General features: G+C 35.2%; 33 protein-coding genes. 3 read left to right on the top strand and 30 right to left on the bottom strand.

Annotation, left to right across the window (positions count from 1 at the left end; all coding sequences use genetic code 11):
• The 10 genes from IL45_RS01560 to IL45_RS01510 all read right to left on the bottom strand — a co-directional run.
• A partial coding sequence (locus tag IL45_RS01560; RefSeq protein ID WP_051788616.1) for a sugar kinase occupies positions 1-660 on the bottom strand: 660 nt, incomplete at its 3' end.
• A 172-nt stretch (positions 661-832) separates the two neighbouring features.
• A complete protein-coding gene (locus IL45_RS01555; RefSeq protein ID WP_051788605.1) occupies positions 833-2278 on the bottom strand; it encodes a sulfatase in 1446 nt (481 codons plus the stop codon).
• Positions 2279-2297: 19 nt separating this feature from the next.
• The gene (locus tag IL45_RS01550) at positions 2298-3782 is read right to left on the bottom strand and encodes a sulfatase family protein (RefSeq protein WP_051788604.1); all 1485 of its coding nucleotides are present in this window, start codon (positions 3780-3782) and stop codon (positions 2298-2300) included.
• A 125-nt stretch (positions 3783-3907) separates the two neighbouring features.
• Positions 3908-5911, bottom strand: a complete 2004-nt coding sequence (locus IL45_RS15215; RefSeq protein ID WP_200875660.1) for a hypothetical protein — start codon at positions 5909-5911, stop codon at positions 3908-3910.
• Complete coding sequence (locus IL45_RS01535) at positions 5911-8697, bottom strand: alpha-L-rhamnosidase (protein WP_036579458.1); 2787 nt, start codon at positions 8695-8697, stop codon at positions 5911-5913. Before IL45_RS01535 ends, IL45_RS15215 begins: the two co-directional genes overlap by 1 nt.
• A 171-nt stretch (positions 8698-8868) precedes the next feature.
• Positions 8869-11322 carry a T9SS type A sorting domain-containing protein gene (locus IL45_RS01530; protein ID WP_081866509.1) on the bottom strand — a complete coding sequence of 818 codons (2454 nt, stop codon included), beginning with the start codon at positions 11320-11322 and terminating at the stop codon, positions 8869-8871.
• Between the two features lie 87 nt (positions 11323-11409).
• Positions 11410-11724 (bottom strand): L-rhamnose mutarotase, encoded by a 315-nt coding sequence (gene rhaM, locus IL45_RS01525; RefSeq protein ID WP_036579456.1) that lies wholly within the window; start codon positions 11722-11724, stop codon positions 11410-11412.
• A gap of 81 nt (positions 11725-11805) precedes the next feature.
• Positions 11806-12744, bottom strand: coding sequence for a T9SS type A sorting domain-containing protein (locus IL45_RS01520; protein WP_081866508.1), 939 nt, complete (start codon positions 12742-12744; stop codon positions 11806-11808).
• 535 nt (positions 12745-13279) lie between these two features.
• Positions 13280-15454, bottom strand: coding sequence for a beta-xylosidase (locus IL45_RS01515; RefSeq protein WP_036579450.1), 2175 nt, complete (start codon positions 15452-15454; stop codon positions 13280-13282).
• A gap of 18 nt (positions 15455-15472) precedes the next feature.
• The gene (locus tag IL45_RS01510; protein WP_036579446.1) at positions 15473-16867 is read right to left on the bottom strand and encodes a cellulase family glycosylhydrolase; all 1395 of its coding nucleotides are present in this window, start codon (positions 16865-16867) and stop codon (positions 15473-15475) included.
• A gap of 191 nt (positions 16868-17058) precedes the next feature.
• Here IL45_RS01510 and IL45_RS01505 point away from each other — a divergent pair, with 191 nt between their 5' ends.
• Complete coding sequence (locus tag IL45_RS01505; RefSeq protein ID WP_036579443.1) at positions 17059-17970, top strand: hypothetical protein; 912 nt, start codon at positions 17059-17061, stop codon at positions 17968-17970.
• Between the two features lie 75 nt (positions 17971-18045).
• On the opposite strand, the gene IL45_RS01500 is transcribed toward IL45_RS01505, so the two are convergent.
• The 14 genes from IL45_RS01500 to IL45_RS01435 all read right to left on the bottom strand — a co-directional run bounded on the left by IL45_RS01500 (position 18046) and on the right by IL45_RS01435 (position 48923).
• Positions 18046-20901, bottom strand: coding sequence for an alpha-L-rhamnosidase (locus IL45_RS01500; protein WP_036579703.1), 2856 nt, complete (start codon positions 20899-20901; stop codon positions 18046-18048).
• Between the two features lies 1 nt (position 20902).
• On the bottom strand, positions 20903-24166 hold the full coding sequence (locus IL45_RS01495) for a family 78 glycoside hydrolase catalytic domain (RefSeq protein ID WP_081866507.1): 3264 nt from the start codon (positions 24164-24166) through the stop codon (positions 20903-20905).
• Between the two features lie 45 nt (positions 24167-24211).
• Complete coding sequence (locus IL45_RS01490) at positions 24212-26131, bottom strand: hypothetical protein (protein ID WP_036579701.1); 1920 nt, start codon at positions 26129-26131, stop codon at positions 24212-24214.
• A 267-nt stretch (positions 26132-26398) separates the two neighbouring features.
• Positions 26399-27937 carry a T9SS type A sorting domain-containing protein gene (locus tag IL45_RS01485; RefSeq protein ID WP_160165378.1) on the bottom strand — a complete coding sequence of 513 codons (1539 nt, stop codon included), beginning with the start codon at positions 27935-27937 and terminating at the stop codon, positions 26399-26401.
• A 126-nt stretch (positions 27938-28063) separates the two neighbouring features.
• Complete coding sequence (locus tag IL45_RS01480) at positions 28064-29197, bottom strand: glycoside hydrolase family 88/105 protein (protein WP_036579431.1); 1134 nt, start codon at positions 29195-29197, stop codon at positions 28064-28066.
• Positions 29198-29204: 7 nt separating this feature from the next.
• Positions 29205-31469, bottom strand: coding sequence for a glycoside hydrolase family 3 N-terminal domain-containing protein (locus IL45_RS01475; protein ID WP_036579428.1), 2265 nt, complete (start codon positions 31467-31469; stop codon positions 29205-29207).
• Positions 31470-31636: 167 nt separating this feature from the next.
• Positions 31637-35125, bottom strand: coding sequence for a sulfatase-like hydrolase/transferase (locus IL45_RS01470; RefSeq protein WP_235183309.1), 3489 nt, complete (start codon positions 35123-35125; stop codon positions 31637-31639).
• A gap of 601 nt (positions 35126-35726) precedes the next feature.
• Entirely contained in the window at positions 35727-36497 is a 771-nt protein-coding gene (locus IL45_RS01465; RefSeq protein ID WP_036579422.1) for a hypothetical protein, read from the bottom strand.
• Between the two features lie 12 nt (positions 36498-36509).
• A complete protein-coding gene (locus IL45_RS01460) occupies positions 36510-38084 on the bottom strand; it encodes a RagB/SusD family nutrient uptake outer membrane protein (protein WP_160165377.1) in 1575 nt (524 codons plus the stop codon).
• A gap of 30 nt (positions 38085-38114) precedes the next feature.
• Positions 38115-41216, bottom strand: a complete 3102-nt coding sequence (locus tag IL45_RS01455) for a SusC/RagA family TonB-linked outer membrane protein (RefSeq protein ID WP_160165376.1) — start codon at positions 41214-41216, stop codon at positions 38115-38117.
• 283 nt (positions 41217-41499) lie between these two features.
• A complete protein-coding gene (xylE, locus tag IL45_RS01450; RefSeq protein ID WP_036579412.1) occupies positions 41500-42927 on the bottom strand; it encodes a D-xylose transporter XylE in 1428 nt (475 codons plus the stop codon).
• A gap of 26 nt (positions 42928-42953) precedes the next feature.
• Positions 42954-44279 (bottom strand): xylose isomerase, encoded by a 1326-nt coding sequence (gene xylA / locus IL45_RS01445; protein ID WP_036579408.1) that lies wholly within the window; start codon positions 44277-44279, stop codon positions 42954-42956.
• A gap of 149 nt (positions 44280-44428) precedes the next feature.
• A complete protein-coding gene (locus IL45_RS01440) occupies positions 44429-45913 on the bottom strand; it encodes a xylulokinase (protein ID WP_036579406.1) in 1485 nt (494 codons plus the stop codon).
• 25 nt (positions 45914-45938) lie between these two features.
• Positions 45939-48923: a glycoside hydrolase family 2 protein gene (locus IL45_RS01435; protein ID WP_051788602.1), complete on the bottom strand. Its 2985-nt coding sequence runs from the start codon at positions 48921-48923 to the stop codon at positions 45939-45941.
• A gap of 378 nt (positions 48924-49301) precedes the next feature.
• Here IL45_RS01435 and IL45_RS01430 point away from each other — a divergent pair, with 378 nt between their 5' ends.
• Positions 49302-50273 carry a Gfo/Idh/MocA family protein gene (locus tag IL45_RS01430; RefSeq protein WP_036579403.1) on the top strand — a complete coding sequence of 324 codons (972 nt, stop codon included), beginning with the start codon at positions 49302-49304 and terminating at the stop codon, positions 50271-50273.
• Between the two features lie 47 nt (positions 50274-50320).
• Positions 50321-51211, top strand: coding sequence for an aldose 1-epimerase (locus tag IL45_RS01425; RefSeq protein WP_036579400.1), 891 nt, complete (start codon positions 50321-50323; stop codon positions 51209-51211).
• 85 nt (positions 51212-51296) lie between these two features.
• On the opposite strand, the gene IL45_RS01420 is transcribed toward IL45_RS01425, so the two are convergent.
• The 6 genes from IL45_RS01420 to IL45_RS01395 form a co-directional block, all read right to left on the bottom strand.
• Positions 51297-52601 carry a TRAP transporter large permease gene (locus tag IL45_RS01420; RefSeq protein ID WP_200875659.1) on the bottom strand — a complete coding sequence of 435 codons (1305 nt, stop codon included), beginning with the start codon at positions 52599-52601 and terminating at the stop codon, positions 51297-51299.
• A gap of 2 nt (positions 52602-52603) precedes the next feature.
• Entirely contained in the window at positions 52604-53095 is a 492-nt protein-coding gene (locus IL45_RS01415) for a TRAP transporter small permease (protein ID WP_036579399.1), read from the bottom strand.
• A complete protein-coding gene (locus tag IL45_RS01410) occupies positions 53095-54054 on the bottom strand; it encodes a TRAP transporter substrate-binding protein (RefSeq protein ID WP_106200929.1) in 960 nt (319 codons plus the stop codon). The genes IL45_RS01415 and IL45_RS01410 overlap by 1 nt, the downstream gene beginning before the upstream one ends.
• A 31-nt stretch (positions 54055-54085) precedes the next feature.
• Positions 54086-55276 (bottom strand): DUF4861 family protein, encoded by a 1191-nt coding sequence (locus tag IL45_RS01405; RefSeq protein WP_235183308.1) that lies wholly within the window; start codon positions 55274-55276, stop codon positions 54086-54088.
• A complete protein-coding gene (locus IL45_RS01400) occupies positions 55266-56054 on the bottom strand; it encodes a gluconate 5-dehydrogenase (RefSeq protein WP_036579393.1) in 789 nt (262 codons plus the stop codon). Before IL45_RS01400 ends, IL45_RS01405 begins: the two co-directional genes overlap by 11 nt.
• A 6-nt stretch (positions 56055-56060) precedes the next feature.
• A partial coding sequence (locus tag IL45_RS01395) for a 5-deoxy-glucuronate isomerase (protein ID WP_036579391.1) occupies positions 56061-56388 on the bottom strand: 328 nt, incomplete at its 5' end.

Raw genomic sequence — 56388 nt, 5'->3', positions numbered from 1 at the left:
GAGCACCTTATCACAGTTAGCTTGCCAGTCTTCATCTTGTATACCTAGACAGTTTTCTAAATCCACTCTTCCACCTATTATCACATCTGTTAACTCTACTAATCCTGGCATAATATCTAGTGGTTGTTTACCATATTGCCATAAATTACGCCTATAGTTAATATCTCCACTTGTAGTAACACCTCTTTTCTTAGCCTCTTTTAATGCTCTAAGTGTGATGTCTGCAGCATTTTGAGATATTGCTGGTGTGATACCGCTGTAATGAAACCATGATGCGTCTTTAAAAACGACTTCCCAATTCACCTCATCTTCTTTAAGATGTACAAAGGTGCTATCAAATCGATCATAGACAATACGCGATGGACGCTGCATCGCTCCTGTTTCTAGATAGTATACACCTAGACGACCTTCTTTGCGCACGATGCCTTCATCGCTCACGCCATTAAGTTTTAAAAAACGCTCTACACGTTCTCCTAAATTATGATCTGGTAAGGCCGTTATATGTGTACTATCCAAACCAAAATGGGCTAAAGAAACTCCAACATTTGCCTCTGAACCACCAAAAGTGACATCAAAATTAACTGTTTGAAATAATCTTTTATAATCTGGAACCGTAAGTCTCATCAAGACTTCTCCTATAGTAACTACCTTTTGCTTCATTTCTTATTAATTAGTTTGTAAATTAAATGTATTATAAATTAAATAGCAGAATAGATAAATTGAATATTCTACTGAGAATGATAATTTACCCTTCTATAAAACCCATTGAAATTATTTCACACACCTTTTGAAAACTGATCTGGTAAATGTAATTTAAACCTCAAGGCGCTAATTAATTTCTATGCACATCATTTTGAGGAAGTATCTTGTCTTTTGGGAATTGTATTTCTAGCAGTTTTTTCATTTTCTTTTCCGCTTTCGCGAAAGCGGGATCACCAGACAAATTTGTGTAAGCTAATAGGCTATTTTTATGCTCATAAAGCTCTGCCTGCAGGATCTCGTTAGTTGCTGAATTCCTCCATTCTGTATATCTCCACTTGCCGTCTGTGACCGTGCAACCTATTATTTTTTTACCTCTGGCATAAACGCTATAAGCGGCTTTATCCCATTTTTTATGAGGTTTATTAATTACAGGAAGAATGCTTTTTCCATCAGAAACTGGACCTTCTAGACCACAATATTCTACTAGGGTTGGGAATATATCTACATTCTCAATTAACGCATCTGAGGTTTTACCAGTAACTCTTTTTTTATAGCTGGTTTCTCTACTAACAATAAGCGGAACTCTTACATCTATTTCTAGGTTAGATTGCTTACACCATGACGCATATTCTCCGATTTTATAACCGTGATCACTCATAAAAATAACGATAGTGTTTTTTCTTAAATCCAATTCTTCTAAAGTTTTCATGACTTTACCTACCTGTTCGTCCACGTAGCTGATAGAGGCGTGATAACCATGTATTAACTCTAGTGTTAACGCATCATCTAAATCTCCTTCTTTAGGTATACCATGATAGCCTTTTAACTCGCCCCATTTAGGTAATGCGAGTCTATAAGCTCCATCTGGTTTCTGTCTAGATGGAACCTGAAATTGATCTCTATCATATAGATCCCAATACTTTTTAGGTGCATTAAAAGGTAGGTGTGGTTTACTAAAACCTACAATCATCAAGAAATTATCTTCTTTAACCTTATGTAGGGTTTCTATAGCATATTTTGCTGCGCGACCATCTTTATAGACTTCATCTGCGACATCTGCATCTTCAAAGGCAGGACCTTTTACTCGTTTTACGCCTTCAGCTTTTAAACGTTCCAGTAATTGAATATTTTCTGTTTTTGCATACGTATTTGGTTCTTTTTCAAAGTACGTGGTCCATTGGTCTTTATCGTCTCTACCATGATGGAATACTTTTCCTATACTCACGGTTTTGTATCCATTTTCTTTAAACAATTGTGGCATTGAAACCACTTCTTTATGCACTTTGCGCAGTGGTGTGAAAATGCTGTAAATTCCTAAATTTTCTGGACGCAAACCTGTTAAGGTACTCATTCTAGAAGGTGCGCAAATGGCCTGTTGCACATAAGCTTTATTAAACATGACACCATCTGCGGCTAGCTCATCTATGTGCGGTGTTATCGCTGTTTCACTGCCGTAACAACCTAATTCTGCTCTTAAATCATCGACGTAAAAAATCAGCACGTTAGGTTTCTCAGTCTGACAGTAGGCCTTTGAAAAACAAAGAATAACACAAAATAATAATAGTAATTTTTTCATCTTAAAAAATTGATTTTAATTATTGAGGTGATTGTACTGTGCCGGTTCCTTCTTTCCAGCTCCACCAGTCAATGGCATTCCGTTTTTTATCAAAAACATAATTCCACTTCTTCATGTAATAATCTCGTGGTCTTACTGAATCTCCTATATGTTGCAATTGTTGCTGTAATTTGTGGTCTAGATCTTTCTGAATTTCTTGTAATTCTGTCTTACCGAGCAGGTTATTTTGTTGTAATGGATCGCTTATGTTATCATAAAACATAGTAGGACCATCAGGTGTGACCGCATAAGTATATTGTCTTGTTCTGATAGCTCTATATGGTGCGTCCTTAAAATTTGACCCAAAAGGTGCAACATTCATAATAAGCGCAGCTCTATCCACATTAGGATCTGGATTTTTTATCAATTCTGATAGATTCTCTCCTTCTATATCTTCGGGAATTTCAATATTTGCTAGGCCTAATAATGATGGTAGAATATCTGGAGTAGTTAATGGAGCATTTACCACTTTTCCTTTGTTTTGTCCTATACCAGGATAACGTATTAAAAACGGCACTCTTGCCGCTTCATCCCAGGCGAGTTGTTTAACAAAAGGTTTTACACCATGTGCTCCCATCATCTCACCATGGTCTGATGAAAAAACAACAATCGTATTTTCTGTTAATTCTAGTTCTTCAATTTTAGATAATAAGCTACCTATTGCCTCATCAGTAGCCGTTGCATGCGCATAATAACCTTGCAATTCTTTGCGGGCTCTTTCTTTAAATTCTTCTGAAATATTAGGATTCAAAGTCAAAGTTTCTGGCGGATACATGTTTTTATATTTCTTAGGCGCACTACCATGAGGATAATGAGGCGTGGCGATAGAAATGACTGCTATAAATGGATTTTCATCATTTGCGTGGTCTGTAAGATATTGATTTGCGTCGTTTACTATGGCAAATGGTGAATACTCTTCCCAGTGTTTTAATGCTGTATTATCATTATCGTAATAAGGCATTTTTGTATAGTTATGAGAACACTCTACAGCTTTCCAATATTCAAAACCTTGACGTCGTTCTTTAGGAATAAAATTTGTTCTTCCGTGTCCATCTAGGTGCCATTTTCCCCAATAAGCTGTGGAATAATCTTGTTCCTTAAACAACTCTGCCATGGTGACTTCTTCTTCAGGAAAATAGAGGTCATTTAAAAACATACCTGTTGTAGTCGGGAACTTTCCGGTAAGTAATGCCGCTCTATGCGGTGTACAAACTGGTGTTACTGAAACGGCATTTGTGAAATTTACAGATGACTGTGCCAGCTCATCTAAATGTGGCGTTTTTACATCTGGATTTCCTGCATAACCTAATGCAGATCCTCGCCATTGATCTGTAAGAATGTAAATAATATTTGGCTTTTTTGAACCTTCATTACTACTTACTTCTTGATTGCCATTATTTGGGTCGTTTTTACAACTAACTATTGAAAAAAGGCAAAATGCGATAATTATATTTCTATTTATCATTGTTTTATGGTCATCTACAATTAAAAATTTAAAGATGGATTCTTACTCCAAAGTTGTGTTTATTACGCTTTCGCGAAAGCGGCATAAATAATTACAATCAAGGCATTAATGTCTACGATATTTTTTTAATCATTTGCCGAAATATAATCCAGCAACATACTTTTAACATCACTTACCGTTCCTTGTTCCAGTCCGTTATTGACATTTGCTCCAGTGATCCAGTATAAAATCATACCAGCGTCAGAACAATCCCATTTTCCTTTTTGGAATTTAACCACATCATCAACCTCAGCCAGTTTACCAAAGGTCCACACTTGTTGAATTCTTGAGTCTTTATGATCTCTAGCCCAATTCCATTTTTCAATGGGTACTTTTAATTTAATATTCTGGTCTGGAATACGCACTTCTTCTACTCCAAAATCTAGTATCTGTTGCCACTCAAAAAAGTCACCAGCGTCATCATTTGCTGGATGATGAGTAATCACTTTTACAAATTGATGTTTTTCTTTTGATGAAGCTTGCAATGCAAATCCAATAATATCTGGTTCTCCAGCTTCTATGATCCACAATGGATCAGTAGCCGTAGAGGCGTTAATAGCCTTTGCTAAATCTTTTACAGTTTCATCCTTATTCCATTTTGCATCTAGAAACGTAAGAGATTCAAATCCTTCCCATCGTCTTGAGGTGACATCGCAAGCACTTTGCATTAAGTGATGGCGTTCTTTTTCTGCCTTTTCAGAAATTCTTTGATTTCTTATTAAATCACAACTATGCGAGTAATGGACTAATCGTTCCTCAAGACCAGAAGCTCTTAACAAAGCAATAGAAACAGCGGTCCCACCTAAATCATCAGGATCTGGTGAGTTACCATCTGCAACGATAGCAATACGACCTGATGGTGGATTAATGGCAGGAACAATGTTTTGAACCACTTCTATATTACTTTCAAATGGCGTTTTAATGACCTCTTTACCTTTACCTGCTGGTGTAAAAATGATACCTGACCATCGCGCTCTTGCCCATTCTTTACCATCTGCACTACCTATTCTAGCATGAACTGTAATTCTATCTCCCTTTTTAAGTTTTACATTTTCCCAAAGCGCATTGTTATGCTCACCTTCTTCAAAAAGATCTTTAGATAATGGTGGTTTGAAAGTGCCTAGTTTTTTACCGTTGATACGTATCGTAAATTCTGACTGTCCATCATTTTCACCAACAGCTACAAATACTAAATCATAGGTTCCATTTTTAAATGTAAAAGGAGTCGTAGTCTGTGCTTCTTTATGTTTGTTAGGATTTATACCTAGCCAGTAACCACCAGCGTGTTTATAAAATCCTGTATTTTTAATTGGAAAGTCATCAATGGGCAAGGTTTTATTACCCATCACAGAAGCCGCAATTTGTTTGTAATACGATTTCATAGGCCAAAGCGTCGTGACTTTTAAGCCTTCGTTTTTTGGTGTGAAATTGCTGTCTTTAGTAAGAATGAACTTATCAAACTCAAAACCATCTTCACGCATACTGAACTGTATATCGTGGATGCCTGATTTTTCAATATCTAAATAGATTTCTTTAGGTACGCCACAGTGCTCTTTTTTAGTGCGTTGCTTGCTTTCCCAGGTCCATTTATTCTTTCCTTTGCACCATTGCATACGTTGACCATGCGCTGGCCATTCTCCATTTAAACCTACGTGTATACCGTTATCTTCACTTCCTGTGCTAAAAGCACGTACCCAAACGTAGTATCTTCCTGGCTCATTAATTCTAACTTTATAATGTAGAATCCCTAATTCACCACCTTTATTAGAGAAATTTTCACCTTTAACAAAGGCATCAGAATGGGTGATCCGTGTATCTGGAAGTATTTCAATATAAGCGTTGTTACTAGCTTTTAAATGAGTTTGCTTAGAAGCACTAAGATCATCAGAAGAAATGGCTTCTTTTGATTTGACATACCATTGTCTGATCTCTGATTTGCTCTGCTTGTAGAAATATTCTGCTTCGACTGCAACAGCACCATTATTTTCTTGAAAAATTACCTGATCACTCACTAAAGGCATATTTGATAGTCCTTTTTGGGCATTTAATTGCACAACTGATAGTAGCAATAAAAAATATAGAATTCTCATTATCTCTGATTATCTAGTTTTGACTGAAAAGTATAAGTTCCAGGTTGTACTTCTAATTCAAATGTGGCATTTGACTTTTGTAGCAGTTTAACATCATTATGGCTAGTAAATATAGTGCCATCTACTAACAGATCTTTTTGGGTATTAGCTGGAATGACAACTATCGCAGATGTATTAGGTGGCACAACCACTTCTAAATTAAAACTATTATCTACAATCTCCCATGAAGAAGATACTGCACCAAAAGGAGTGTTTAATGACGCCGCAGCTGAATGGAGCGGTTGCCTTGGTTGTGGTGCGATTTTAATGACTTTATATCCAGGTTCTAAGGGCGCGATTCCCGCAATACGTTCATACATCCATTCACCTATAGCGCCATAAGCATAGTGATTTAGACTATTCATACTCATAGGATTGTAGCCTTCTGTTTTACTATAACTATTCCATCGTTCCCAGATCGTAGTAGCACCTTGATTAATAGAATAAAACCATGAAGGATAGGTTTCTTTAAACAGTAACTGATACACCATATCTACTTCACCCATATCATCTAAAACGCGTGACAACAATGGTGTTCCTAAAAAGCCCGTTCGTAAATGGTAGTCAGCCTCTTTTAGTTTACGTAATAAATTTGCCTGCGCATTTTCAATCTTAGATTCTGGTAATAAATCAAATGCTAAGGCTAATAAATAAGAGGTTTGAGTTTCTGTGACACCTTTCACTTTTCCTGTTTCGTCAAAAAATCGCTCATCAAATGCACTAGCAACTGTTTTGTAAAGCGCTTGGTATTTAGCCTGTTCTTCTGTTTTACCTAAAGCTGCTGCAGCTTGAGCAGTTAATTTAACCGAGTGTGCAAAAAATGCAGTGCCAATTAAATTTCTAGAGGTGTCTCCGGTATTCTTGCCACTTTCAGGATACGGTTGTAACCAGTCTGAAAAAGACATCATATTTGAAATATGGTTTTTTGATTTCTTCTGATGATAGGCTACCCATTGTTCCATCATCTCAAAATTATCTCCTAAAAACCCAACGTCTCCTGTGCGCATATAAATTTTCCAAGGAATGATGGTTCCAACATCGCCCCATCCAGAACTCGCAATTTTATTACCTCGTGAATCTGGCACTGTCCATGGAATCGCTCCATCTTCTAATTGCGCTTCGCGCACACTTTGTAACCAGCTTGCCCAGAATTTATAAACGTCTGCATTAAACATAGATGTAGGTCCAAATACCTGCGCATCACCTGTCCATCCTAAGCGTTCATTACGTTGTGGACAATCTGTAGGGATATCTAAAAAGTTACCACGTAAACCCCAAACAATATTGCTTTGTAATTGATTTAATTTATCATGCGATGATGTAAAGGAACCGTTATCCTCAAAATCTGAATATTGAACCATTCCGGTTACCCAATCATTTTTCGGTGTTTTTGAGGTATCAAAACCACTTAATTCCACAAATCTAAACCCATGAAATGTGAATTTTGGCATGTACTCTATGACACCATCTTTTGCAGCAACGTAATAGTCTGTTGAATGTGCACTTCTATAATTTTTAGTATAAAAAGTTCCATCTGGAGACAGCATTTCAGCAAATCTAATAGTAAGAGTATCTCCTTTTTTCATGGGTACTTTTACCAGAGGTACACCTACCATATTTTGTTCTAAGTCAAAAATGATCGCGCCGTCCTTTTGGGTAATCTCTTTTGGACTTAACACTATTTTATTTTTAACTGTGGTATGACGTTTAGGCTCTAGTGCTACATCCTTATCAAGATTTGAAACCTCTACATTAGTCCAATCTTTATCATCAAAATCAGCAATGGTCCAATCGGGCATTTCAAGATTAGCATCGTAAATTTCTCCATCGTAAATTTCGGCAAACTGTAGCGGTCCATTAATGGTTCCTTTCCAAGATTGATCTGAAAGAATGTATTCCTTACTTCCGTCTTCAAGTGTTATTTCTAGTTGCGCTAAGACTTTTGGTGAAATAGAATTATCCCATGGCGTTGTTCCCCATAGTAATCTTCCTGAATACCAACCAGAGGCTATTTCAACACCTATTGCATTTTGACCAGACTTAAATAGATCTGTCACATCATAGGTGAGCGTCTCAATTCTTTTATCATAAGTGGTAAATCCAGGAGACATTACGTCATCACTTACATTTTTACCATTAACAGATACATCAAAAACACCTTTAGCTGTGATGTACAATCTTGCTTCAACGATATCTTCAGATATTTCAAATTCTTTACGTAAATACTGTGGTTTGTGAATCAACACCTCTTCATTCCCACGAATACTGTCTTGCGCTGTATCAAGTCCAACCCATTTAGCTTTCCAGTCACTATTTTGTAATAATCCTAATTCAAAATGATTGATAGCACTCCAATCTGAAGCTTCACCATCTTGATTCCAATATTTTATCTGCCAGTATACTTTTTGGCGTGATTCTAATTCTTCTCCTGCATAATTAATCCATGTAGATTGATCTGACTCTTGCATCTTAGAATCCCATAAATCAGGATTATTTGGCAGAAGATCTTCACTAGATGCTACAACTATATGATATGCAGACTGACTTTTATTATTCTCGGAAACTGGTAACTTCCAAGAAAATGTAGGAGATGCATCATAAAAACCTACCGGGTTTGTAAAACCTTCAGAAATGGTTAAATCTTGTGGTTTTTGTAGCACAGTTTGTTGAACACAAGCAGTCACATTAAATAATATGAATACACTTAGAATCAGTATTACGTAATTACTAATTGAATTTTTGAACATTTAAATTAGATTCATTTGATAACTTCCAAACTATTGAAAAATCCGATTTTTAGCAAAAAGAACCATCCTGTACTGTCTAGATATAGTGTTTGAAGAGTCGGATGAAATCTGCGCAAATAAAAAGCTAGAAGTTTGACACACTCTGGCTTTTCACATTTAAACTTATATTAATTAGTTGATAACTAGTTTTGAATGAAAAACTCTTTGATTTTCATCAGTAACTCTAATTAAATAGATCCCAGAATTAAATCTACCTTTATTTAAAATGTCTATCCTATTTGAATTCATAGTCTTGTCATAAACTAATTTTCCTAGCATATTATATATCTGAATACGTGCACCGATCTCATCTTTCATGAGAATCGTGAACTCATCCTTTGCAGGGTTAGGAAAAACGCGAATATCACTAATTTCATTATCAACTTCTGGCGTACTCAATGTAGTCGATTCTACGATCCATTTAGATCTATCACCAGCATTATTAATGTGTTCAATTACTCCATTTACATTGTGGTATATATAGTTTGCACCATTTCTAGTTTCAAATTGATAGGTGTTATCAGTACTATTATAAATCACTGTAAACTGCTTATCAGAATCTTCTCTGGGCGCGCCAAATCCAGTATTGATGACATCATTAGGTGGATTACCGACAGCTCTTAAGATACCTCTGTCCGTCTTCTTACTTTCAATATTGTAGAAATTCCCTGCTTGAACAAATTCCCATTCTTTGTCTCCTGGAGCTACATTACTAGCGTTATCACTTTCTATTACATCTGCACCTACAGAATGTAAATACTTACCAGTTACAAAATTCTTTATGCGATAAATATCTCCAGTGAGATCATTAGGATCATCGATACGCCAGTTAATGGTTATCGGATTTGAAGATACCGTGGCATTAGAAATATTATAAGCAACCGCCTGAACATTATAAGCTGCTTCTACAGTTGCTGTCCAATCTATAGAATAAGGAGCAGTTGTATCTTGGCCCAATAGCGAACCATCAACCATAAACTCAACTCTTGAAATACTTCCATTATCATCAACTGCATCTGCAGAAATCTGAACCGTTAGTCCTATATCAAAAGTCTCACCATCAAAAGGAGCTGTCAATGACACTCTAAATGGATCTACAATAATATCCAAATCGATAATTTGAAGATATAACGGTCTAGCACTTCCTGTAGCGTTTTCCATGAGATAGTAATACAATTTGCCATCTTTTATATATACTTGTCCATGGCTAAAAGTTCTTCCAGTCGTTGCTTGATACACCGTAGTAAAACTGTTAGTACCACCTAGTGTTTTCTGGATTCTAACACGTCCTCCATTTAATCCTATTATAAACACATCACTTCCTGCTGTATAAATAGCTTCAGCTCCAGAAAAATTTTCAGAAGTTGTAAAACTTGTGGCACCAGCAGGTTTGTAAGTATGAAGGTTTTTAGTCACATTAAATTCATCATCTCTTACTCTGCTTATGATGTGTACATCACCATTATCTGTTACTGTCCAGTCAAAACCTTGTACAACATAAACTTGATTTGCTTGTGTGGTTTGCACATAATCGCCTGGCTCCATCACTTTTATAAAATCAGCATCGTATAATGGAAGAGAAAAGTTTTGTCCTTGATGATTTTTCCAGTTCATTGCACCACTTTGATCATCTGAGTAAGCATAGTAAACGCCATTCTGATAGAGATATTTATCATTGTTATTTCCAGATCGACGTTGAAAACCAATACGCATTTTACCGTCTACATATTTCATACTTCCATAAAGTCCCCAATTATAACTTACGTTTGGTTGATTTTGCGCATTTAACGCATTAAAATCTATGAAATTTGACCAAACACCTGTACTTGCGTCATATTTTGTAAACTTATACTTCCCATTATTATTTCCTCCTTCGCGGATATACATGAACAAATCGTCAGAATCATTAAGGAAAAACTTCGGATAGGTTAATCCGTCAAATTCACTTTGGCTTTCATTACCATTTAATCTTAAATGCTTGTAGCCACCGCTCGTATTTTGAACAAATTGACTTAAGGTAAATTGGGCATCTGGTACTGTTGCTACATTAGGCACAGAATAAGAATATCTAAAATAATCATTGGCTAAGCTTCCATTTGAAGGTTTTGTCGCACTATAAGCGTGCATGTCATAGATCAAATGTATGGTGCCATCTATAGGACTAATTCCTATAGCTATAGTATTATGCGATTCACCCAACCACCATTTATTCTGAAAACCAGTATGTGTGTGAGGGAATTGTATGGTTACCATAGAACCTGTAATTTTATTATACCTCGTTAATATGACATGTCTATTCGTTTTACCTCCATGATACCAGGTCATGAATACAAAATCGCCAAAAGTCTTAATGCAATCTCCATGTGCAGAAATACGATTTCCAAAAACATAATCATAAGTGGTAGTGCTACCATTATCAGGCGATGAATTGGGGACTTTTGCTCCATTAAAATGCAGACCAAAGTCTGTGATTTTAACCTCACTATCCAGTACTACCTGACCAAATAGCAATGGTGCAGCACACAAAATGATTAAAACGGCAAAAGTTTTAAAGAACTGATGTAAGCAAAGCATAAAGTTTTTCATAATTCTATAGTCCTTATTTTTATCGTGATACGACACAGTTGTATTCTATATAAATATTTTTATGGTATTATATTTTTTAATCCTTCCTTATTCCATGAAGAATACTTCCTCCATTGGTTTGGAAATCGGCGAATAATCTGGATTTACTTCCATAATATCAGCCATGAATCGCCACCACTTTTGGACAATTGGGTCATTAGATAAATCCTGAGAACCACCACTTCCAGATACTTTTTGAAATGCAAACAAGGTATTTGTTTCATCATCAAAAAATATGGAATACTCGCTGATGCCATTAGCTTTTAAGAGGTTTTTGAGTTCAGGCCATAGTTCATCGTGACGCTTTTTATAAGCTTCCTTCTGTCCTTCTTTAATTTTCATTTTAAATGCTAGTCGTTGCATCTGATCAAAATTTAAGATATAAAAAAATCCGCCTTTTTATTAAAAATGACGGATTTTAAATAAATCAAAAGATAATTAAAATTACTCCTTTACTATTTTTTGGCTAAAATCACTTACATTTTCACCTTGTAATTTCACAATATACATACCGTTGTTAAGTGTACTTAAATCCATAGAAAATTCAGCATCATTTTGTTCAACTTCCTTAGTTAAGACTTGCTTTCCTACTAAATCATAAATAACAACTTGTTCAACATCTCCGTTTAAACCACTCAAAGTAAAAATATCTTTCACTGGGTTATTGAAAGTTATAGAATTATTATCAAACTCATCATTGCTTAATACAGAATTTGTAGTGATTGTGATGTAGTCAAAATTAGGTCCGTTTACAACAACTCTTGATTGAATAACATAAGTACCTGCAACTAGATCAGTAGTCCCTTGTGTTGGAGATGTAAAATCCATAAACGTAAAAGAGTTACCAGTAGGCATTAAGTCCTCACTATCATCAAAACGATGTACCGTAGATAAATCTGTAACACTTCTTAAAAATAGTTGCTGTCTTTTCCCAGAACCTCCAGTAGCATATCTTAGGCTCATTGTATAATTTCCATCTTGAGCAATTTGTACCGTATACATTTGATATTCCTGTCCTTGACCATTGCTTATTGCAGTCACAGGAAGACCAGTTGAAGCATCAGTATAATCACTTATATCTACTTCTGTATTCACTCTATAAGCGCTAGTCCCAAGATTTGCAGATGATTTATCGTTATAAGTTCCTACTACTCCAGATGGAGGCGTTGTAGAATTATCATTATAGTTAGCACCATCATCAGTACCAGCAGCATCAGAACTATCAAAATTCTCACATTCTATGATGATAGAGTTGCCTGGGACAGTACTAGTAGCAGGCGCTGTACCACCAAAGGGAAATCCTAAGTATTGAGCACTTGACATGTGCAGTCCAAAAAATATAAGCCCTAATGAGCATAATGTATTAAGTAGAGATGTTTTCATAAGAATTAGTTTAAAATAATTGATTTGTTTCACACAATTTTAAAAAGATAAACGCTCATTCTTATCCTGTTCTATCCTGTATTTTATTTAGGATAAATTATTTAGGCTTTGAGTATGAATATTTCAATTTCAATTTTTTCTATTAAGCGTTCTTAATGAAAATTGCTTTGACTACTAGTTTTCACTATTCAAAATCTTGATTAATTAAAATCATGTCGTTTCATTACGCTTTCGCGAAAGCGTTAATAGGATTTCATCGATTTGCACAATTAACAGTTTGATCGATAACATATTTATTGCTCGTATTCTTCAAGTAAGAAACCTTTGTAAAATCATTTTCAGACATGGCAAACCTGAAATCAAAAAGCAATTTGACAACTACTATTCAAATCATATCAGTAAACGTATGTATGGTACCTGTGTCTATAGATTTCAATATTGAGCTATTTCAAATCTGATAACTAAATAACTTTAAGGTACTAATTGATTTGTTACTTTATCTTAGAAAAATAAAGAATCCATAACATTTCTATTTTCAATCAACTTTAAGCGTCACTTTCTTTAAATCCTCATCTATAGACGATGCTCCGACTAAAATGGTAAACGTACCAGGTTCTACAACTTTTTTCATCTCCTGATTTAAAATATTCAGTTCATCAAATCCTAGGTCAAAAGTGATCGTTCTTTTTTCACCAGGTTTTAAGGTAACACGTTCAAAACCTTTTAACATTTTAAGATATCGTCCTACAGAAGCATAATCGTCTCTCACATACATTTGTACCACTTCATCTCCTTCTCTTTCTCCAGTATTTGTAACATCTATAGAAACTGTAGTAGAGCCATCTACGTTAATGGTTGTATTCTCGAGCTTGGGCGTGCTGTATGCAAAGGTGGTATAGCTCATACCAAAACCAAATGGAAATAATGGTGATTTATCTGCATCTTTATAAAGTCCTTTTCCTGAACCTATAAAATCTGGACGCTCTAGATAAGTCACAGGAACCTGCCCCACATCACGAGGAAATGAAACGGTAAGTTTGCCTCCTGGATTAGTATCTCCAAAAATAGCATCTGCAATTGCATCACCAGAACGCATACCTAAATACCAGGTTTCTAATACAGATGGGATATTCTCTGCGATATAATTAATCGTCAACGGACGGCCATTTATTAACACCACAATTACGGGTTTTCCCGTTTTATGAATCGCTTCAACTAATTCATTTTGAACACCGTATAAATCCAGATCTGAACGGTCCACACCTTCTCCACCTGTCTTACGAGAACCTCCTACAACCAGCACGACAGCATCTGATTTTTTTGCAGCTGTTATAGCTTCTGAAAACCCTTCTTTAGAATCACTTAAGAGGTCACAACCTTGAGCATAATTTATTTTTACCTTGCCTTCTGTTTTACTCGTTAATCCTTCTAATACAGAAGTATAATATGGTGGTAATCCTGAATAACCACCTAGTAAAGAATAAGTTCCTTTTTTAGGCTGTTCCTCATGTGCGTTAGGACCTATGACCGCTAGTGATTTAATATTATTGATATCTAACGGTAGAAGATTATTATCATTTTTTAATAAGATCATGGCTTTCTTTGCCATTTCATAAGAGAATTCTTGATGTTCCTCTGTACTGGTATAAACCGTTTTAGTATCAATTTCTTTCGACTCTTCATCAAATAAACCTAATTTATATTTTGCAGTTAGAATACGAGATGCTGCTTTATCAATGTACTTTAATAAATTAGGATTCTGAGTAACTGTATCCTTCAACACTTTGGAATTATATGCTGCTAACTTCTCATTTTTACCGATGACTAAGTCCATATCGACACCTGCTTTTAAGCCTAAAATAGCTGACTCAGTTCTAGTTTCGGCAATGAAATGCATGGTTCCTAATCGAGCAATATCATTATTATCAGAAATAATAAAACCGTCAAAATCTAGCTCATCTCGTAAAACATCGTTTAGTAACCAGGTGTTCATATGATTTGGAATTCCGTTATAATCTTGATGTCCAGGCATAATAGAACCTACCTTTGCTTCTTTTATAGCCGCTTCAAAAGGTGGTAAATAAACTTCACGTAAACGACGCTCTGACATATCACTAAAACCACCATTGATTCCACGACGGTTCTCTGGATAGCCTATAAAATGCTTAGCCGTTGCAATAACATGATTCTCATCAAATCGCTCATCACCTATTCCTTGTAAACCTTCTATAAAAGCAACGCCCATTCTAGATACTAAATAAGGATCTTCTCCATAAGATTCTTCTACTCTACCATACCTTGGATCTCCAGAAATCACATCTAAATTAGGAGAATAACAATGCGTAACACCTAAAGCACGAGCCTCTATTGCTGTTTGGGAAGCCATTTTTTTAACGAGTTCAGGTTCCCAAGTAGATCCAGCAGCAATAGCCTGTGGATAAACTGTTGTATTACCATAGTAATCCAGTACAAGCCACATACCGTGTAATGCCTCAGCATACTTCATATACGGAATACCTAAGCGATCATTAGCTGGAGCATCTTGAGTCATTTCAGCGATCTTTTCATCTAATGTCATTTTGTTGATAAGGCTCTCTACTTTTTCAGCGATTTCCTTATCTTTCTCACTTATCCCTTGCTGATTACCCGACTCTGATTTACAGCCGTAACATGAGATTACAACGCATATGGCTAGCAATAATTTCTTCATTTTTCTCTTTTTAGTTTATTAGTCAAAATTTCGTAATCCTGGAACAATTTTAATATTTAAAAAAGCTTGATCTGTTGGCCATGTAAGAATTATTAATTTTTGAGTGTTGGAATCCCAAATGTAATTAGAGGGATCAAAATTACTTGGCGATTTGTAAGTTTCCAATCCTACATTTTTTAGCGGATTATAAAACATCACAATATCTGAATCTATAAGTATTGAAAACCCATCAGGATAGTGCCTATTGGCTCCAATAAAGATTTTAGATGCGCCTTTACTGTTATCTGTCTTTATTTTAAAGTCGAGTGTTCTTGTTGCATGATTAAAGAAAAAAGATTGTATGTCTCCAGCCATCGCTTGCGGAAATGGTCTAGATATTACGTCAGTGATGTATTTGCGCTCCACAGTAGCAGCATCAGTGCTATCACTAAAAATAGCCCATGTTGATGGACCACCAGGTAAAAAATTCTGCATCGATCTATTCCCAAGAAACCAAGCTTTAATGGAACCTACACCCATACGATCAAAAACCTCAGCGGTTCTAATGTACAACTCACGATATTTTAATTGTCCTAATTTACCATCGATCAATGTATCTGTTCTTGCAAATGTTGGAAAGCCCCATTCACCTATTAAAATAGGTACCTTCAACATGTCAGATTCTTTATCAAACCGATTCATATTGCGCTTTATGAAGTCAATATCGTTTTGATATATGTGCGGTGCAAAAATGATGTTTTTCCTATTTATCGGTGTTTTTATTTCTGAATACTGATTGTTGTCTATTTTCTCACCTTTATTCATAAAGATAGATTGAAACAAAATCATTTTTTCAGCATTAATTTTTTGACTTTCGTCAATAATGTTTTGATACAACGGAATAAGATATTTGTTAGTTAAGTCCTCATACGAAATATCCATCGTTAATTTTCTGGGTTCATTAACTACATCGTATCCAAAAACAGCATCGTTATCTGAAAATCGATTCCAAATTACCTTCCATGCATCGATATACGTATTGTATTCTCCTTTTTTATTGAGCCAAAATTCTTCCCAAATAAACTCATCCACACCATAAACCGTCATTTTAAAAACGGTTTTAATCCCATGAACTCTACCAAGATCAACAAGCGTGTCTAATTTTTTAAGATAATCTAGTTCTAGTTGACCTCCCGGAAAGTAACTTAGTTTACCTAATTCTAAGCGGATTACTTGCATATTAGCACCCATTCTGACCATTCTGGCATAGTCATCATTATTAAAAAAAACTTCGCCTTTATGATCGTTTGTATTAACTACAAAACCTCTAGGAATGATATGGCGTCCTACGTCATCTCTTAAACCATGTTTAATTTGAGCTGATGATCCTATAAAAATGCAAAACAACAATACAGTTAGTAAAAAAGGTTTCATTGAATAAGTATTATAAATCCAAAGCAATATAAATGATGTCAATTTCATTATTACCCTGCACTATATGGTACTGACTTACCACAGGTGATAAGCATTCAAAGTATAAAATCACAATATCAGTATAACCAATCAGTATTGTTCAGGATAGATCATATTAGTACAGCGATTATATTTGATAAAAAGTAAAAATTATGAGAAAATTAAAATATAATACTACTAGAGTAATTTTAATGATTGCTTTTATAAGTCTCTCAGCATGTTCTTCAGAAGATGCAATGATCGAGGAAGAACAAGTTATTCCTGATCCAGACCCAGTAGCTCAGACTGATGAAGACACAGGACCTGTAGTTGATTGTACTAACCAAGGTACTAACCCCACTAGAGACACTGATATACCTAACCCAAGAAACATCGGTGATATTGACGACAGAAGTTGCTATGCCAACTATTCTGAAAGTTCTATACTCGGGAAGTTTTGGGGTATCTATAATATTACAGATGGTTCCAATCATATGGACGCACCAAACACATTACAGCCTAGGATAGAACGTTCCTTGAGCAGGTCACAAGCTACTGGTGCTGGAAGTTATGCTAGATTTAGAGGAGTTTTAAGAATTTTAGAAGTTGGAGACACGGGAACTTTTAGTAGTTCTGGGAGCTACTTTATGCAGGCTAAAGGCAAACACACAGGTGGTGGTGGGTCGCCGGATCCTGCGATCTGTTTATATAGAGCACATCCTGTATATGGTGACGACGGTAATGGAAACCAAGTACAAGTATCTTTCGATATATGGCGAGAGCAAATCAATTTTAGAGGAGGTTCAGGTTCTGCTGGAAGAACTGAAGTTTTTCTTAAAAATGTATTAAAAAACGAACAGATAGACATTGAGTTAGAAGTTGGGTTTAGAGATGACCCTAACAATCCTGGTCAAACATTGCACTATGCAGATGCAAAAATTGGCGGTGAGGAATTTAACTGGAATATCCCTGAACCAGAAAGAGGAATAGAATCAGGTATTAGATATGGTGCCTACCGTGTTAAAGGTGGTAGAGCTCAGTTTAGATGGGCTAATACTAGCTATACAAAAGATGAGGTAAACTAATTTATGAGAAAGTGCAAATAAAAAAAGGTTGGGGATAATCCAACCTTTTTTTATTTATTAAATACTACTAGAAACCTAATCATTAATTTGTTTAAGGTATTCAATTTCATATTTCCCTGAACCCAAAATCACAGCTCCATATATAATTTCCATTGTATTTTGCTTTTTAAAATTTTTAAGCGATTCTTCATTTATTTTTAATGATTCAAATTCTGAATCTGTTAAATCAACTTTTGCTTTGGTGTTAAATGGAACATAAAGGTTCATAGTTAAAAGACCATTGTTAACTTTCCAATCATTTTTTATCGCACCATACGGTGTAGGAACAGAAACTGTTGTACTGCTTATTTCACTTGGAAATTCGGGATTAACAGTAAACATTTTATATCCGGGCTGAGACTCCGAAGTGGTAATACCTCCTAAAGATTCATAAAAATAAGCTGCAAATCCACTATGCATCGGATGATTTAATGAATTGGTTGGACCTTCCATATCTTCCCATATAAACTGGCGTTCTGGCCAAGTTGTGAAACCTGAGTTCATCACATAAGTCTGACTAGGAAAATCTGGTGTGGTTAGTATTTGATAAGCTAAATCTGCCTTTCCGTATTTGGATAAAACGGTATAGATATATCTGTTACCATGGATTCCGGTGGAATGATGCACACCTTTTACTTCAATAATATCGTGAACCAAACCATTGACAACCGTTTCAATTTTATCTTCTGGCACCATATTAAATTGTAAAGCTTGGACAGTAGCTGTCTGACTTTGATACCACTGGTGATTTGTATTAGGAATATTAACTAAAAACTCCTTGTTAAACGCCTTTTTCAAAGCCTCTTTCTCCTGTTTCATTTTTACTTCATAAACTCCATCATTATTCATTCTTGCAAAACGTTCCATAATTCCTAAAACATCATAGAAATAGGCGTTAGCAGAAATGATAGGATCGCATTCCATAGCACTCGGGTTTTTTCTTCTATCCCAAAGTGGTGGGCACCAGTCACCCATACCATCTTGCATAATCCCATTGTCATCTTTGAAATTCAAGTAAAAATCAGTTAAGTTTTTCATATCGCTATAGTACTCTTTAACAATCGCATCATCACCATAATGTAAATAATTATACCATGGTAAATACATGGTTGCCACGCCCCAGTCTATTTTAGCATAAGTGGACGTTCGTTTTCCAGGTGCGATCATCGTAGGTACTTGAAAATTAGTTTCTGGATTATTATGCCCTTTAGTCGCTCGCATTTGTGTACGGATATCTTCCATATACTTTTTATAGAAATCGTACATGTCATAATTATATAAAGCATATTCACAAAAAGCGTGCGCATCACCTAACCAACCGCATTTTTCGCGATGCGGACAGTCTTCTGGAATCCCGTGTAAATTATCTACTATCGTCCATTTACTGATCGTATGCATTTTGTTGAATAAGGCATCAGATGATGTAAAACTTCCTGTTTCTTCTACATCAGTAGCTACTAATACTGCCTTAATCATATCTACATTTGGTTTTCTAGAAACACCTTTAATTTTTGCATATCTAAATCCGTGGTAACTGAATTTTGGTTCCCAAGATTCTATGCCATCTCCTTTACAGATGTATTTGTAAATCTGTGGCATTCCATTAGCACCACCACCTGTAGAACCTTTAAAAATATCTTCTCCATTGGTTAACAAAGCTTCCGTAGTAACGATTTCAATCAACTGGTTTTTCTTTTCTTGCACATTGATTTTCACCCAACCTGCAATGTTTTGCCCAAAATCTACAATCCAATCACCATCAGCACCTTTAAAAACCTTTTTTGGTTCTAGTTCCTTTAGTTTTTTTATTGGTGGTATTTGTTGTGCACTTATGGTTTTTAATTTTGGGGATGTTACCATTGTATTTCCCCAAGAGCTATCATCATAACCTACGCTAGACCAATCACCTAATTCGAAATTGGCATCGTAAGTATCACCTCCATAAATATTATTGAACACAATGGGACCTGTCGCTTCTTTCCAGGTTTCATCAGTATAAAAATCAGCTTCAGAGTCGTCTTCATAGATTAACTTCACTAATAGTTTAACCGTAGGTGGACCATAAGCTAAATCTTTGTCTGATTCTGGATCGCGTTTCCAAGAAATATTTTGTCCGTAAAACCCATTACCTAAAATAATTCCGATTGCATTCTTTCCTGTTTTTAGTTCTTCGGTAATATCATAATTTACGTAATACGCCTGTTTATCATAATTTGATGGTGCTGGGTCTAACACATGATCGCCTACTTTTTCACCATTTAAATAAAATTCATAATATCCCAATCCACAGATATAGGCTTGAGCATTTTTAATTTTCTTAGTTATATCAATTTCATTTCTAAAGTAACTTGCCGCAAAACCATCAACAGCTAGTGGTTCTTTCATCCGTCCTGTTTTGTAATCTCTGAAACGATGCGTCGATGTTCTAGTATCCTTATTTAAAGTAATCCATTTAGAATCTCCCCAATTAGTTTTATTCAATATTCCCATTTCAAATTTCTGGATTTGGGACCAATTAGAAGCAACGCCTTCATTATCTGAAATCTTTACTTTCCAGAAGTAATTATGCAAGGCTTGAAGATCTTCCCCTTGATATTTTACAAAGGTTGATTGGTCACTTTCTACCTTTTTAGAATTCCATACATCGGCATCATTCTCATTTAATTTATCTTCAGAGGTTGCTACCAGAATATGATACGATGATTGTGATTTATTATAACCATCAGCTTCAACTATCCATGAAAATAATGGCTGTTTACTTTCAACAGTTGATGGATTCTCTTTAAAGTTGACTAATAATTTTTGAAAAATCAGCGTGTTATTTTCTTCATTGTTTTTATCGCATGAAATACATAAAGCAAGTAATAAAAATAAGATAGCTTGTTTTGTCATTTTAAAAATTGTTTTCAAAGGTATTTGTATTAAAAATTTCAAGCTCTTTAATTGATGGTGGTTGTTTAGCATCCACAATAAAAATTCTGAATTTTGAAGCTACAATCGCATCAAATTGATGGGTTTTATTGGCACCACAAGAACTTCCTGACTGTATATCTTTCCATTCTGAATTATCCCAATATTGAAGTTTGTAAGAGGTTATGTTATTTTCAAATTCATCAATAATCACTTGATTAAAGGTTTGCGGTTTCACCCATTCTACTTCTAGGTATTGATCTGCAGTTTCGGTAGCTAGCCAGCGTGTTTCCTCGTCGTCGTCATTAACTCTAAACGCCTCAAAAACGGGTAGTTTTTCAGATTGAATAAACATAGACGACGCATTTACTCGTCCTAATTTCGCCAAATTCTTTAAATCATTTAAAGGCTCTGGAAATTGTATTACCGGTAATTCGTCTACTTTAAAATCATAGATTCCTGATGACACGTTAAAAATCACATAATTGCCTACCGCTTTGTTTTTTTCTGTTCCTATAAACTTGATATATTCCGCTTTCGCGAAAGCGTCAACAGGATTACCACTTTCCTGTATAACATCCTTACTCGTAGCCGGAAGATATATTTGAGCGCTTGTATTTGCAGGGATTTCAATATGAAATGTAGCGGTATTATCTTCTTTTTTCCAGTTCACGACTATGTTTCCATACATAGATTCATATTCGGTATTTGCAAAGGTTAAATCTCCCACAGGTGCAGGTTTAATAATCATATGTTGCATTCCTAAATGTTCAGAGTTTGGTCGAATGCCACCAAAACCTTTTATGAAATAGCCTCCAATTCCGGTATAACAGGTGTGTATTTGACTATTACCTACCGCTGACCAACGTTCCGGCCAAACGGTTTTGCCTTGCTCTAAAAAGTAACCATAGCTTGGGTGATGCTTGTCTCTTAACAACTCATAAATTAAATCCATGCGTTCACCTGATTCTGTGAAATATCGTGTGTACAAGGCTTGCCCAGAACTACCTGTATCGTAATATGGAAATTTATACAACACATTATCAACTAGGTTTGCAGTTACTTTTTCCTTCTCAGATTCAGGTGTCACACCAGAGACTAATGCAAAGGCTTGATCTACCTGATAGCCTTTTATGTATTTGCCAGTTTCTGAATTGTAAGACAATTTATGAGTCGCTTCTCGCTGAACTTTTAAACGATCTTTAAATGTTTTAGCATCGTCTGTTTTACCTAAAGTTTCTGAAATATGCATAGCATTTTCTAGCATGAACGCATACAGACAATTATTAAAATGAACTGCTTCTGGCGAGTTACTGCTGGTCCAGAAATTACCACGAGGTGTGCACCAATCGCCTAATCCTGGGAATTCTCTTAAGCCTTGTGTTCCTGCTTTTATGGCACCTCCTGTTTCATAATTTGAATTTTCGAGCAACCATGTCATCCATTTCTGCATGGATTCATAATTGTCCTCCAACACCTTTTTATCACCTAACATTCTATAGGTTTCCCAAACGGTTAATGGATTATTTGCTTTCCACATTAAGAATGGACGGTCTTCTTCGTTAATGACAGCTCGTGTTCTACCATCAGGAAATTGTGCATCTCTGGTAAATTGTAGATATTGATCCATATAGGCACCACTCTCAAAATTAGGTAAGGCATCACCATACATTGCAGCTACTGTAACTTCTCCCCAACCTCGGCGTTCTCGATGTGGACAATCGACCAAAATACCATCCATAGTATTGGCTAAATAAGTATTTAGATTGATTTGATAAATTTGATTCAATTGCTCACTTGAAGATTCGAATTTGCTGATTTGCTCTCTATCATTGGTAATAACGTAGCCCTTTGCATCTTCTAGTTTAGGCTCATATTTTAAACCGTGAACTGTAATCCATCGCCCACCAGCAACATTAAATCGATTTTGGAATTTTCCCTTTCCTGATTTCCCAAAGATGTACTTACTCTTTTGATTCCAATTAGACCTCACTTCTGTTCTATCTGTAATTTCAAATAGAATAGAATCGCCTTCAATGCCATTATACAAGTCCATTTCAAAAAATCCGGTGTAGTTTTCGCCCATATCAATGCGATAGGTACCATCATGATTTTTATCTACTGCTATGGCTTTAAGCTCCTTAAATTTTACCTGAGGTTCTACCATTTGAGCGCTTAACTGAGCCGTGATAGGCTTATATAACGCACGTACTTCTCTATTTTTTCTGCTATTCAATGCAAAACTAATATTATTGCCTTCAGGAATTTGAGCGTTTAAAATCTCATGATTGTAAACACTTGCATTCATCCAGTTGCTATCATCATATGCTACTGTATTCCAATCGTCCTCTCGGTTTCTATCGTCGATGGTTTCACCACCAAAACGTAAGATATCCCAATCGCCATAATATTCAGTATGGCTTTTTTTAGTTTTCCAAGTGGTGTCAGATTTTAAGGTAATTTGCTTGCCTCCTGCTACAATTTCGGCTTGTGCTTTAAATACAAAAGGGATATTTCTGTATTCACTAATACGTCTCCAACGTGACCATCCTGCAGCATGCCAAATCGCTATGACATTATCTCCTTCTTTTAATTGGTCAGAAATATCGTAGGTTAAATAGGCTATCCTTTTTTTCATGTAGGTTGACACTGGATTCATCACATTCTGAGTGATTTTTTCTCCATTCACATACAATTCGTGATACCCAAAAGACCCTACAAATACAAATGCCGATTCAGCATCATCTGAAAGTGTTACATTTTTTCGGTACCAATTGTGGTCCGTTTTTTTCTGGTCGGACTTTAGAATCCAGTCGCCTTTCCAATCCGATTGTTGTAATAAACCCATTGAGAATTTGCCGTAATCACTCCAGTTTGAAACGACACCATCCTTGTCCCAAATCTTTACTTTCCAGAAATACTGTTTTGCAGATTCTAGTACTGTGCCTCGATAGGTATTATTTACAGATTGATTGGATTCTACCTTACCAGAATCCCAAACATCGCCTGTATTATCATTTAACAGCTCTAAACTACTCGCTACTAATATTTGATAAGCAGTTTGTTTTTGTCCTCTGGTTTGATGGTATTCTGTGAGTTTCCAACTTAATCTAGGTGCAGTATTATCTATACCTAATGGGTTAGTACGGTATTCACATTTAAGGTCTGATATTGAGACTTTTGAATTTGAACTGCAGCTTGTTAGGCATATTACCACCGTAAGCAGTAGTAGTTTGAATAACTTCATATAGATATGTTGATTTACTTGATTGGCTTTTGGCTACATAAAACATCAACTTACTGATACAGAAATTTCTAAAACTTCATTTGTTTCCTTATCAAAGTATGCTTCAATAGGAATAGCTTCCACACCTGGCACCATATTAAAGGTTCTACTTCCAGCCATTTCTTTTATTTTTAAAGGGACATTAGCTTTAATCGTCACTACAGCTTCTGGTTTCTGAATTGTGATTTCTGAATCGGAAACGTGAGTAACGACTTCGTTATTTGGCGAGACTATAGGCAATACAAAAGCCGTTTGCGCTGTAATATCTTGTTTTGTAGTTACTTTAATTTCTGTTTTATCTACAGCACATTTGTAAGTGATATCAAAAGCAGATGCTGTTCCTTCTACTTCTTTTCTATTCACATTTTTCAGTTTTACATCTGCTATTATTTTAATAATATCACCTGTATCTTCTGAAGCTACCGTTGCTGGTAAATCATATAAATTAGTGTACCACACATCGTCTTTAAACACCTCAACACGTGGTGTTAAACAGATATCTTTATTAGGTTGTACTTGTTGATTGTTTTTTTCTACTAGCGCATATTCTGCCATGCTTGCTGCACATAGCAATCCTACTTTATCATGATATAAAACGCCTAAAGCACCACCAGATGCCTGACGATAATCTTCCTTATAATGATACTCTGCATCATAAGCACTCACGGTTCCTCTCCAATCTCCTCTAGCAAATAAGAACACATCTAAATCTTTAAAATGTGTAACACCATCTGCTGTAGCTCTTGGTAGACTAGTATTTGCATTTATTTCTGGTAAATGATCCCAATGGTCTAATAATGCCGCTAATGGTTTTGCATGTGTAAAGGTATGATGCACACATGGTGGAATTCCTGCTTCTATAAAACCAAGACCGCCATGGATTAATCCATCTGCAGTGCAACGTTGTAATAGTTCGGTATTTTTTACTGCTGCCGTTCCAAATGCAGGATTGATGTGCGCCATCATCCCAAAGGCTGGCTGGCTACCATCACAGGTTCTGCTTCCCCAATAGCTCCACTTGTACATTCTATTTCCCCAACTATTATCCCATGCGCCATCTGGCAACATAAATTCTAAGTGACTATTTAGAGATTTGGTTAAGATTTCTAATAGCTCTTCATCCTTCTCTTTGAGCGCATACATCACTAAACTATTCAGCGTCTCTTCTACATTATATCCTAAATCAACACCGTGCAGTCCTTTTTCACTTAATTTGCTCGAGCTTTTTTTACATTCTCCAAAAAGTAAGCCTTCATTAGGTGTAAAATAGTCTTTTACTTGAGAAGCTAGTGTTTTACTCTTGACTTTAAAATCAGTTCTATTTAACACATCACCTATTAAGTTTAATCCATAAACCGCTGTTCCTGGATAATTAATGTTAGTAAAGTCTATGGTAAAGGTGTCGTAAATATACTGACCTGCTTTATCCAGACGATTAGTCCAAGCCGTGCGCGTGTCTTCATCTAAAACGTGTCCATGATAATGCAATGCTTCTGCTAGAGCGATAGCTCCAAAAATGGTAATCCCTTTCCAAGATTTTGGGTTACGTATTACCGTCCACGCGCCATTTTCTTGAGAGACATTATTTTCTGCCCAGGTCATTACTAATTTAGCACCTTCTATATACTTTTTATCACCTGTTTTATCTGCCATGTATAAAAACGGATATACGGCATCCATACAACGTCCGTGGATATGAGAACACGACGGACAACCTAATGCACCATGCACCTCTAAATTAGAAGGATCATTAATCTGTACGTTTAACATTCCATCACTCCAGCGCTTCAACAAACCTGTGATTAAATTTTTAAATTCTAAAGAATGCTCAGGATGGCTCGTACAAGAATGTAATAATCCTGAAATAGGAAGTGATAAGCCTACGCCTGCTATTGCAGAAAATTTTATAAAGTTTCGTCTTTTCATGTGTGTTTCATTAAGCAATATTCAAGTTAAGATTAGCATTCAAAACACCCATCCTGTTTTGTCCTGTGGTTATGAGTCTAAGCAAAAGAAAAGCTTAGAGACGTTAAAGACTATAAGGTCTGTTGTTTATTACGCTTTCGCGAAAGCGTAATACAAAGAAGCCACAAGTCCAGCACAATCATGGTTCTTTCACTCGCGGAAATTATAAAAAACAAAAGTCAAACAAATTAATGTTTGACTTTAAGTTTTACGAAATTTTAGAAATCTCTAATTTACAATGAGCTTGGTTTGATAAACCTTGTTATCATTTGCGGTGACACTAATGATATACATACCTGAATCAAAGTTATCCATGTTATCTATGTGGATACTTGACTCATTTGTCTTTTGTTCGTATACCAACATTCCTAAAAGGTTGAAAATTTGAACTTTCTCAGCACTAATATTATCTAAGGATATTGTAAAGCCATCAACCGTAGGGTTAGGATACACACCTACAGAAGCAATTTGCTGACTATCAACACTTAAAGTAGTGGATTCAAGATTCCATTTACTTCTATCATCTATATTAGCTGAATGTGTTATCATATTATTGGTATCATGATATAAAAACCTACCCAGATTACGTGTTTCAAAACTAACAGTTCCATCATTATTATCAATAACAGTCCATACTTTATCTGTATCTGTATTTGGCGGTGAAAAATTTGTACTTACTAATCCTGGATTTGACGATCCACCAGTAAATCTTATTATTCCTCTAACTTGACTATCGATATTGACATAGCTAGAGCCAGATCCAGCTGAGATTATCTCCCATTCTTTATCTGAACCAGTTCCTGACGTACTTGCGATAATGCTTGAACCTGATGATGTTAAATATTCTCCAGTCTCTACATTTTTTATCCTGTAAATATCTGCTGCAGGGATAGTACTATTATCTACAACTTCTACTTTCTGATAAGTCGTATTTGCCCATCTCATTTGTGCTCTTCCTCCTTTTACACGGTAAACCCCATATCTGATACCAGATTCTCTTCCTCGTTCTGGTTCCGGAATATTCCAATTAAATACTTGACCACCTATGATAGCATCAGAATAGTGTATTTTTAAATTAGGATCATTAGGATCTTGTCTAAATCCTACTTCTAATTCTATATCAATTATTTCATCTTTTAAAACATTTCTAAGAAAGACCTCGGTTCTTCCAGCTGCTCCGGATCCACCTCTAAAATTGATCTGTTCCCTCCAAATATCAAATGATACCTGTACTTGATTACCATTAGCGTCAGGTCCATAAACTGGTCTTGCTAAATACAAACAGATCGCCGGATCATTTGATCCACCACCGCCCGTGTGCTTACCTTTGGCCTGCATCAGATAACTTCCAGTACTACCGAAAGTACCGGTATTACCAACTTCAAGAATTCTCAATGTCCCAGTGAATCGCGCATAACTTCCCACACCAGTTTCTTGAGACCTTGATAATGATCGCTCTATTCTAGGTTGTAATGTGTTAGGTGCATCCCAATGATTAGAATTAAAGGTTATGTTATATGCTCCCCAAGTTTCTCCATAAACACTAGTTTCATAATAATCTGCATAACAGGTTCTATCATCAACAGTACCCACATTATCAGGATTGGCTATATCTACATCTCTAGTCGTATTATTTTGAAAAACACCTGAGCTAGGACAAGCTATACTAGAATTTGTATCCTCATCAGGCGCTGTTTGAGCCATCATTGACACTGTAAATAGCATCAATGCAAACAATGGTAAATAATTCAATAATTTTTTTTTCATGTGTCCTGAATATAAAGATCCTTTAATTAAAGATTTAAAGATGAATAAATCTTTAAAAAACACCATCCTGAACTATGCTGATTTTAACGGAAATACACTATAATTTGTCTAATTGATTGAATAACATTATCTCATTTTTAGAATTTCACTTCCAGCTAACAAAAAAGCTCCAGTTCCAAAATTCTGATAACTATCCTTAGAAGCTGGCTCTGGAAAAGCACCTATGTTTTGTACCCAACCTACACGACCATCATCATGCTGACAATTAGCCATAGCTTTCCACGCTTTCTTAACGGCAGGTGTATATTTTTTATCTATTAAACCTTTATTAATTCCCCAAGCCAAAGCAAAAGTATGGAAAGCACTACCACTAACCTCACCGTGATCGTAAGATTCTGGACTTAACAAACTTGTTCTCCATAAACCATCTTCTGGTTGAATTTCTAATATTCTACTAGCCATTTCTTTATACAAGTTCACGTAGAAATCTCTATGCTTGTAGTCTTCTGGCATATCCTCTAGCAATAATGCTAAACCGCCGATTACCCATCCATTTCCTCTAGACCAAAATACTTTTTCACCATTTGGTTCTTTTTTGTCTTCATCATCACCGTCCCAAACAAATCTTGAATCTCTTGCAAATAACTTTTCTTCTTTATCATACAATCTGTTATAGGTTTCCATATAATATTTGTGCATTTCGTCTAGATACTCAGGTTGCTCTGACTGTTTTGCATACAAATTAATTACAGGTGGTGCCATAAATAAAGCATCACACCACCACCATAAAATGGTTTTGTCTTCTTTACTTCTATTAGTTCCTGCTTTCCAAGCATTATCCTCATACAAATGTGTATCTAAAAACTTTTTCGTAGGCTCTAAATCTGAAAAATTCCTTCGTTTTTCGTTTTCAGCTACATACAAATAGCTATATGAAATAGCGACATCATCAGCATGATACAAACGTGTGTATGGTTGCCAATTATTAGCCACTGCTTGATTTTTTAACGCAGCCATATACATCATGTTTTTAGTCGTATGATGTGCTCTTGCAACACCTGTATAGTATGCACCATTAGTCCAGTCTGTAGGATGTATAGCAAAAATAGGGTGTGCTTCTTGCCACTCTAGTGCTTTTATCATAGAAGTTTTTATATAATCTTCATTAAAAACATCCTTCTCCTCTAATGGTGTTTTTTCAGTATCAGTACAACTATAAAGGCTTAATAAAGTAACCAGTAATAAGATTGATTTATTCATTGTAAATCTATTTTTTTAATTTGAATGTGGTTTCCAAATAATCTTGAGAAGAAGTCCCCAATTTAACGGTGTAATCTCCGGCTTCTAACACTTTCTTCATAGAAATCCCTGTGAACTCTAACATTTTAGGAGTGATGGTAAATGTGACTGTTTTGCTTTCGCCAGCATCTAATTCTATTTTTTCAAAGCCTTTAAGTTCTTTATCTGGTCTAGTAACAGAACCTATCTCATCTTTAATATACATTTGAACTACTTCTTTAGCTTTTATGTTACCATTGTTAGTTACTTTAACGCTCACCGTAAGCTCTGTTTCTCGAGTTATTTCTCCACTAGAAATTGAGATATTAGAATATTCAAAATCGCCATAGCTTAAACCATGACCAAAAGGATACAATGGTCCTTTTCCTAAGAATAAATATTCTTTTTTATAATTAATCTCTTTCATGCTATAGTGATAAGGCAACTGACCTATGGATCTTGGAATAGTCACTGGAGATTTACCTGAAGGAGACACATCACCAAAAATAATCTTAGCTGTAGATTCATCTCCAAATTCACTTAAATCCCAAGTATCTAGGATCGCATCTGCTTCTGAAGCTATGGTATTAATAGACAGTGTTCTTCTATGTTTTAAGACTACAATTACTGGTTTGCCTAACGTTTTGATTTTTTCTACCAGCTCATTTTGTGGACCAACTGGATCAATCGTAGCTCTATCTCCTAAGGTACTATTACTAAAATATGCTTCCTTAGCGGTAAACTTGTCACCTCCAAGAAACAAAACAATTACATCAGCAGATTTTGCTGTGTTTACTAATTTAGCAATCGCCTTTGGGTCTCTTTCTAACAATTCTGGCGCACCACCTTTTTCATTAGTTAACTGAAAACCTTTTTCTGCAACAAACTTAATATTCGGACCTGAAACTGACTCAAACATCTCTTTCGTATTCTCCTTCAATAAAGGTCCTAAAAGTGCTACTTTAGTTGATTTTTCCTTGCTTAAAGGCAAGGTTTTATTTTCATTTTTTAATAAAATAATAGATTCTAAATCCGACTCTTTTGCCAGTTCCAATGATGCAGCAGATCGAACACCTTTTTTAGTTTCTTCAATATCGATATATGGATTATCAAATAATCCTAAAATGAATTTTGTTCTTAATACACGACGTACTGAACGGTCGATTAACTCTTCTAAATCCGGATTATTCTTTACCATTTCTGGTAAATATGAATAAGAATCCTCTGCATATAAATCGATATCAATTCCAGCTTCTAGACCCATTTGAGCTGCGGCTTCTGGACTTTCAGCTACTTTCATAAAATAAAATAATCGTGCAATATCATTAGAATCAGATACTACATAACCTTCAAATCCCCATTGATCGCGAAGCACACCGGTTAATAATTCTGGATTACCATGACTCGCAACACCATTTAAATCTCCATGTGAAGCCATAATTCCCAACGTATTAGCTTCCTTTACAGCGGCCTCAAACGGCGGATAAATTTCATCGATAAGTGTTCTTTCAGAGATCTCGATCGCAGCAAAGTTAGAGCCACCTAGCACTTGTCCATATCCTGCAAAATGTTTTGCAACCGCACCGATATGCGTTCCTTTTCCCAGTCCTTCATAATCACCTTGCACACCTTTAATTGCACTAACTACCATTTGTGTTGTCAGATAAGTATCTTCACCAAACGCTTCACTCATTCTACCAAATCGAGGATCACGTACAATATCTGCCTCTGGCGAGTGACACATGTGCATACCTCTCAATCGTGCTTCTCTACCTACTACATCCCACTGACGTTGCACTAATTCTGGGTTAAATGATGCTGCAGATGTCATAGGACGGCCAAATTTGGTACAACCTTCTGCATCTACACCATTGTAAGATTCCGTCACAAACAATGCTGGAATGCCCCATCGATTATTCTCGATAATATATTTTTGAAGTTCGTTATTTAATTTTGCAGCTGCAACAGGATCAATATGCTCGCCTGGATTTTTAATTCCTGCAATTCCTAGTTTTAGTTTTTCAATAACTTTTTTAGAAAGTTTCAAATTGCCGTTTTCATCTGGTTTAGTACCGATATTGGCATGAAAAATTCTCATTTGTGCTACTTTCTCTTCAATAGATAATTTTGAAAGTAATGCTTCTACTCGTTCATCAATTGATAAAGAACCATCTTTATAATCATTAGAGCTAGATTGTTGAGTATTACATGACACTACGATTAAAAGTGCTGCTAAAAAAATTAATTTCTTCATTGGTCTTTACTTTTATGATAAGTTTATCTCATTCATGCACTGCATTGAAATATAAATACGAGCCATTAATCTTCTTAATATCACTATTGAATTCCAGAAGAAATTTTTCCTTAAAGATCATATTTAAGTTAAAACGTGGTGTATACAAACAGATAGATGTTTTTTGCTTAAAAGGAATTTATTTTAAGTTGAATAACGTGCTTTCCAGGAGCTAGTCTAATGTAATCAAAAGCAGACGGCACTTTCTCCCCATTATGAATTAAGTCCTTTCCATCTAAATCATTTAATGAGAACTCAGCCACCATATTACCAGGTATTTCGATTTCATAAGTTTGTAATCTTTTACCGTTATAGGTATATTTTGCTTTGATAGTACCTCTTACAGTAGGTACTTCTATCTCGCTATTTTTTAATATACTCATTTGAGGTTTAATGGTAGCAACACCAAATCCTGCGGTTTGAGGTTTAATTCCCCATAAGCCTCTAGGGATTACATTAGCTGGTGCAGCGCCCCATGCATGATTCCAATCTAAATTAACTTTATACTCATAATCCCAAGCCTCTAAACTAATTGTTGAGCCTACACGGATCATATTGTACCAACTTCTTTTAGCTTTACTAGCCAGCAATTCTAGTGCATAATCTTCTTCTCCTGCATTGTACAAGCCATCCATTAAAAATTGTGCCCCATAAACGCTACATGCCATTCCTCTGGATTTCACAAATTCTACTACAGATTCATAGTGTTCTTCTGGAACAAGTCCAAATGCTAGAGGCATCATATTTGCGTGTAGAGAGGCATGATCTGTACCTATTCCATCTACATAAATACCACGTTCTTTGTCAAACATTTGTTCATTAACTGCCTTTTTTGCCTTTGCTGCTCTATATTCAAAATCTAAAGCTTCTTCTGTCTTACCTAGTATGGTTGCAAACTCAGTCATAATTTTCATATTCTCATAAAAGAATGAATTAATAACCGTGCTATATGGTCTAAATACAAAACCATCACGTTCACCTTTAGTTTTACTTCCTGCAAAATTCTTGGACGGCCAGTCTACAATATCTGTTAATGGCTTTTTATAACCAGGCTTAAAACCTAGTTTATACATAAATTCTTCAGTAACCTTGGTAGAGGTAATTAAGCCATCTTCATTAGAAAGTTCATACAGCGTTTTATGCTTTAACCGCTCATAATAACGCTCAATTAACTCTGTATTTCCTGTATACATGTAATCTGCATAAATCAAAAGCGCAACGTGCTGTTGCCATTCTGTAGGCCATGTAGGATGCTCCATAAAATACTCAATGGTGCGTCTAGCCATCGCAAACTCTCTGTCGGTGGTATAGTGGCTTAATTGATTTAGATAAGCGTCTGCTTCATAGGGAATACGCTCTCTATCTCCATCTACATACAATCCATTAAAAGTTGTTGCTTTAATAGAGTATTTAGAAAAATCCCATACTTGATTTAGAATATCATTATTACTTTTAAAACTACTTGCATGATCATCCCAAAAACTGGTATGTCTTAACTGTTCAAAATCTGCTGCTTTTAAAGCTCCTTTTGCTCCTTCAACTTCAGCATATCTAAAAGGTTGTAGCACTGGAAATCCTTCTGGTAAAGGAATCGCTTTACTAGGTCCTTTCATACGTTTGTCTGGAACTGGATTAATTTCGATTTGGTATTTCGTTTTCCCAGGCTTTACATCTATCGTAATTTGTTGATAGCGTATATTACTTTTTGCAGGTGGAGTTCTATTTACATTCCCATTATCATCTACCATTTCTCCTATTCTAAAGGTAAGCGTGTGAGGATCTTGAGCTACATAATTAAAATCTATCGTTGCAAATGCTGCCTTACCAAAATCCATAAAGTAAAAATCACCTCTGTTTTCAAAAAGTACTGGCTTTACTCTATCAACCTCATATTTATTTTCTGTTGAAATGATATAATCATCTGGTTTTCCGGTAGTAAACTTTTGTGCTTCAGAATAATCAACTAAACGATTTTCTTGTTCCCAGATTCTAACTTTCCAGTAATATGTTTTCCCTATTTGTAAAGGGTTTCCAGCATATTCCACATCTGTAGATTTTGCAGAGGCTACTCGCCCACTATCCCATACATCGCCATTATTATTATCAATATCAGTTTTATTTGAAGCCACTAATATCTGGTAAGCTCCTTGAAACTTAGAACCTAATGGAACAGTCCACCCAAACTCTGGCTTAAGATCAAAAATTTTTACATCTGAAGCTGGTTCTCTTATTAACTCTACTGTTAGATCCGTTGGCGCTGCTCTATACTCGTTACTGTTTTTCTTTATTAATTCGTCTAGTTTCTTACGAAGTTTATCTGCAACAGCTTTGTATTTTTTCTTTCCTATTAAATTTTTAGTTTCTTTAGGGTCTTTCTTTAAATTGTAAAGTTCCTCAATGGATTTGTCGTTTACATATCTAAAAAACTTCCATTCTTCTGTACGTACACCTTCACTAGGAGCAATATTTTCAAAATCCCAAATATGCTCAATAAGTACAGTATCTCTAGCAATGGTATTGGTTTCCTGTTGCACGATAGGTAATAAACTTTTCCCTTGCCATGACTCTGGTGCTCTTAATCCTGCTAAATCAACAATAGTCTGAGGAACATCTATATTGAGAACCATTTCATTTATATCCTGATGCTTATCTACTCTTGGATCAAAAACAATTAATGGTACACGTATAGAGTTATCATACATTAACCATTTACCTGCCATCTGACGTTCTCCTAGGAAATAACCGTTATCTCCCATAACGATGATAACCGTATTCTTATCTAGACCATTAGCCTTAAGTTTTTCTCTAATTTTTTTAATTTCTAAGTCTACACCAGAAATCATTCTATAATATCCTTTTACACTGTGCTGATATTTCTCTGGAGTATCGTATCTCCATGTCCATCGCAATCTATTAAAGCCTTTTTTTACAATTTCTGGTTGCGCATCAAAATATTTATCATCATCTAACTCTGGATCAGGCATTTTTGTACTCGCTAACATATCGTCCATTTCAGACTGCCAGAAGTACTGATCCTCTGCAGGATCATGAGCATGTGGCGCACTAAAACTTAATGATAAACAGAACGGTTTATCATTAGAAGCATTATTATCGATAAAATCTAAGGCTTTCTGTCCGGTGTAACGTGTTAAATGCACCGTGTCGTTGTCTATGGTTTTATAATAATATCCTCTTCTATCCTTGAACCTATTATTTCTATCATAGGATTCGTATTCATCAAATTGCTTATCTAGATCGTTATAACGCACTCCATATTTACCATAAAACCCAGTGTAATACCCATTATCCTTTAACAATCTAGGATATGAGTTCTCCATGTATTCTTCTCGTACATTACCCGTTTGAAAATTAAAATTGTGCGCTCGCTCGTGTAAACCTGTTAAAATACTAGCTCTACTTGCAGCACAAATAGGTGTAGTAACTATAGCTGTTTTAAAATAAGTCCCAGCTTGTGCTAAACCATCCATTTCTGGAGTTTCAACATATTTATTACCAGCATAACCTATAGCGTCAAAACGCTGGTCATCAGTAAGTATAAAAATAATATTAGGCTTTTCTCCAACGGTATCATCTTGTGCTATTGCAGTATGTGACACATAAAACAAACAAAATATTACTAGGAAATAAAACGGTTTACACATATGTCAGAGGAATTAATTATTAGATAAACTTAAACAAGAACTGCCAAAACTCTTAATTAATAAAAATAAAAATATATGTCACAAGCTCTATCCTGTTCTATCCTGAGGATTACTTCTATAAAAACACAAAAATCTGAGATGAAAGCAGTTAAAAATATGGCATAAGAATAAAACTCAATATCAAAATTGAAGGGAACATTTTTAGAATCTGAAATTAAATCGTTTCCATGTTAGATGTAAGCTCCTAGTAACATTAAATATTATATAATTTTCTACATCCAAAATACAGATCTTCCTAATGTTTTATTTTTTAAAAGTTCATTTTGAAAGACAATTTAGTATTTATAATGCTTTCGCGAAAGCGGAGAATTTACCATCAGTGAGTATCGCAAATTACTAGTAAATTGTGGAGTTCTTCATTTGTGATATTATAACACCAATTGGAAGATTATGATTATCAAGAATAGAGATATTCACAAAAAAATCCCTTCACTACATCATGTGTAGTAAAAGGATTTTATCCTAATCATCGTATTGGCTAAATCTTAATCCATCATTAATAAGGCTGATTTCTTACTGGATCAGCTATAATATGACCTAAACCATTATTGAAAACATAATTGTGATTTCTGACATTTTCTGTCCAACCACCTGTTCTTGCTGATGCTGGCATAGGTGAACCACTACCATTAATCTGTACGTCCCAATCATCATCTCTTTTGTACGAGATGGTTCCGTCAACGCCAGGAATCAAAGTCTGGAATGTATACCAAGCCTGAGTTACAGCTAGGGTGGGAACTTGGTCAACATAATCCATTGTAATGTGATAATTTAACAAGGTTCTTAGTTTTTCTAACTCTTCAGGTGTATCAACTCTTTCCATAACTTCATCTGGAGTTAAAAGTACTGTCACTTCATTACCATCTGCATCTAGAACAGGATTTCCAGCATTATCTAAAACGGTTTCACGTGTTGCTGCACTACCAGTAACAATTTGTATAACATCTCCATTTCCTACAAAAGCATTATTATTAAGAAGTAAATATGTTCTTAACGTATCTGCTGTTTGATTGAATTCATCTACCATTCCCGCTTTTCTTATTGCCGCCTCCATATAATTGAAGTGCTCAGGATTGTAGTTATCATCTTCAGTCACTGGAGTGGTAAATTGCTGAAGAAATTCATATGCTGTAATTTCTCCAAATGGCTCTTCAAAGACAGCACTGCTTTGGAAATCATAATTGTCTTGTAATTCCAATTCGCATGAACTAAAAAGTATAGTAGCGAAAAGTAGAACTGTAATCTTAATTTTAACAACTGTTTTCATTTTTTACTTTTTTTAATAACCTGAATTTTGATTTAATTGTGGATTCTCAATAAGGTGCTCAAAAAAGATAGGCCACTTTAGTCGATCTTGAGTTAACGGCACGGTCACACCTCTAGCTTGAAGAATAGGTGTCATTGTTTGAATAGCTTTATCATTCCTTAATAAATCCCACCATCTTTTTGCTTCACCGTATAATTCTAACTGACGTTCTACTAAAATATAATCCAATCTTTCATCTGGTGTTGCTCCAAACTCCGCCAGTGTCACTTGAGGTAATTGTCTAGCAGTTCTAAGTTGATTAATAATCCCTAAGGGTGTAGCAGCATCAGTTGGATTTAATTCATGCTCAATTTCAGCTAATAATAATAGCATATCAGCATAACGATATACAACCACGTCAGTGATATCTTCATTTGATGGAAAAACAGAATCTCCCCATTTACCAGTTTTGGCTTGACCAATCGAGATTGAACCTAATCCATCATAACCACCTTGACGTGAATAAAAATATCTCCAATCTCCATAATTAAATCTTTGCACCTCAACTGTACCGCCCATACCATCTGGTTCAATTACGGTTCTTGTTAGAGCTGGGTCTGTAGATGGATATTTTGTTTCCCAATCTACAGAATCAGTTGGGAATCTGTTGATCCATTTATTTTCAATTTCCTCAGACATCAAAAATTGTGGAACTCCACCACGGAATAGTTGAGCAATTGCAGATCTATTAAGATTTCCTGATCCGGCTTCTTCATCTACACTGTACCTGATGGACATTATTAATTCTGAACCTTCTTGAATTTTTCCGTCCAAGGCGTCATCAGTAGCTGCATCTCCATTACTATTAAAGAAAAGTTCTCTCCATTCTAACGGTGTAGTCACTAAACTGTGACTTCCTAAATTCATTAAATTTTGAATTGCAATTTTCGCATTCGGGTAATCACCAGCGTAAACATAAACCTCAGCTTGTAATGCATAAATACTAGATTTAGAAAATCTAAAATCGTCTGAAGGTATTTGCATCAAATCTTGAGCTAGTATCATATCTGGGATTATCACATCGTTCAGAATGGTGGCAGCATTAGTGGCTGGTTTTGCCGTTTCTGATATTACCTCAACAGGCTCAATAAACAATGGAACATCACCCCACACACGAATCGCATCAAAATAACATTTAGCACGCATGGCTAATGCTTCAGCTAATAAGTTTTCATCAAAACTAGGGACATCTGGAGCATTTTTAATAACATTATTTGCACGACTAATTGTTCGGTAAAGATCTTGCCAGCGCGCTGCGCTATTACCTTCCGTGATTGCATTATCTGCTATCTCTTGGTTATTAGCGTTCACGTTACTTGAAGGAGCATGATTATCTGCTCTAAATTCTCCCCAAAAAAAGTATTGATCCCTATAAAAGGATTGCATTCCATCATACCCAGAGATTACCGCTGCTAATAAATCATCATTATTGGCATAAAAATTATTTTCTCCAATTTCACTGATAGGGTCTTCGTCCACTAAGTCTTCACATGAGGCAAAAAGGAATAAGATAATTCCTGTATATGCAAAAGTTTTAAACAGTTTCATTTTATTTAATTTTAACATAATGTTCATCTTTTATAAGTTAACCCTTAATCCCAATATAACTTCTCTATCATTAGGATATCTTAAATCATCCAATCCAGGTGTTAACGCACTACCTCTATTTCCAAGTTCAGGATTATAGCCGTTGTAATTAGTCCAAGTTAATACATTATTAATAGCTAAATTAACTGAAGCCCCTTGAACAAAAGGTAATTTAGATAATAACTTTTCATTGAATTTATATTCGAAACGTATGTAACGCCACTTAATAAAGCTTCCGTCAGTAACAAAGAAACTATTAGGTCTCAATCTATTTTGAGGAACCCTATCAAGTCTAGGATAGACAGTATCGTCTCCAGGTTGAGTCCACGCACCATAAATACGCTCTGGGCCTGGACTTTCTGAACCAGCAGCAAAGTCATTTCTCAATTCATCCCACCTACTATAGATATCAACATTTAATGTATAGTCAAAAAGCACACTTACCGTAAAGTTTTTATACCTGAAATCATTAGAGAAACCTCCATAAGTGGTACCTAAACCATTTCCTAGTATTTTCCTATCATCTGCGGTTATTAAAAAATCTCCATTAATGTCGTTCCAAATAATATCTCCTCCTTGAAGAGTTCTACCTGATAATCTAATCTGATTAACATTACCGGTGTAAAGCTCACCATTTAAAGTATAATTTTCAAAATTACCGTCCTGATCAAAATTTGGTGTTAATCTCGTACCGTTGTCAGCATAAGCATTAGATTCATCATATTGATAAACTCCCAGATTATCATAACCAAAAATACTACCGATTGATTCACCTTCTCTTATAACATAACTAGAATTAGGACCAGCAAAAAACTCAGTTCCGTTTGCTAAACTTGTCACTTTATTTTGTAAGTATCCTATATTGAAATTACTAGTCCAAGTAAAATCTTCTGTATCGATGATATCACCTGTAATATTAAAATCGACACCACGATTATCTACGGCTCCAGCATTCCTAATTATTCCTGTAAACCCTGATTCTTCTGGCAATGGTGTTGTAGCCAATAGATCCGTAGTGGTTTTTTGCCAAAAATCTAAATTAAGCTGAAGTCTATTTTTAAAAAGCCCTAAATCAACACCTAAATTTATAGACTCTGTTTGTTCCCATGATAATTCAGGGTTACCAAGTCTAGTAGGTGCAATTCCAGATATTCCAGCATATGCAGATCCAGGCTCAAGAACACCTGTAAACAAATAGTTACCTATTCTTTCGTTACCTACAATACCCCAACTAGCTTTGAACAGTAAGTTATTTACTACTCTGCTATCTTCGAGAAACTTTTCTTTACTGGCTCTCCACCCAAGTGTAGCTGATGGAAAATAACCGAACTTATTCTGTGCTCCAAATCTTGACGAACCGTCACGTCTAATAGTTGCGCCTAGAAGATACTTATTCTTATAATCATAATTAAAACCACCAAATAAGGAATATAGATTATGTCTTTGATTAGAATTATTATCACCTGTAATTGTTCCCGGATTAGCATTATTCAACGTTTCAATGTACCCATTAGCAAACTCTCTAGATCTAAAATCAGTATTTTCAATGACATATCTTTGAAATTGCATACCAGCAAATGCTCCGAAACTATGATCGTTCCATTTGTTATTATAATTCATAAAGTTTTCCTGCTGAATATCGTAAGTTAAATCTTGACGTACACGACCTTGATCAAATCCAGTTTCAAACCTGTTAGCTATTAACCTAGTATCAAAATCATCGCGCTTTCTATATCTAAAATTGATTCCCAAGGTAGATTTAAAGGTTAGCTTTGGAAGGATTTCATATTGCGCGTAATTAAAAGTTTGTATCCTCCAATCTCTATCATCCCTCTTCTGAAGGTTTGCGAAGGCAAGTGGGTTTTTACGACCACCGATGGTGGGTGTAAAGCTCCCATCAGGATTTCTCAAAGGTAGATAAGGTAATCTTTCAACTAAATGGGTGAAAATACCACCCTCAGTTAGTCCTTCTTTATCTTGATGCGTGATCGTATTTCTAGTACCAAATTTAAATTTCTTGGTAGGTGAAAAATCTAGCCTTAATTGCGTATTGATTCTTTTAAATCCACTATTAATTACAATTCCATCTTCTCTTAAAAATCCAGTATTCCAATAATATTTAACTTTTTCAGTTCCACCGCTAAACGCGACATTTGTTTGACTTCTAACAGCTGTTCTAGTAAGTAAGTCCTGTAAATCAAAATCATTTCTTCTAAGTAAACTTAGACTATCCCTTTCTAATCTTGTTAAGTTGTCTGGATTTCCAGATCTTAATCTTTCTAGGAGAAAACGTTCCTCAGTATTTACCACGCGTAAATCACCTACAAGACTATTAAAACCAGTAATATTTGTAACATCAATTCGTGTTTTACCGGTTTTCCCACCTTTGGTAGTGATTATAACTACACCATTAGCCGCTTTAGAACCATAAATAGCAGCAGTAGCTCCATCTTTTAAAACTTCTAAAGATGCAATATCTCCAGGATCTAAATTATCAATATTATCAAGTTGCTGACCATCTACAACGTAAAGCGGTGAGGTACCACTACCAAATGTAGAAACCCCTCTTACACGAATATCGAAACCCTGACCGGGACCATTGTTATTTAAAATTTGTACACCTGCTACTCTACCTTGAACAGCATCAAAAGCCTGGACAGGTGTAGCCTTTTCAATTTCTTTGGCTTTAACCGTTGACACTGCACCTAGAACTTTCTCTCTATCCACAGCCTGATATCCTATGATAACGACAGTATCAAGACTTTCGAGTTCTTCAACTAATGTAATATTTATTGAAGTTTCCAATCCTACTAATATTTCTTTAGTTTCATATCCTACGAATGAAAATATTAAAACAGGCTCTCCAGAAGACACCATGTTTATGGAATAATTCCCATCAATATCAGTAGTCGTACCTACACTAGTACCTTTTTGAAAAACATTTACGGCAAGAAGTGGCTCTCCATCCTCACCAATAATTTTACCAGTAATCGTGTTTTGTGCATGTAGAGCTGTAGTGAAACTGGAAAACATTATTGCCATAAACAATGAGAGCATCGATAAAGGCAACCGTACTTTAAAAATTTGTTTCATCTGTAGTTTAATTTTAGTTAAATTAGAGTTGTTAAGAAAAATTGATAAATCAAGATCAATCATACATTAAATAATTCTTAACAATTTTATAAATAATATCAGGTAACGGTATCCTGTACTATACTGCCACTACCACGTTTTCGTAAGATACCTACAGCATCATATAGTTGCTATATAGATAGCACTTCACCCCTTTATTCAATAGGCACAGGTAATCGAAGAAGTATATGCTAAATTCTAAATTCAATTAAATAAAAAATCAAAACTAAATGTAATTACACTTTTAGCCATTCTTTTTATCCCATAGTAACCCCATATCTTCCAATGTGATGCCTTTAGTTTCCGGAACCAATTTCCAGATAAAAATCATGGCTAACAATGACATAATCCCATAAATCCAGTATGCAAAGCCATGATTGAATTGTTCGGTTAAGTATGTATTATCATCCATCATTGGGAAGGTTAATGACACCAAGTAATTAGATATCCATTGTGCTGCGACCGCTATAGCCATCGCTTTACCTCTAATTTTATTAGGAAATATTTCTGAAAGCATCACCCAAGTTATAGGTCCCCAACTCATGGCAAAACTCGCTACATACAACATCATACATGCGAGTGCTACATAGCCGGTTGCGCCACCATAAAAAACAAACCCTAACAAGAACATCGCTACAGCCATACCTAGAGCACCGATTATCATTAATGGCCTCCTTCCATATTTATCTACTGTTCTAATCGCTATTATTGTAAAAAGGAAGTTCACAACACCAACTACAATTGTAAGTAATAAAGCCCCATCTGTATTTGGGTCTATTTTCTTGAAAATTTCTGGTGCATAGTATAAGACGACATTAATACCCACAAATTGTTGTAAAATTGAAAGCGTAACACCAATAAGAATCACGAACCATCCAAAAGACAAGAGTTTCCCAGAGGTTTGAACTACCGAGCCTTTTATTTCTTCTAATATAATGTTTCCTTCTTTTTCTCCATTCACTTTTACAAGAACATCAAGAGCTTCATCCTGTTTATTCCTCAAGATTAAAGATCGTGGTGTGTCTGGCACAACAAATAAAAGCCCTAAAAACAAACCAGCTGGTATAACTTCTGAAGCAAACATCCATCTCCATCCAACCTCGTTCAACCATCCATCAGAACCTCCACCTTTAGAGATAAAATAGTTCACAAAATAAACAACCATAAAACCTCCTACAATAGCTAATTGGTTAAAAGACACCAACTTCCCTCTGCTTTTTGCCGGAGCAATTTCTGCGATATATAGTGGTGATAGCATGGAGGCTAAACCAACGCCAATACCTCCTAAAATTCTATATACTATAAAGATGGTTGAAAACGTATGATCTAATTCCCCAATAGGTTTAATGAACATTTCGGGCATTGCTGAACCGAGAGCAGAAATCAAGAATAGAATTGCAGCTAATATGAGACCTTTTTTTCTTCCTAGCTTTTTACTTACAAGACCACCAAAAAAACCACCAATTATACAGCCAATTAGTGCACTGGAAACTAAAAAGCCTTTAAATGCATTTGCCTCATTTTCTGATAGGCCCTTAGGAATTACAAAGAAGCTCTCTAAAGAACCTACTGTTCCCGAGATCACTCCTGTATCATACCCAAATAACAAACCACCCAAAGTTGCTACTAATGTAAGTTTTAAAAGGTATCCTGATTTTGCAGATGTTGCCATGGTTAGTTAAATTAATTAGTAAGCGTTTAGATATGTTGATTAATAATATTTTCAAATAGTTCTTGCTTACCACTTTTAAGCTGAAGTTCACCATTTTCCTGTGCAATCTTGTATAAATCCTGTAATGCTAATTTGCCATTTTCAAAATCTTTCCCTTTACCTGAATCGAATGAAGCATAGCGCTCTTTTCTTAGTTTTTCATAAGGTGAAGATGTGATGATTTTATCTGCTGTGAGTAAGGCTCTAGCAAATGTATCTGCTCCACCTATGTGTGCATGGAACACATCTTCTATATCAGTTGAATTTCTTCTAATTTTTGCATCAAAATTTATTCCTCCACCTTGCAAGCCTCCAGCCTTAAGAAATAGCAACATAGCTTCTGTTGTCTCTTGTATATTGTTAGGAAATTGATCTGTGTCCCAGCCGTTTTGGTAATCTCCTCTATTAGCATCTATGCTTCCCAACATTCCTGCTTTAGCTGCTACGGCTAATTCATGCTGCATGGTATGTTGTGCCAGCGTAGCATGGTTCACCTCAATATTCATTTTGAAATCTTTATCTAGACCATATTCTTTTAAAAAGCCTATTGCTGTTGCACAATCAAAATCATACTGATGTTTCATAGGTTCCATAGGTTTAGGCTCTATAAAGAACGTTCCCTTAAAACCTTGAGAACGTGCGTAATCTCTTGCCATTGCTAGGAATTGTCCCATGTGATCTAATTCACGTCCCATGTCTGTATTTAACAAAGACATGTAACCTTCTCTTCCTCCCCAAAAAACGTAATTTTCTCCATCTAATTTAATGGTAGCGTCTAAGGCTAATTTAATCTGTCCACCTGCTCTTGCAACCACATCAAAATCTGGATTTGTAGATGCGCCATTCATATATCGAGGATTAGAAAAACAGTTTGCCGTTCCCCAAAGTAATTTGATACCCGACTGAGCTTGTTTCTCTTTTATATAATCTGTAATGGTAGCTAATCTTTCTTCAGACTCTGCAAATGTTGCGCCTTCCTGAATTAAATCATAATCGTGAAAACAGAAATAATCAAATCCCATTTTACTAATGAATTCAAAAGCAGCATCTGCTTTATCTTTTGCGGCTTGTACAGGATCTGACGATTGATCCCAAGCAAAATTTTGTGTGCCAGGACCAAACGGATCACTACCTTGACCACAGAATGTATGCCAGTAGGCTATGGCAAATTTAAAATGCTCGCGCATGGTTTTACCTGCAATAACTTGCTCTGGATTATAGTATTTAAAAGCCAAAGGATTATCTGAGGTTTTACCTTCATACTTAATTTGATCTATATCTTTGTAGTATTCTCTATTTCCTATTATCGCCATTATAAGTTTATTTAATTTTGTTTTTTATATAATCGTATTTTTATGATAACACTGCATTTGCGTTAGGGATTGCAGTGAAAATCCTTTTTACAAGGAACGAATAAAAAGATTGAAACGGAAAGCCCGACCTTTTAGGTAACGCTCAAAAACTATTTATTCAAAGTTAATTTCAATTCTTTTTTCCAATTTTTATATGCATCTTCATAAGGTATCTTATCTATTAGTGGTTTAAATGTCATTACAAAATCATTATTCATAATCACTTTACCGAACGCTTCAAAGTCACCTTTGTGCAAATGCGCTGCACGAGCTGCACCAATAGCACCTGTGGTATTGTAAATTTCAATATCCTGACCTATTAAAGTAGCTACAGTTTTTGTAAATATTTCTGAACGGAATAAGTTGTCGTTACCAGCACGGATAACACTAGGTTCTATACCATCTGATTTCAGAATTTCCATACCATATACAAAAGAGAATGCAATACCTTCTAAAGCAGCTCTACAGAGATGTCCTTTATGATGGTTATTTAAATTTATGTTTACTATATGGGTTCCTATGCTTTTATTATTAAGCATACGTTCTGCACCATTTCCAAAGGGAATAATACATAAACCGTCTGAGCCTACAGGAATTTGCGAAGACAAGTTATTCATTTCTTCATAAGAATCAACTGATAGGTTATTTAATAACCATCGATATTGAATTCCTGCTCCATTAATATTTAATAATTTACCTATTGTTTTATTTCCGGCTGAATAATTAACATGTGCAAAATTATTGACTCGCGTGCTTTCTTTTCCAGATAAACTTTTTGTAACCGCGTAAAAGACGCCAGATGTTCCACCTGTGGCAGCAACTTCTCCTGGATTAAATACATTTAAAGAAAGTGCATTATTAGGTTGATCACCAGCTCTATATAAGATAGGTGTTCCTGCTGCCAGTCCGCTTTCTGCTTCTCCTTTTTCATCTACTAAAGATTGAACGCCAAATGTTTCAACAATTTCAGGAACTAGTTCTTTATTGAAACCATAATATTCTAATAGAAAATCGGCTATACTATTGTTTTTAAAATCCCAAAAGATACCTTCTGATAATCCAGAAATAGCTGTGTTTATGGTATTTGAAAACCTATAGGCTATATAATCGCCAGGCAACATGAATTTATATGTTTTCTCATAAATATCTGGCTCATTTTCCTGTACCCATTTTAATTTAGATGCAGTGAAGTTTGCTGGAGAGTTTAATAGATGAGATGAACATTTCTCATTGCCAATTTCATCAAAGGCTTTATTTCCTATATCAACAGCTCTACTATCACACCAAATGATGCTTTTGCGTAATGGGTTACCTGCTTTATCGATTAAAACAAGGCCATGCATCTGATAAGATATGCCGATACCTTTTATTTGCGTCCTATTGATGTTGTGTTCTTTTTTAAGTCGTTTAATTGCTGTACAGATATGTTGCCACCAATCATTCGGGTTTTGTTCTGCCCAACCATTTTTTTGAGCATACATACCCATTTCTTCTTTTGGTTCTTGTACAACTCCTAAACTCTTTCCTGATTCAACTTCTACTAAAGCCGCTTTTATGGATGAACTCCCTATATCTAATCCTAAGTAATAATTCATTTATCGACTAACCCTTAATATTATTTTAATTGTTTCTCTTTTTAGCAACTACAGTATACATTCTGCTCTCATCTGGTGCATCGTCATCACTATTACCTGCCATAACAATACTCTCACCTTTAACTGATTTTCTATAAAAAATAGACATCTTTACTTTTCCCACAGTGATATCATCTCCAGTATCCTTAAAATCCTCTAAAAGAAATTCTGGTCGTGGCACTGTGTCATCGTGAAACACATAAATATCCATATTTGCGCCTGCTATGAATTGTAATAAATCGCGCGCCCAATACCTGTTATCCGAATTTGGTGTTCTAATATATTCTGCACCTCTCAAATACTTTGGCACAACAGTATAGTTCTCCTCCATATCGGTATATGCCTTTTTTCCCCAATGCATATTGGTACGAAGCATAGCTTTACCATCACCAGTATAACTAAACTTTGTAAACAACTTACTTTTATTCGTTTTACCTGGAATGTACTCAGGAATTTCAGGTGTATGCACAGGCATAGGCTCTTCAGTCAATACATCTTCAAATACCTGAGGTAAAACCGTTGTTAATCCGTTTTTAATTTCTACAGGATTAGAAGTTAACTCTATACTAGCGGAAGGCAAGCCCTTTTGAGTAGCGATAATTGAAACGGTTCCTGCTTCTAAAATCGAACGCACTGCAACTCGATTGATACCTGCTTCAATATCTAAATACAGGTTATTTGTTGAATGCTCTTTACCACTATTATAGCCACCACGCCAAATTGCTGGCCCTGAAATAGTAAAATCTACACGTCCTGTGGCTAATGGACATCTTCTACCTTTGGCATCAACCACTTCGACATCAATAAGTGCAATATCAGAACCATCAGCTTGCCAACCTTTTGGACCTGTAATTGGTGTTAATTTTAAAGCCACAGGTTGTCCTGCTGTTGACTTAGTTTGAGTAACTTTAACCTCGTTATTGATAATACCTTCTGCCTTAATTTCTCCGGCTGTCCAATCAACACTTTTAAATGTATAGAGGTATCCACTTTCTGGTGTTTTATTTTCAGATATCAATTTATCGTTGATGTATAATTTTACACTAGCTGTGTTTGAAACCACGAATATGTCTTTTTTGGTACCTTCTTTATAATTCCAGTGACCAACAATATGGACCTGTGGTTCTGGTCTCCACATGGCTTTAGTAGTATAAAACGCCTCTTTAGGCAAACGTACAGCATCCACTTCTCCACTTGCTCGTGTCGCTTCGGTTTGACCACGACCACCATGAGTTCCATCCGAAAAAACCCAATTAGCTCCACCAACATGATAGGCTTTTTTCCCCATTTTATCCCACCAATGCTCTACTTGCCGAACTGCATACTGTTCTGAAGTAATCTTATACGTGTTTTTTTGAATATTTGGATGGCTAAAGAAATTATCATCTGGTGAATGTTTGTCCCAAATACGTCTTGGTGCTTCTTCTCGCATATATTCACTTTCTACAATAGGTAAATTTGGATATTCTCTTTCCCAACCTTCGGTACCTATTTCAATAGATATATAATCCTCAGAATCCGTTTTTACATCAGCTCTTCTATTTCCCATTAAACGCTTTCCGCTTGGGTCATAAGTATTAATGATTTCCAGAATCTCTTCATAATGTGCTGCACTTTCAGCCCAATTACCGCCTTCCCATATAAAAATTGAAGGGTGATTTCTATAATAGACAATCATATCTCTAAAGGCAGCAATACGAATGTCCCAAGTTTCACCTTCATCTTCAGACTCTCCACTAACTCCTGGCATTAAGGTTACAAAACCATATTTATCTCCCATGTCAATTTCAGCTGGTGAACCTGCACAGTGTCCCCAACGAATAAAATTACCACCTGCTTCATCCATTAATTGAAACGTATGGTCGCGCAACCAATCTGGCAATGCAGCACCTAAGCCAGCCCAAGTATTCGTTGGCTTTTGTCCCCATCCATGTAGCTTAGCATATTCACCATTATTAGAAAATCCAGTATCCTTATTAAACTCGAAACTACGAATCCCTAATGGTGTTTCATAAGCATCCACTATTTCATCACCTTCTTTTAAAAGTGTCAAAACTTTATACATATAAGGGTGACGTGTGTACCAACGTTTTGGATTTGTAAGACTTGTATGGGTTGAAAATGTGAATTTTTCACCAACAGCAAATGTTTTTTCTGAAGTTGACGTTTGGACCACCATTCCATCTTCATCTATAATTTGAGCTTCTAAGGTTATCGTTTTTTCAGTATCAGAATCATTTTTAACTTCCGCATTCACAAAAATATCTGCGTTTTTATCACTTATATTTTCAGCATACACATACGTTCCTACAGTTTTCAAATTATCATATAATGGTAATGTTATATGTAAAGGGTCCATGGTATGTAAAAATACATTTCTGTATATGCCACCATGTGTAGGATGCCAGTGCTCATGATTCCATACTAACGGAAAGTTGTCTCTAAAATGGTCACCTCTATCATTGTTAACTTTTACTGCAATAATATTGTCTTCAGAACCGAAATTGATATAAGGTGTTAAGTCAAACCCAAAAGGAATAAACCCAGTTTGGTTTTGCCCAATATGTTTTCCATTAATGTAGACATCTGCTATTTGCCTTACGGATTCAAATTCAATAAATACTTTTTTTCCTTTATCAGAATCTGGTAGTTTAAAATGCTTACGATACCAAACGGTTCCTCTCCACTGATTTTCTTCTCCATTATGATGGCCTAGACTATAATCATCAAATGAGTCTACATCATTAAATGTATGTGGACAGCTTACAGTTGTCCAAGATCCATCATTATAGTCTACTATTTGTGCATTTTCTGGATTCTCCTGTATAAATTTCCAATCTAGATTAAAATTATACTTTGTTCTGTTTCCTTGAGGCAAATCACCATCATTGTATGATATCGATCTTTTAGATTCACATCCTAAAAACAGAAGTGAAAAAACTATGCAATTAATAAAATATTGAATCTTCATCTAAGAGTAATTTTTGAATCCATAAAGTCGCAAATGTAAATCTGTAACTATAGTTACAAGATTATAAAATCGCATCACAACTTATGTCCTGCACTATACTGCCTTTTAAGATCAAATCAATTATTTAAGAGTAAATTCACTTTTAACCTTTTCTCATATATTCATAAAGTTAATCAGTAAAGCACAGGACGGATTAATTAAAATTAATAAGTTAATTTATCGGTTGAACAGCCTTTTATCAAAGCTCAATAATCAAAATCTCATACGAGCATAGTCTAACATTTGGAAAAAATGAGTTTTCGAAAAACAAAATACACATACAAAAATCATGAATAATAATATTTTCACATTGCATAAATTACTTTCAACTTAAATAATATGAAAGCTGTAAACTGGGGAATTATAGGGTGTGGTCACGTTACTGAAATAAAAAGCGGCCCAGCTTTTAACAAAATAAAAGGTTCAAAACTGGTCGCAGTCATGCGCAGAGATGCCGAGAAGGCCAAAGATTATGCAAAGAGACATCGAGTTCCTTTATGGTATACCGATGCTAACGAATTACTAAATAACGATTCTATAAACGCCATTTATATTGCTACTCCGCCATCTAGCCATTTAGAATATGCTTTAAAAGCCTTAAAGTGTAACAAAAATGTCTATATAGAAAAACCAATGGCACTTAATTCTATAGAAGCACTACAAATTATTGAAGCTCTTCAAACAAGTACGGCTAAGTTAACTGTCGCACATTACAGAAGACAGTTACCCATGTTTTTAAACCTGAAAAAGCTTTTAGTTGATGACGTCATAGGAGAGATTCGTTGTGTAGACATACAATTATTACAGTATCCAAAAACAAATATTATAGCGAACACTGAAGATAACTGGCGTGTTAATAGAAAGATCTCTGGCGGAGGTTTTTTTCATGATTTAGCACCTCATCAATTAGATTTGATTTACTATTTATTAGGTGATTTTAAACACGCACATGGTTTTGCTAGGAATCAGAGTAAGACCTATGATATCGACGATGTAGTAAATGGTATCATTGAACTTAAAAATGGGATTCAATGCAGAGGTTTGTGGGCTTTTAATGTAAACAAAATCTCAATAAAAGATGAATTAAAAATATATGGAAGCTCAGGTGAGATTACACTTTCTATTTTTGGGAATCAAATAGAAATCAATACAAGCGATTTCTTAGAAGTTTTGAAATTTAAACATCCTGAAAATATTCAATATCCTATGATTGAAGCAACAGTAGAATATTTTCTTGGTAAACGAGACAATCCATGTTCTGCTCATGAAGGATTAAGAGTTATGGAATTAATGGATATTGTTACTAAGTAAGACAGATATAGCTTAGGAATTTATTTTGTTATAAATATTAAATTAAAATGTATAAAATAGAATATCTCAAGGATCATAAATCACATCAGGTAAAATTGATAAATTCAAGTCAAAAATCCCATGCCGCTATATCTTTAAATCAAGGAGCAAGCTTGAATGAGTTAACGATCAAGGGCAAACCGATAATAAAAGATTTGTTTCCACTTAAGTATGAGGATACCTATGCATCATCAATTTTATTTCCGTTTGCTAATAGAATCAAAGATGGTATCTACACCTTTAATGAAAAGCAATATCAAATAAAAACTAACCATAAAGAGGAAAACAATGCATTGCATGGTTTTGTTTATAATAAAGTGTTTAAAATTGTTAGTAAGAAGATTACGGAATGGGAAGCTTCAATTACACTAGAATACGAAGAATTTGAAAGAAGCAGAGGCTTTCCTTATACTTATAAAATTCAATTGACATACATTCTAAGTGAAAATCGATTACATCTAGATGTGTGCGTAAAAAATACAGATTTCAAAGATTTTCCTTTCACAATAGGCTGGCATCCATATTTTTTGAGTAAGGATTTATACAGTAGTAAGGTGAAATTTAACTGTAATAAAAAAGTAGTTTTAGGCAATCGAATGATTACTACTGGTATTGAAGAGTATCCTGCTAATGAAATATTACAAATTGAAAACAAACAGCTAGATGACTGTTTTATTTTAAACTCTAATAAAATTGAATTTTTGACACCAGAATATAACCTAGAAATCTCCTCAACATCTAAAAACAACTTTTTACAATTGTATACACCGTCTAAAAGAAATACAATAGCAATAGAACCAACTACTGGTATTTCTGATAGCTTCAATAATAAAATAGGACTTGATATTTTAGAATCGGATATGTCTTACTTTATAAAATGGACCATTTTGTTAAATTAGGAATATCAATTCTTAGATAATGATATAGAATTACCATTGGATTCCAAATATGTCAATTAACATTATTTGGTTTAAATAAATCTAACTACAATTCAAATAATTGTGGTAAAAACATAGATATTTCTGGAATAAAACTGATAAGCATCAACACAACGACCATAATAAGTAAGAATGGTAATAGTGGTTTTATCACCTGAGTTACGGAAACTTTTGCAACACCACTTCCTACAAAGAGCAGCGTTCCCACCGGTGGCGTACAAATTCCGATACTTAAATTTAAAACAATTACGATCCCAAAGTGCACAGGATCCATTCCTAAGGCAGTCACAACAGGTAAAAATATTGGTGTGAAAATTAGAACTGCAGGAGTCATATCCATAAATGTTCCAACCAAAAGTAAGATAAGATTAATAGCTAAAAAAAGGGCAAATTTATTATTTAAAGATTCAAGTAAGAATGAACTAATCATTTCAGGAATACCTTCAAAAGAAAACAACCATGACATAGCCATTGATGTACAGATTAAAAACATTACAGTTGCAGTAGTCTTAGCACTAGATAAAAGAACTCCTGAAAAATCTTTAACTTTCATATCACCATACACTAACGATAACACAGCAGCGTATAACACAGCAATTACTGAAGCTTCTGTAGCTGTAAAAACACCTGCGACAATACCACCTACAACAATCACTAATAACAACAAACTAAAAAATGCTTTTCTGAAATACGTCCAAATTTCAAAGAATGTTGCTCGTTTACCTTTTGCATACCTCTTACTAATCGCAATGAACGTGACATAACCCATAATCGCAATCCCTAGTAATATACCAGGAAGATAGCCTGCAATGAATAAAGCCGCTACTGAAGCTGTTCCGCCACTCGCTAAAGCATAAATAATCAATATATTACTAGGAGGAATCAGTAATCCAGTAGTAGAAGCCGTTATATTTACCGATGCACTTAAGGTTCTAGGATAACCTTCTTCTTCCATTCTGTCTGTCATTATACTACCAATGGCAGACGCCGCTGCAAGTGCAGAACCAGAAATTGCACCAAACAACATTGATGCTAAAATATTAACATAAGCTAATCCTCCAGGTAAACTTGAAACCAATGATTTAGCAAAATTTATGAGCCGCGTGGCTATGCCTCCTCGTTTCATAATATCACCAGCAAGAATAAAAAACGGAATTGCTAATAATGCAAAACTATCTATACCTGTAGTCATGCGTTGGGCAATTGTAGTTATAGCAGGTAGCTTATCAATATTCAACAAAAGGCTTAACGTAGTTGCTATTCCTATACTGTATGCTACCGGAACTTTCAATAACAATAGCGCAAAAAAGCTCACAAACAACACGATAATACTTATAACTTCTATACTCATAACTACTTCCTGTTTATGTTGGAATAAATGCTTAAAATATGATATATGGAATAGCACATAATTAAGACACCACTAAATGGCATTATAGCATAAATATATCCAAGTGGAATTCTCAGTGTTCCTGATAATTGTCCTAGATGTAACGTGGTATAAACTAAATTCAAGCCACCGATTACCATCACGATTAGGGCAAATAAAAATATCAGTACTTCAATTAGTACCGCAACTTTTCTTTTATTGTAAGGTGAGAATTTTTGATATAAAAAATCCATTGACAAATGCTCTTTTTTTCCATTTAAATAGGCCGCTCCTAGAATAGTTATCCATATTAATGAAAATCTTGCAAATTCCTCCGTCCATGTAAAAGATTCACCTATAACATATCTTGAGAAAACTTGAAACAGCACGTCCAGAACTAAAAGCGCAAAAATCATAATTATAGTCCATTCAAGGATTTTATTTACTCTATTAAAGATAAGTTCAGATTTAGTCATTAGTCCTTATTTTTAATTTGATTTACCATTGGCGCTAATTCAGGAAATTCCTTGAGAAATTTATCCAAGACAGGTTTTGATTTTTCAGCAAATAAGTTCTTCTCAGGAATGATAATTTCTACTCCAGCTGCTTTTGCTGTTTTCATAGATGCTTCAACAGATTCATTCCAGAATACTTTTTGAGCTTGAGCAGATTCATCAGCCGCTTCTTGAACCCAGTTTTTTTCTTGATCTGATAACTTATCCCAATACTTAGTGCCTATTAATAATACATCTGGTAAAGTTGAATGCTGGTCTAAAGTGTAGTATTTACTAATCTCATAATGATTAGATGAAACAAATGAAGGTGGATTGTTTTCAGCACCATCTACTACTCCTTGTTGAATCGCGGTATATAACTCTCCATAAGATAGCGGTGTAGCAGAACCACCCATGGAGTTGACCATATTAATGGCCATCTGATTATTCATTACTCTTATTTTGAGACCTTTCAAGTCGTCCGGTGTTCTTATAGCCTTGTCACTAGTATAAAAGCTTCTACTACCAGCATCATAATAACACAATCCACGTAACCAAAACTCACTTCCTTTTTCTAAAATAGATTTACCTATTTCACCTTCTAGAACTTCAAATTGATGCTGTTTATCTCTAAACAAATATGGCATCCCAAAAACATTATATTCTGGCACAAAATTAGAAAGTGTTGCAGCACTTACTTTGGTAGCAGCTACAGATCCTATTTGCAGTAATTCTAGCACTTCTCTCTCTGAACCTAATTGTGCATCAGGAAAAATCTTAACTATTAAAGAACCATTTGATTTTTTTTCAAGTGCCTTTTGGAATTCTACGATACCCTTATGTACTGGATGTGATTGAGGTAATGTATGTCCTAAGTACATCACCTTAGTATCTGATGTTTGTTTACAGGAAAAGGTAATTCCTAAAAACAGTATCAACATTAAAAGTAATTTTATTCTATTTAAATTCATATCAATTTGATGATTGTAGGACCGTTACTTGCAATGGATTTTCTAAACATTTAGAAAAAAGAGCCAAGTATTTATTCCAGTCTTCTTTTGATTCAAATTGACCACTTTTTTTCCATCCAAACCCTGCATAGTATTCAATAAAGCCAGAAATGTTTGATTGGACATATAAATTGCTTTCATCCTTTTTATCAGTGAGATAATTATTAAAAGCTGTTATACCTTCTGGGTTAGCCATAACGACACCTTGACCTAATTCAGAGTCATCAAAAGGTTCCCAATAACTCATCCATCCTTCGTCTTTATCGGTACTAACTTCACCATCTTTTTTATGAGATGTTAAACCGACAGAAACCTTATCTGTACCTTTTAATTTAATATAATATCTAGTTAGATTCTGTCCATAATCTAGAGAAATATGCTTTTTTTCACTAATTACATTTCCTTTAGCGTCCCAGTCTTCATAGTCTAAAATAAAACTGGTTCGTATAGGACCTGTAGTAATCGTTTTCCAAGTTGTGAAATTTTTAGACACCGCATAAGAAGAATCTGTTTTTACAGCAATACCACCTACACCACGGCTCACGCCAACATGAAAATTATCTAAACCTTCACCTATATCTTTATGATAAGCACCTTTTTCAATAACACCTCTCTCATACCACTTATTGATAATAGGATATTCCACACGTTTTAACCATGCATCTATACCACTAGTTAAGGTACCGCCTTTGACTCCATCTTCTACCATTTTTTGCGCAACAGGACCAAAGGTTCTAAAAGCGACTCTATTGTTTTCCCACGCATAATCATCAGTGCGTTCTGGTACAAAGCGCGAGTAACAGCGAATCAAGCTAGAATCGATTTCTTTTTTTTCTATCAAATTAATCTTAAATGTAGATTTACCATTAGCGGCAATTTCAGGTTGAAAAAGAAGAACTTTATTTACATCACCGATTGGACTATAATCTACGATTTGAGATATGATAACTTCTTTTGTTTCGACATCTACTACCTCTAGAGAGTTTTCATTTAAATCAACATCTGAAATATCAATCTCAACCGTTTCAAAAGATCTACTGATGTCTAATGGATTACTCACAGTTACCGATATAATCTCTGCAGATTCATCAGCACAGGAAATACATAACAACAAAAGAATTAAAAAGATACTTTTCTGCATTTTAATCTTCATTTGAAGGTTTACCTATAGTCGCTAGTATACCGCCATCAACATACAATATATGACCATTTACAAAATTGCTAGCTTGTGAAGATAAGAATATTGCCGCACCTGCTAGATCATCTGGATCGCCCCATTTTGCTGCTGGTGTACGGTTCACAATAAAATCATTAAAAGGATGACCATCTACTCTAATGGGAGCAGTTTGGGTCGTGGCAAAATATCCTGGACCTATACCATTCACTTGTATGTTATGCTTTGCCCATTCTGTTGCCATATTTTTAGTAAGCATGACCAGTCCACCTTTTGCAGCGGCATAAGCACCTACCGTATTTCTACCTAATTGACTCATCATAGAACATATATTAATAATCTTTCCAGCCTTACGTTCCATCATGCCTTTTACCACATGCTTAGAAACTATAAAAGGACTTACTAAGTCGATATTCACAACTTGTTTGAACTCTTCCACATCCATGTCTGCTAGCGGAACTCTTTTTATGATTCCTGCGTTATTGATAAGAATGTCTATAGGACCAACTTCTCTTTCTATTTGTTGAATGGCGGTTTCAACAGCTGCTTCATTTGATACATCAAATTTGTATCCTACAGCGTTTATTCCAGCTTCTTTATAATGAGCAACGGCATCATCTATTTTTTGCTGAGATGAATTCCCGTTGACTACTATAGTGGCACCAGCAAGTCCTAATCCATGTGCCATAGACATTCCTAGACCATGTGTACTACCAGTAACTAATGCTACTTTACCTTTAATATCAAATAGATTCATAGTCGATTATTTAAGATCTGTGATTTTTGCCACGTCCATATCGTTATAATCTAGATTCTCTCCTGCCATTCCCCAAATAAAGGTATAGTTAGAAGTTCCAGAACCTGAGTGAATAGACCATGGTGGTGATATCACCGCTTGGTGATTATGCATCCATATATGACGTGTTTCTTGTGGTTGCCCCATGAAGTGACATACCGCTTGATCTTGTGGTACATCTAGGTAGAAATAAACTTCCATTCTACGATCGTGCACGTGAGCTGGCATGGTATTCCATACACTTCCTACTTTCAATTCTGTCATTCCCATTTGTAACTGGCAGGTAGTAATAATT

Origin of the sequence: Nonlabens ulvanivorans (assembly GCF_000732625.1) — a bacterium.
GTDB lineage: Bacteria > Bacteroidota > Bacteroidia > Flavobacteriales > Flavobacteriaceae > Nonlabens > Nonlabens ulvanivorans.
Note: the sequence above shows the minus strand (reverse complement) of the source record. Positions and strands in the feature narration are given on the sequence as shown.

Bases quoted from the DNA above. Each gene is read 5' to 3' on its own strand.
- IL45_RS01555 (WP_051788605.1), bottom strand. From the start codon at position 2,278: ATGAAAAAATTACTATTATTATTTTGTGTTATTCTTTGTTTTTCAAAG.
- IL45_RS01550 (WP_051788604.1), bottom strand. From the start codon at position 3,782: ATGATAAATAGAAATATAATTATCGCATTTTGCCTTTTTTCAATAGTT.
- IL45_RS15215 (WP_200875660.1), bottom strand. From the start codon at position 5,911: ATGAGAATTCTATATTTTTTATTGCTACTATCAGTTGTGCAATTAAAT.
- IL45_RS01535 (WP_036579458.1), bottom strand. From the start codon at position 8,697: ATGTTCAAAAATTCAATTAGTAATTACGTAATACTGATTCTAAGTGTA.
- IL45_RS01530 (WP_081866509.1), bottom strand. From the start codon at position 11,322: ATGAAAAACTTTATGCTTTGCTTACATCAGTTCTTTAAAACTTTTGCC.
- rhaM (WP_036579456.1), bottom strand. From the start codon at position 11,724: ATGCAACGACTAGCATTTAAAATGAAAATTAAAGAAGGACAGAAGGAA.
- IL45_RS01520 (WP_081866508.1), bottom strand. From the start codon at position 12,744: ATGAAAACATCTCTACTTAATACATTATGCTCATTAGGGCTTATATTT.
- IL45_RS01515 (WP_036579450.1), bottom strand. From the start codon at position 15,454: ATGAAGAAATTATTGCTAGCCATATGCGTTGTAATCTCATGTTACGGC.
- IL45_RS01510 (WP_036579446.1), bottom strand. From the start codon at position 16,867: ATGAAACCTTTTTTACTAACTGTATTGTTGTTTTGCATTTTTATAGGA.
- IL45_RS01505 (WP_036579443.1), top strand. From the start codon at position 17,059: ATGAGAAAATTAAAATATAATACTACTAGAGTAATTTTAATGATTGCT.
- IL45_RS01500 (WP_036579703.1), bottom strand. From the start codon at position 20,901: ATGACAAAACAAGCTATCTTATTTTTATTACTTGCTTTATGTATTTCA.
- IL45_RS01495 (WP_081866507.1), bottom strand. From the start codon at position 24,166: ATGAAGTTATTCAAACTACTACTGCTTACGGTGGTAATATGCCTAACA.
- IL45_RS01490 (WP_036579701.1), bottom strand. From the start codon at position 26,131: ATGAAAAGACGAAACTTTATAAAATTTTCTGCAATAGCAGGCGTAGGC.
- IL45_RS01485 (WP_160165378.1), bottom strand. From the start codon at position 27,937: ATGAAAAAAAAATTATTGAATTATTTACCATTGTTTGCATTGATGCTA.
- IL45_RS01480 (WP_036579431.1), bottom strand. From the start codon at position 29,197: ATGAATAAATCAATCTTATTACTGGTTACTTTATTAAGCCTTTATAGT.
- IL45_RS01475 (WP_036579428.1), bottom strand. From the start codon at position 31,469: ATGAAGAAATTAATTTTTTTAGCAGCACTTTTAATCGTAGTGTCATGT.
- IL45_RS01465 (WP_036579422.1), bottom strand. From the start codon at position 36,497: ATGAAAACAGTTGTTAAAATTAAGATTACAGTTCTACTTTTCGCTACT.
- IL45_RS01460 (WP_160165377.1), bottom strand. From the start codon at position 38,084: ATGAAACTGTTTAAAACTTTTGCATATACAGGAATTATCTTATTCCTT.
- IL45_RS01455 (WP_160165376.1), bottom strand. From the start codon at position 41,216: ATGAAACAAATTTTTAAAGTACGGTTGCCTTTATCGATGCTCTCATTG.
- xylE (WP_036579412.1), bottom strand. From the start codon at position 42,927: ATGGCAACATCTGCAAAATCAGGATACCTTTTAAAACTTACATTAGTA.
- xylA (WP_036579408.1), bottom strand. From the start codon at position 44,279: ATGGCGATAATAGGAAATAGAGAATACTACAAAGATATAGATCAAATT.
- IL45_RS01440 (WP_036579406.1), bottom strand. From the start codon at position 45,913: ATGAATTATTACTTAGGATTAGATATAGGGAGTTCATCCATAAAAGCG.
- IL45_RS01435 (WP_051788602.1), bottom strand. From the start codon at position 48,923: ATGAAGATTCAATATTTTATTAATTGCATAGTTTTTTCACTTCTGTTT.
- IL45_RS01430 (WP_036579403.1), top strand. From the start codon at position 49,302: ATGAAAGCTGTAAACTGGGGAATTATAGGGTGTGGTCACGTTACTGAA.
- IL45_RS01425 (WP_036579400.1), top strand. From the start codon at position 50,321: ATGTATAAAATAGAATATCTCAAGGATCATAAATCACATCAGGTAAAA.
- IL45_RS01420 (WP_200875659.1), bottom strand. From the start codon at position 52,601: ATGAGTATAGAAGTTATAAGTATTATCGTGTTGTTTGTGAGCTTTTTT.
- IL45_RS01415 (WP_036579399.1), bottom strand. From the start codon at position 53,095: ATGACTAAATCTGAACTTATCTTTAATAGAGTAAATAAAATCCTTGAA.
- IL45_RS01410 (WP_106200929.1), bottom strand. From the start codon at position 54,054: ATGTTGATACTGTTTTTAGGAATTACCTTTTCCTGTAAACAAACATCA.
- IL45_RS01405 (WP_235183308.1), bottom strand. From the start codon at position 55,276: ATGAAGATTAAAATGCAGAAAAGTATCTTTTTAATTCTTTTGTTGTTA.
- IL45_RS01400 (WP_036579393.1), bottom strand. From the start codon at position 56,054: ATGAATCTATTTGATATTAAAGGTAAAGTAGCATTAGTTACTGGTAGT.